This is a genomic window from Paenibacillus sp. 2TAB23, from assembly GCF_052115165.1.
Taxonomy (GTDB): Bacteria; Bacillota; Bacilli; order Paenibacillales; family Paenibacillaceae; genus Pristimantibacillus.
Window position 1 is genome coordinate 1 of the sequence record NZ_JBFRGD010000030.1, and the last position, 57,671, is coordinate 57,671.

Consider the following 57,671-nt stretch of genomic DNA (forward strand, 5'->3'; position numbering starts at 1 on the left):
TGTAGTTTCTGCAACAGAATGCCTCATTTACAGCGATTATTCGCTCATAAACGCGATTCTGCTGCACTTTGTACAACGTAGCCTCCCCAGTCGGCTGCCATGTCAGGTTTCTATTGCATGAATTGCAATGTACGCTACATACTACAATCGATTGGTGAGTGAATTGTGCCTTTTCGCCCTAYGTAGGAAAAAGCTACGTTGCAATAGGACTGTTCACCATACGCKAGACCAAGCTACCCTGCAACATGATTATCCACTTAGCGAGACCAAGCTACGCTGCACTTTGTACACTCTACTCGTCGTTTAAGTAACCTCTCTCTTGCTACGTTGTAGTTTCTGCAACAGAATGCCTCATTTCCTGCGATTATTCGCTCATAAACGCGATTCTGTTGCACTATGTACATCGTAGCCTCCCCCAGTCGGCTGCCATGTCAGGTTTCTATTGCATGAAAAATAGTGGATTTATTTGGAATTAAGCTGATGATATTAGCGCCTTAGCCATCTCGGTATCCACCAGTTCCATCGGCCAAGCATCACCATCAAGGAAGGCACAAGCAGCAACCGAACGATCGTCGCGTCAATAAAAATCGCTGTTGCGATGCCGATACCAAGCTGCTTCACCCCCGCAACCTCGCCAAGCGCAAAGGGGAGCGTCACCGCAATCATAATAGCAGCCGCTGAAGCAATGACACCGCTGACGGAAGCCAGCCCTACGCGCACTGCTTGCTCGTTATTGCCCGTACGCTCATATTCCTCCCTAATCCGCGATACGAGAAACACGCCGTAGTCCATGCTGATGCCGAATACGAGTCCGAAAATAAAAACCGGAATCATGATCGCGATGCTGCTGGGTTCTATGCCAAAGCTGCCTCTGCTAAAAATAATAGCAAGCACGCCAAATGCCGCTCCCATGCTCAGCAGATTGAGCAGAATCGTTTTGACCGCGACCAGAACGGATCGAAAGGCGATGAGCAGCACGATAAAATTCGATAACAGGATGAAGGTAAGCACGTATCCTAAGCTTCCCAGTACCCGATCGAACACCTCCTGCTGGTATTTAGCCTCACCACCAACCTTGAAAGCCAGCGTCGATATCCAATCTCTTCCCTCCCATTTCTTCACCCACCGTACGGCTTCTTCCATAGAAGAATCCTGAGCTAAAGCAACATGCAGCAGCATCCGATCCCCGTTCAAAAAAGGTTCCAGCAAAGCCCCATACTTACGGCTTTGCAGCGGATTCGCAACCTCCTCAAACAATTGCTTAGGAGAGAGCCCCGTCCGTGAGAAAATCGAATCTACCTTGATTACGGCATGATCCTTCTGCAATTGATTCACAAGCCCGTACGCAGCATTCCAATCCGAAAGCTGAAGAAACAGGCGTTTGCCTTCCACCAGAATGATGATGTTAGATGCAGCCGATTGATCGAAAACCGTCTTAAATGACTCCGCTGCTGCACGGGAATCCGACGTTCGCGGCAAGGAGCCTTCATCTGGAATAGCCACTTGCATCGTACCTAAAGGATATAAGCCAAGCAACAATATGCTACCTGCAAATAAACAAGTTATTGCCGGTCTTCGCATTACGAAACGGGAGAGCATATCCACAAAGCCCGCATAGCCGTTTGCTTTGCGATGTGACTGTCCTCCTGTCAGAATCGAGCTCTCCTTGCCACGTGACTGTCCTCCTCCCAGAAGCGAGCTCGCCTTGCCACGTGACTGTCCTCCTGCCAGAAGCGAGCTTGCCTTGCCACGTGACTGTCCTCCTGCCAGAATCGAGCTTGCCTTGCCACGTGACTGTCCTCCTGCCAGAAGCGAGCTTGCCTTGCCACGTGACTGTCCTCCTGCCAGAAGCGAGCTTGCCTTGCCACGTGACTGTCCTCCTACCAGAAGCGATGGCGCGCTTAGTGCGAGCAAAGCGGGCAGCAGCGTAAAAGCCGCCAGCAAGGATATAGCTACGACGGTCATCGCACTGACCGCGATAGAGGAAAACATCGGGAGCGGAATCCATATGAAGCTTAGCAGGCCCAGAAATACGCACGCCGCCGACACAAAGACTGCCCTTCCCGCCGTTCTCATCGTTTTCTCTAACGCCTCCGCAGGAACAATCCCTTCCAGCAGCTCCTTGCGGAAACGGCTGATCAGCATAAGTGCGAAATCGATACTTAATGCAAGTCCCACCATCGGAATGACATTGAGGACAAAGTTGGACAAATAAAGCCTTGTCCCTATGCCGTACATGATTCCCATCGCAACGATCACCGCTGACACCCCGATAACGATCGGAAGCAGCGCAGTCGCTTTTTTTCTGAATAGGAACCATAACACAGCGAATGCAAGCGGAATGCCAACTGCCTCAGCTCTGACCAAATCACGATGGCTGGCTTTGTTCACGTCCGCCTGCACGACCGCTTTGCCCGTCGCCTTCACCGAAATGCCTTCGTAACTCGGGAGCCGGTCTTCCAGCTGCTCCAGCACAGCCGCCATCCGGTTGGCCGGCTTCGAGAAATCCAGAATCGCATAGGCGTAATTCCCTTTGGCCATCTCGCGATGCTTAAGCGGAGAAACCATCTCCTGCAAGCCGTCGATTCCCGCTAGCCGGTACAGCGTTTGCTCAATAAACCAATTAAACCGAGATGCTGCAATCTTATCCTCCTTCTCAAACACTAGGATGATTGGCGCAGCTGCCTGGTTAAAATCCTTTGCCAGCGCTTGTTCAACCTGCGCAAAGACGCCACTATCCGGGTACAAGCCATGATCCTGCACCACTTCATCGAGCTTACATGCATAGAAGCCTCCGAAGATAAGGAGGACGGACCAGAACAGGAGCATCGTTTTGGGGAAATGGAAGGAAAAAAACGCGAAACGAACGATTCCCATTGGTCTGCTCCCTTCTGCATCACGCTTGTCCTATAACGGCTTCAATCGGGTGGCCTGCACGATATGCCGCGTTAATGCGGGAGCCAGTTTTGCGGCATGGGGCAGCCAGCTCTCCGCACTCGGCATGCTAAGCAGACCTTGCAGAAATCGTCCCCATTGCAGCGGTCCCTTGAATGCTTTGCGAATCGAACGCGAATAAGCTTGCTCCCACTCTGCCGCAGAAAGCTCGCCGCGCAAGCAGCGGTCCGCAAGCGGGGCGCAAATCGAGGCAGATCGGAGCGCCATCGACATACCGTCCCCGCAAAGCGGCGGGATCATCGCAGCAGAATCGCCAAGCAGCGGCAGACCCTCCCATGTCGCCAGCTTTCGGCTCAATTGAACGGGAGCTACCGCTGCCTGCGTTCCGGGCACTGCTTCAGCGAGCGCAAGCTTACGGTTCAGTCTCGGATTGCGCCTGGCTGCGGCTTTTATCATTGAAAGCACCGATTGGCCTGCAGGCGAGAATGCATCTCGCCGCAGCAGCGCCGAGACGTTTAAGATGCCACCTTCGACTGGACATATTCCCATGTATCCGCCCCTGAAAAAATACAGCTCAATGACAGGCTCCAGCGCAAGCGCACGGAAATGGGATTTGACGCCGATATAAGAAGGCTTCGAGGAATCCTGCTGGCGATAGCCGGGCAGACCCGCATGGCCGTTCGCCCCCCATGCCGCAATAACAGTCCTTGCTTCCACCGTGCCGCTTTGCCCATTTTGCTTAATGTCTACACTAAAGCCGTGCTTCGCTGAGCGAATGGCCGTAACGGTCGTTGCCGTCCAAAGGCTGGCGCCAGCCTGCTCAGCAGCATGATGAAGAGCCGAATCGAGCGAGTAGCGGCTTAGTCCTAAAGCGGGTCCGGGAAGAGGGATCTCCAGCTCGGCACCATTCTCGAATATAAGCCGTATGAGACTGATCCTGACCGGGTCCAAAGCAAAGATGGTATTACCTAGCCCTACCGCATCCAGCGTGCTTTGCGATTCTGGAGACAGAAATTCCCCGCACACCTTATGTCTCGGGAATGGCTTACGATCAAGCAGCAGCGTGTCCCATCCCTGCCCAGCAAGCGATTTGGCTAAGCTGCTGCCCGCAAGGCCTGCTCCAAGCACGGCTGCGTCATACATTCTCGTCATTTCGCTCAGCTCCATCACCTCTGCTTGCCTGATTCTTGCCTATGACAGCCGCAAATCGAAATAACGGTCTCCAGCTGTAATATTTGTCCGGTATGCCAAGCTCTTGCCCGAGCTTCTTCCAATCTTCAGCGCGAAAGCCCTTCGCCACCGATAAAGGCCCGTCATGGACAATATAACGGTTGGAAGAAAGAAGCCGCGCCGTCAGCCATACGGCGGCCCAAGCCAGCCAATGTCGATGGATATCATTAATAACGACGCCGAGCCTCGAGGCTCTCAGCATGCAGCGAGCTGCGCGGGGAAGCTCGCCCTCGTCAAAATGATGAAGAAATTGCGTCGCGGTCACGATGTCCGCCCTTCCCTCCGGCAAGCCAAACAAATCGCTTCGCACAACCTTGATTCGAGGCTCACCTTCGTAATAACGACGCGCCTCCGAGCAAGCCTCCTCGGTTAAATCAACAAGCTCGACGGCAAGAGCAATGCCTTGTTTATCCGCCCATTTCAACAGCTGCCTGTTCACGTCCCCCGAGCCGGCGCCAACATCCAGAATGGACAAGCTTCGCGGCTTGCCTGCTTGCGCCCATAGCTGCTTTACGCCATAAAGAGTAGGCGCGGCTGCCGAAAAGATTCGGTTCAGCCTTCGTAAATGGCGAAGCGCCTCGCTTAGCTCTGGCCCTCCTTGCGAGAAATCATCCATCAACTCCTCAGCAGTCGAACGGCTGCGCAGTTCTCTAGACATAAGCTCCATCCGTCTTCCGCTGCTCATCCCCCGCCAGAGAGGCAGGCACATAAGCGATCTTGATCATTTCGGCAGTGAGTCCCGGACCGAAAGCCAGCGCGATGCCAGTGACCGCCTCCGATCCGCTTTCATGAAGATGCTGCCTCATTGCGTTCAGCACGAACAGAATCGTCGCGGACGACACGTTGCCATAGTCACGCAGCACACCGAGACTATGCGAGATTTGTTCATCCGTAAGCTCGAATTTGTTTTGCAAAATATCGATAATGCCCTTGCCTCCCGGATGAATTGCCCACAGTTCAGGCTCCTCATCACCGCAAAGAAGCTCTACCTCGGGCGGGATATGCTCCCCAATCAGCTTCGGAATACTCGGAGACAAGTACAGGTCAAAGCCATGGTTGCCAACCTCCCATACCATTTCATCCGCGCAGTCCGGTAGCAGAATCGACCTCTCCTGACCAAGCGTAAATATAGGCTTAACATGCGGCTTCGTTGACCCAACCAGACAAGCCGATGCCCCGTCGCCAAAAAAAGAAGCGGCAAACAGCGACTCTTTATCGCCCGAGGGCTGAATATGCAGCGTACACAGCTCGACGCAAACGATCAATACTTGAGCGGCAGTATCACTTAGGACGATTTGACGGGACAATCCGATCGCTTTAAGCCCGGCAGCACACCCTAGAAAATTAAGCGGAATGCGGGTTATGGCAGGCGGCAAGCCTAATTGATGAACTAGAGCGGCATCGAGCCCAGGCAGAAATTGACCCGTGCAGCTAACCGTTATCAGATGCGTGACATCAGCCGGATCAACCTCCCCATCTGCCAAGGCCTGCCTGGCCGCTTGCAGGGCGAGCGGGACCGACTCCCGTTTGTAGATACCCATTCGCTCAGCAGTCGAGGGCGCTTTATCGGCGGACGAGCTTGGCAGGTAGCGGCACTCGGCAGCCTCCGCGAGCAAATTCGGCTCGCACGTATAGCGGCTCTGTACGCCGCATTGCTTGAAAATCCGCCTGCCCCAGCGGGCAGAGTCCGGCTTATCGATTAACGCATCGGTCAGCCTCCGGGCTGTATCGGCCTGATCGACCAAATAAGGAGGTACGGCCGTTCCTATTCCAATAATCGCAATATTCGATTGTGGCTGCTTCATATGTTCCTTTTTCATCCTCTCCGGCATAAATGATGGACAAGTCACACGCTTTAGACCAGTCTATTCGCCGGTTCTTCCATATATGTATCTGAATATGACAACCATTTCCAAACATTTGTAATAAACATGAAATCTAATTTTCATCTCGTTTTAATGAAGACCGCCTATAATAAAAACAACCCCCTTTTGTAATATATATAGTGAAGACCCACAGCACCGTATGCTGTGGGTCTCTTTTTGTCCTGCTGGACGATTAGTTTATTCGATAGTTACGTGCCATATTCGTAATATGACGAATCAGCTCCTCCACTAATTCCGAAGGCTCAAGCACCGTCACATGGCTGCTATAGCTCAAAATATTGCGAACCGCACGCTCCGCCGAGGAGTAGTGAGCGATAACAGACATCGTCCCATCCGGATGATCCGTTACCTCGTCAAAGCCGAATTCATCCCTCACCCTCGTCCGCACTGCCGGCTGGAAGCGCAGCACCGCTCTCACCTTTTGGAAATTCGCCTGCCCCATAAACTGCTGTTCAACATCCTGCAGCGTGTAGTTTCGTCTCACAAAGGTTTCGGACAAGCTCTGTAAATGAAGAATGCGGGAAAGTCTGAATACGCGGATGTCCGCTCTCGTCAGGCAATAGCCGTACAAATACCATACATAACCTTTGAGGAAAAGCCCCATCGGTTCAATCATCCGCTCCGTTTCCTGTCCTTTGCTGTCCAGGTAGCTGAAGTGAACCAGCCTAAGCGCTCTGATGGCTGTATGAAGAGGCTCAATCTTCTCTTTATCGTTCGGAACCGGCTGAAAATCCATATCGATTGGTACGGAAGCGTTTGAGCTTACCGATTTCGGCATTAGCGCGCCCACCCGCTCCAGCAAACCGTTTATATCGGAGCTGCCTGTCGCCGACTTCGCACCGCGCAGCGCGGAGCAAATTGCCGTAAAATCATCCAAGGATAACATTTGCTTTTCGATCCGGTAACCGGGCATCATTTCATACCCCCCGTCTGAGCCGGCGAAGGACACGATTGGAATGCCAGCCTGATTAATGGCTTCCATGTCCCGATATATGGTACGCAAGGAAACCTCGAAGCGCTCAGCCAGCTCGGTCGCACTTACGCGGGTTTGATTCAGCAATGCCATCGTGATGGCGAGCAAACGGTCCAGCTTCATTCGAGGCTCTCCTCCGGATTGATTTATTCTGCCTGTTCGATTTGATTTTCATTTAATGCTATTCCATTTCGATTTCAAATCTATATTTCTACACGAATACAAATCTATATTTCTACGCTAACCTGCCTATACCCTGCCTCGATTCATTTATCGATAGCGGCGAAAGAAGTCTTGAAGCTCGGGAACGAGCAAATCAGGTGCGTCCAGAGCCGCAAAATGAGTACCCCGCTTAAACTCCGACCATTGTACGATATTCGTATTGTCACGATTCGCGAAACGCTTCATTGATTTGAAATCATGGCCGAATACGGATACTCCAGTTGGCGTCGTGTTCACAGCTTGCGAGGACGGCTCCTGCTGATGGGCATTCTCGTAATATAGCCGTGCAGAGGATTCCGCCGTGTTCGTCAGCCAGTAGATCATCACATTCGTCAAAAGCGCGTCGCGATCGATGAAATCGATATGGTCGCCGAAGCCATTGAACAGCTCCGCGATCCAAGCTAGCTGGCCGGCTGGCGAATCCGCCAGCCCGTAAGCGAGCGTCTGCGGACGGGTCTGCTGTATCGCATTATACCCGGCGCGCTCATGGAAATTAGCCAGAAACCGCAGGCGACTCAGATCGTCCTCGGATAGATCCACCATTTCGGACGGATCACCCGATGGGAAGGAGAACAGCTGCAGCACTTGAATGGCGACCAGTCCCTCCGGCTTTTGGATGCCCAACTCGCGGGACACAAGCGCGCCGCAATCACTGCCGTGCGAGCCATATTTCTCGTAGCCCAGACGACTCATGAGCTCCGTCCATGCTTTTGCAATGCGGGGAATGTTCCAGCCTACATCCAGCTCTGGGCCTGAGAAACCAAAGCCCGGCACCGATGGAATAACAAGATGGAAGGCATTCGCTGGATCGCCGCCATGCGCGCGGGGATTGCTAAGCGGGCCGATCAGATCCCAGAACTCGACAATCGAGCTTGGCCAGCCGTGCGTGAGCAGAAGCGGCATTGCATTAGGCTCAGGCGAGCGTACATGCATGAAATGGATGTTGGCACCGTCAATCGCAGTCGTGAATTGCGGAATCTCATTTAACCGGGCCTCATGCTTGCGCCAGTCATATTCGTTCATCCAATACTCAGCCAGTTCCTTCACATAGTCCGACGAAACCCCATATTTCCACCCTGCCTCCTGCCTTGCCTTCGGCCAGCGCGAATTCGCTAAGCGATTACGCAGATCATCAAGATCCGCCTGTGGAATCGTAATTTGAAAAGGGTAAATCTCAGTAACTATAGCGTTAGCAATCAGGTTGTTTTTAGAAGTTGTCATTGGAATAGCCTCCTCGGATTTGGGGTTGCTTCGTTGCTTTCCTTTACATTTCTAATATTAAGCCTTCCACCCTGACAGCATTATGTCAGGGTTAAACGCCGCATTAAACCTTTTTGTTCACAGTGTTTCAGGACATAAAGAAGCAGTCTGCCGCCGCAGACTGCCTTAACTTATCGTTTTCCTTTTGTTTTTTATTCGCTTCCTCCCAACAACCTTAACGACGATATCCGATTTAATAAACGGCGCAGCCGCAGATTGACTGTCATGGAGCCCTTTCCGGCGCATGTCTGCCAAAATAAAATACGGGCCTTCCCTAAGGCTAACGGTTCAGCCATAGAATCATTAACAATCGAAGAATCATCTCTTATATTCGAAGTATCATCTCTTGCATTGAAAGCATTTAGCTTTTTCACATTAATGTAAACCCGGCCATATTTTCAGTTTCGTATTGATTTGACCATTCAAGTGATAAAGCGTACATTTAAACCGGCAAAAAAAAACGTAGACCGACTCCTATAAAAAAAGCATCCGATATGCCGAAAGAGTCCTTAGACTCCTTCCGTAACCGAATGCTTCAGTCATATTGTGCTTGCGTTATTTGTACAACACCTTTTCCACGTTATACTTTGCTTTGAGCTTGTTTAGAATATAGGTTTCATAAATTTCCCGTTCAACTGGATCTTCATTGATGCAAACCTCAATCTTGGTCACTTCATCGCGGTAGTTCTTCATCACCGAAACGGTATCCTCGAAATGCTTCTTGATTCTCGGTCTAAGCTTTCTTGCCTTTCCGACAAACAACAGCTCGTCCTTGGCATTGTAAAACATAAAAAATCCGCCCTTATCCCGCGGGATTTGGATGAAATCCGTAAAGCCATAAATATGGCTTAACTGGGGATTGCTTTGCTTCGTAATGGATACATCCGGCGTTGGAATGGTAATACTGATCACGGTCACTCACGTCCTCATTCAATATAGGACTAAAGCTTACCACATCATGCAAGCGAAAACCATTCCGCAGGCTCATATTATCGATTAATCTGCACGGGCTAGCTCAACCAGCACAACCTCCGGCCGGTTAAACAGACGCTGCGGAATAATGCTGTTCCCCAGCCCCCGGCTTACGATCATCGTAGAACCGCCTTCCGTATATTTGCCGCCGTCATACTTTGGCAGAAAGCCTTGTCCGGGCGCGACCAGACCGCCAAGAAACGGCAACCGAACCTGCCCGCCATGGGCATGGCCGGAGAAGGTCAAATCAAAGTCCTGCTTCGCGTATTCCGCGAAGAGCTCCGGACGGTGAGACAATAATATCGTATAGGATGCTTGCGATTGGTCAACGTCCTCAAGCGCAACCGCAATATGCTCTTTGATTCGGCTCACATCATCATACGCATCGTGATTAAAGGTCGGATCATCCACGCCGACTATACGAATTTCTCCGTCTCCCAGCTTTATGGTCTCGCTCTCGTTGCGCATAACATGAACGCCAAGCTCCCGCAGACCTTTGGCCAGCGCAGGGAATCTAGAGCCCCACTCATGGTTTCCCGTGACATAATACACAGGCGCGATTTCGGTCATTCTGCGCATGAGCATCAGGCTAACTACAGCATTGTACCGTTTGCTGTCGACCAAATCACCCGTCATTACAATAAGATCGGGCTTTAGCTTCTTTACCTTGCGCGTAATTGTGCTTTGATCCTTGCCGAATGACTTGCTGTGCAGGTCAGTCAGCTGCACGATGCGGTAAGATTCAAATCCACCCGGCAGCTTGTCAGAGCCAAGCCGATACTCCGTAATGCCAATCGCGTTGTTCTCATAATAAAGAAACACAATGACTGCCGCAATCAGAATAGGCATAAGCACCAACAAACGTTTTTTGGTCATTCGCATCCCTACCGAACTCCTTACTTCTCATCTATTCGCAACTTTAATGATTTATCCAGCAAATCATTCATGGCATCAATAACTTAGCTCTCCTATAGCATTGAATGCGATTAAACAAGCTTCTGTCATCGACTATAACCCGATTTGTATGACGGGTCAAACGCAGCAGTAGAGCGAACAACAGCTCTACTTCGCCCGCTGCTTCGATACGCTCCACGACTGCCATTTACTATGCCGCTGCGACTTCTCTTGCAGCTTGTCGATGACGGCGCCAAGCTGCTCGAGCTGCGGTTGTTCCGCTTGCAGCTTCCGAAGCGCCGGTACCGCGTCCGTCGACAACGTACTCAGATAAGCCATATCAATGCTGCCCGTACGTTCGTAACGATCACCGTTATTGGCGGCGATACGTGCATCCAGGTTTATACAATTCATCAGGACAAATGCAGTAATGGTTACGTAAATATAAGCCTTGCCCATTGAGAAATGCTCTTTCCATATCCGAAGCATTGCTATAGCAAGCAGCACGCCTAAAAACAGCATGAAGCCATGAACGAGCAGTCTCGTCTGAGTGAAGCCATAGGCTTCCTCATACATGGATAGCCTGCTGTAAGCCGACACAAGCATAATGATCGTACATCCAATCAGCACACTAAGCGACAGCTTGCGCATCCATTCCGCAGCGGCACTGCCGCGCCTAACCAAATGAAGCCCGCACATCAGCAGTATGATGTTGATTAGAGAAACCATGATGAGCTCCGAGAAGCCTCTGCGCGCATACTCGGCATACGCGGAGCCTTCCGGCAGCATGCCGTTCGCCGCTCCGAACAGATACGAAAACTGGATGAAAACGAACAAGATATAAACCAGATTAATGCTAATCAGAAGCGTTCCAGCGGTGATTGGATCCATTTCAATACGTCCGCTAGGTTTAAGCACCGCTGCCTGCGGATTCACAGCCGCTGTCTCAGTCGTATCGATGGCTTTACTGAAAAGCAATCCCCATATGTAGCAGAAAGCATAGAAACTGAAAAAGACCGCAACGATCAGCCGCCAAATCGCATTCCCCAGCGAAAACTTAGTTATGACTCCAGGAATCTCCAGCAGCCAAGACAAAAAGATTTCGTCTGCCGAAGCCAGCAAAGCGATCACAACGATTAGAATCGGTGCCGCCAGCAGCAGACCCATCATAACTCTGCCGAGCTTGCTCCTCGTCTTTTTCTCTTCCGTTCCTCTCCACCTGTCATTCAGAATACTGAAGGGCACCTTAACAAACGCAAACGGCTTAATGAGAGCTAGAAATAACAGCTCCGTATAAAATATCCCACTGTACCACGGCTTGACGCTGCTGCTGGTCAGAAGCACCGTTTGAGCAGTAATCAAACCGAATAATGCGAATAGATTAAGCTGCCGGAACAGCAAATTATTATATAGCACATATGTCAGTGTCAGCAAAATGATTGGAATAAACAGCAGCCAGCCTGAGCGGACCTGCCCCTGCCATTTCTCGAAACCGCCCATGCGGCCTTTTATGGAATAGAAAAACAAGCCGTAAAAGCCTCCAACAAATAAAACAGCCGAAACACCCGCAGCCGCTCCTACGAATAAATACTGACTCATTAGACCGAACAAAAGGGCAAGGACAAGCATATGATCATACTTTTTTTGCCATGGCGCCGGATCTCTCATGTCGCACTCTCCATCTTTAATCTCGATTTGTTAATTTCCTCCTTTTATTGTAACCTAGAAAACAAGAACAAAAAGTGTAAGTTATAACTGGATAATTTCATATTTTAACAAGGGAGTCTTTTGCATGAAAATACGCAGACATTATTTAACGATAAGGCGTGCCTTTCCTAACATACAAGAGCATTCACCCTTTGAAGTAACAACGCAAGAGCTTGCGAATTTGCTTGATTGCACACATCGAAATATGGTGCTTCTTCTGAAGCGCATGCAGCAGGAGGAGTGGCTGGTGTGGGAGCCCAAACGAGGACGGGGCAATCGCTCCTCGCTCTCCTTCCTTCTGAGCAAGGAACAGGTCGCCCTTCAGGAGGCTCAGGAGATGATGCAAAAGCAGGATCTTAACGCTGCGCTTGCGCTGCTCCAGCAGAATGAGGAATCTCCGCTCGTACGCGATAAGTTTCAGGAATGGCTTTCCGGGCAGTTCGGTTTCCATTCCGAGGTACAGGGCAAACGGCGTACCGATATTTTACGGTTTCCGCTGCCGCAGGCGATTTACTCGTTAGATCCGGCAGCGATCCATTATACAGGCGAGTCGCATCTCGTCAATCAGCTCTTTGATGGGCTCGTCCGCATCGATCCGCGAGGTGAGCAGATCTTGCCGCAGCTGGCGCATGCGTGGGAAGTGGACGCCACCCGTACGAGGTGGACCTTTTATTTGCGCAAGGGGGTGTTGTTCCACCATGGAAGAGAGCTCGATTCCTCCGACGTCAAATATTCGCTTGAGCGGCTCAAACAGCTTGCGCCACTTGGTCTATACAGCTGGGTATACTCCGCTATCGTTGCCATGGATACGCCGGATGACACGACGATCCGCATTCAGCTGGCTGAGCCGAACGAAGCTTTTCTTGCATTTCTCACCACTAACCGCGCATCCATCGTCCCGCAGGATGCCTGCACGGCTGCAGGCGAGCAATTCGGCAGCAAACCGATTGGAACCGGCCCGTTCCGGCTTGCCGGCAACGAACAAGGCGTTTGGATTTTAGAAGCTTTTGCCGCTTATTTTCAAGGAAGAGCCTTTCTGGATCGGGTGGAGGTATGGACAGTTGCGGAGGAGGCGACGCGGGAGAATCAGGCTGAGCTGCAATCTTTCCAGATCATGCATAATGCACGGCTCTCGGATATGGCAGCCGAACGCTGGCAGCAGGTCAGGCAATCAGGCATGACTTGCAAATTCATTACGGTGAATGAGCAGAAGAAAGGCTTGCTCGCAAATTCGGCGATTATGGCCGCGGTGGACCAAGCGATTGAACGGAGCGAGCTGCTAAAGCTGTTGTCGGGAGACGTTATTGAGGGCGTGAACAGCTTCTGGCCGGATTTGGAAGAAAACCCGCTGCAGCAGTATGCCGAAGCGGATCTTGCAACGATTAAGCGCGAACTGGCAAGCTCCGGGTATAAAGGCGAACGCCTAGTGCTCGCAACCATACCGCAATATGCAGCCGATGCCGATATCATCAGGCAGGTATGTGAACGGTCCGGCATTCCGCTGGAAATCAGCCTTATTCCTGCCGAGCAGTTCAAAGGCTCCGCACGGATGTCAGCCGATCTGCTGCTCTTCGCCATCATGCTGGACGAGCATCGAGAGCTTAGGCTGATCGACCTGTACAAAAGCATGCAGCAGCATGCGCTGCCGGATGTTCATGACATGCTGGAGCAGCGCATTCGCGCCATTCAAAGCGAGATGGACCGAAGCCTGCGGACAAACATGTTCATGGACATCGAGGAGCAGCTCAAAGAAAGGCACAGTCTACTGTTCCTCTACCGAAAGCATTTGAAAACCGCCTTTCATCCATCCGTGCGCGGCATTTCTCTGGAATCGCTCGGCTGGGTTCGCTTCCGTGATATTTGGTTCACCTGAAATCGAGAGAGAGCTGTCCTATACGCTCGGCTTCTTAAACATGGAGATGATCAACAGCAGCACCAGCGGAAGCACGAATGCCGTAAACGACCAGACCGGGTGCACGGCCATGACGACCCGTCCCCAATCCGTCGCGCTGTCCACGCTGACCAGCCCCATTAAAAAACCGATTAGTGCGAGCGGCATGACGAGCGCGCGGCTCTTAGTAATTCCAAATAGCTGACTAATGAACAGGTTGAGCACATAAAGCGTGATGGACGTTTTCATATAAGAGCCCAGGATGAGCGACATGCCGATAATCGACTCGATCCGCTGCACGATGTCCTCGAATTCAACGACACGCGCCAGAGAAAACAGCACATAGGACATTTCTCCCGCGAAGCTTCCAAATATCATAATGGCACAAACGGTAGAAACGCAAAGCACCATAATATTAACGCCAAGCGCAACTACCATTGTCTTAGGCAGCTTGCTTGCCGAGCCTTTGTTCACAAATGGAAGCAGCATCCCGAATAAAAACACTTCTACATATGGAAAACCGAAGGTGAAATAAGCCCCATGCAGCACTGGTTTAATGCCTTTCGGCATAATGGGGAGCAGCTGTGCGGGATCGTAATCGGGCAAAGCGATAACCAAAACCAAGATAATGCACGCCGCTGTCAGAATCATCGTCAAGGTAAACATCCGAGCCATGACCTCCAGACCTGCGCATACGGTAACTGCCGACACGGCAAAGATCAGAAAGTTAAACGCATATATCGGTGTTTCCCTTAGCATGGAGCTCACCATAAACAGCCCGACATCGTTGACAATGCCCGACTGCATTTGGAGTAAAAAAGATATCGTTAACACGGAAAAAACAGCCGTGAGCGCTGATCCCATAAGCTGGCGGCTATATTCCACGAACGTCATGCCCGGATATCGTTTGTTCAAATAAAGAATGCCGGCCAAGATCAGAAAGCCTAACGCCCCCGAAATAAGCAAGGAAAGCCAAGCCCCATTGTACGCCTTGCCAATGAGCGGACCGGGAATATTAATAATCGAAGAGCCTGTCATAAACACAAAAAACAGTACTCCCATCTGGTAGGCGCTTACCGTCTGTTTATCCATGCTCCACTCCTTTTCCGCTGCCTGCTTCTAGGCATTCACATTTAGGTAATCGTCTATCGCCTTTGCCATATCACCGAATATAGGCATCATTAAATCCATAAAGTCAAACCAATCCTTGTTCATTGCATAATCCACGCCCATGTAAAGGCAAATGAAGCAAAGCACGGCATACAGCGTCTTCTCACGCTTCGTCATTTTTTTCACGGTCAGCCAGTCGTACAGCAGTATGCCGCCAAATGCAGCCATCAACACCATAATCCGCTCTGCCATGAACACTTCTCATCTCCTTGGCTTAGCCCGCGGGCTTACTGGATATCGTCCCGCTCGTTACAAGCCGTAGCTTCAACTTTATGTTAAAGGTAATTTCGGAAAACCGTTCATCCCAGCCTTCTTTCAGCTGCTCCCATTTCCGAGGATTCGCACGATAGATTTTGTCCGCTATGCCAATGACGTCCATCTGGTTGGATTGCAGGAACTTAATCGTGCTGTTCAGCTGCTTTAATATTTCATCCTCTACCTTTTTAACGAATTGTTGTTCCATGCCATAGGTGTTAATATTCGTGCATTTGAGCTCTCCAATTGCAATGTCGGCTTGTATCTCGGTGTTCACGGAAATTTGCTCACCCTTGAATATCGGTTTCGTCTTTGCTTGGAGCGAGAGAATCTCAGCCGTTTCGTTCTCGCCATTTCCACCTGGGCACTTCACCTCGATTACGCCGGAACGATAATCATTGCGGAGCATAAGCAATCCTTCTACCTTAGAGGCAGGAATCACAACCTTCAATTTCCCTTTCTTCAGAAGTGCAAGGCCGGCTGCCGAGAAAATGTCTTTGGCATCCTTATCTTCATACACATAGGCAACCATGGCGTCGCCGCTTGCTCCCCTTAGCTGAAGCATCAAATCCAGCAGCGTATTGTCAATCGTTTTGGCCGAAGTAATATACGAGGATTCCTTCGTTCGCAAAAATTGCTGTGCTGTAGTCTGTTCGATTAACGGCTTTTTCATAAACAGCTTGCCGGCATTTCCCTTAGCAATCATTAGCGATATGCTGCCTCTCGGCTCATGGTCCCGATAAAACAAATCGAGCAAATGACCCAGATTATTCGATCTTGCCAACTTCTCTCCAATAATAATGACACGGAGATGGCTCCATTGCGCCTTCCTGCCGAGGTGGATGGGAATGTCGCGAATGGCTTCCATTACCGATTGATCGTTAGTCTTAATATTAATGCTCGAGGCGTTCGTTGTGGCAGAAGAGATCGTCTGCGCGGATGAAGGCCGATAAATTTGCGTCAAAATTTCAATATCCCCGTTCTCGCCTTGATCCAGCGCAACACCCATCACAAAGCCTCGCTCGGTCAGTTCAAATTTGCTCCAGCAGCCGGAGAGCGGCAGCAGACTGCAGAGTACAAAGAGACGTAGCATCCATTTCTTCATCCAGGCTCATTCCTCATTTTTTCCGTTAATTAGCAGTTTTTGCTTATGGAGATCACGCGGAGAGCGCAGCAGCGTCTTGAGCGACGCTCTCATAATGACATCCCTGAGCTCTGTCAGCCGGAACGGAGCAAACGGAGCAAGATACGGCTGACCGAGCGTACGCAGCTTGCACAGATGCAGCAGGATGAAGATCAAACAGATCATCATGCCAAAGCCGCCTAGAATAGCTGCGCTTACCATTAACGGAAACCGCAGAATCCGCAGCGAAATCGCAATATTATACTGCGGAATTGCGAAGGACGCGATTCCGGTCAGGGCGACGACAATAACCATAATCGGAGATGCAATACCTGCGCTGATCGCGGCATCCCCTATGACTAGCGCCCCGACTATGCTGACAGCCGACCCTACCGGCCGAGGCAGCCTAACGCCAGCTTCCCTCATCAGCTCGAAAAAAAACTCCATCAGCAGCGCTTCGAAAAAAGCGGGCAGCGGTATGCCCTCACGCGCATTGAGGATTGCCAGCAGCAGTACGGTCGGGATCAGCTCTGGATGAAAGGTTGAGAGCGCTATGTATATACTCGGCAGCGTTAGGGCGATGACGAAAGCAACGATGCGCAGCCATCGAATCAGCGTCGATATCAACGTTCGCTGATAGTAATCCTCGCTCGACTGAAAAAATTCAGTAAATAAGCCCGGGCACAATAGAATGCCGCCAGTACCTTGGGTAAGCACCGCAATTTTCCCGTCCAACAGTCCTGCTACTGCCATATCCGTCCGTTCCGTGTATCGGTGCTGCGGAAAAGGGGAATACGTGGAGTCCTCGATTAACTGCTCGATATAGGCAGATTCGAGCACCTCAACCTCCTTGACCTGCTCTATTCTTTTTTTAAACTCGGCCAGCAATTCACCATCGACTCTACCCTCAATATAACCGTAGACGATTGTCGTTTTGGTCTCGCCTCCGGCTGTAAGCATTTCCAGCTTGAACTTAGGCGACTTGAGGCGAAGTCGCAGCAAGCCCAAGTTTTTCTGTAGGTTTTCTACCGTACTTTCCCTAGGTCCTTGTACGACGGATTCATTGACGGATTCATTAACCTGCCGCGTCTCAACAGATTCCGCCTTGAAGCTAAGCGCCTTATCCCATTGATCGAATAAAATAACGAGGCGGCCATTGGATATTTCGTCTACGAGAATGTCCAAATCATTGCAAACCGCTGCTTTTTTGGCTGATACCCCGTCATGCTCAAAAAATGCTTTTATATCCTGCGGTGTAACGTCCATGCCCGGACCAATCTCATGTGTCACGAGATCCTGGAGCGAAATTTTCATATAATTAACCGTATCTTCTTGCACGAGAGAATCGTAATAAACCGAGCATGCCGTATATTTGAGCTCAGGACCATAATTCCAATTTCTAACTACAATATCTGAGCTGTTGGAAAATATCGTTTCTAAAAACGCCAAATTATGCTGCAGCTGTTCGGATATCGCTTTTTTCGGTTTGGTTGCCGGTTGATCCGCGCTGGTCTTAACCGTACCGCTTGATTCTGTCGAACCGGCTTGGGTTTGTCCCGAGGAACTGTTCGTCATGATGAAACCACCTTAATTCGATTAGTTCCATTATTCCCCTCCAACTGTGCGGTATACAAAATAAGCCTTCGATATGAAAAAGGAGCTGACGCAAGGGAGTAGACTAGAGTCTGCCAATCCGGTAAAAACGCAAAAAAACCGTCAACACCACTACAAAGGTGGAGCTAACGGTTCTTTTCAAGCCCATATATTCCTTAATAAGCGGGAACTGAAATTCTAATAAACCCGACTCAAGAGATAGCTCCCTCCGCTTCATACGCTATGCCACCGTCAGAATAATCGGCTTATCCTTCGTAATGATAATGGTATGCTCATGCTGAGCGGCAAAGCTTCTATCCGGCGTGCGGAGAGTCCAGCCATCCTGCTGCTCGACAACATAATCCGCTCCCGTCGATAGAAACGGCTCAATCGTAATAACTAAGCCTTCCTTCAGCATCCGTTTATCATGCTTGTTGTACGTCGGCGGTATTTGCGGCCATTCATGTACCGCTCTGCCTACGCCATGGCTGCATAAATCGTTAATGACCTTATATCCGCCCTGCTTTGCTTCCTGCTGAATCAGCTTGCCGATTTCATTGATTCTCACGCCATGCGTAAGCGAAGAAATAACCTTCATCATCGTGTAATGCGTATATCGACATAGCCTAGTAACCGGCTCGCTGAACGGTGCGATTTGGAAGGAGTGCCCCGTATCAGCTACAAAGCCGTCTTTCTCCGCGCAGACATCGATATTAATCAAATCGCCCGGCTTTAGCACCCGCGAACCGGGAATGCCATGTGCAACCTCATCATTGACGCTTATACATGTTTGGCCGGGGAACTGAAACGTTTTGTGAGGTGCGGAAACCGCGCCATGGCTTGACAGAATACGCCCGCCAAGCTCATCAAGCTCCTTCGTCGTCATGCCCGCCTTCGTGCAACTCTTCATTTCTTTCAATGTTAACGCAACGATTCTCCCAATCTCTTTGAGCCCATCTATATCCTTCTGAGAACCTACCGTCATTCGTCTGCCTCCATCCTTTTTTCCTTGCTTCGATGTACATTGCATTCAACTGCATAAGGTCATAGCTGCTTACACGGGCAGTCTATAAATCGCGAAAGGCTCGCCATGGCGGAAGGAACGGCTAGCTGCATCCAGCTCCCCCAGCATCTCGCCTGACAGCTCCAAGCTCACGCTCGTTAAGTTCGCTTTGAGCTGCTCAACCTTCGTCGCACCAACGATAACGGAGGACACGACGGGCTGATGCATAAGCCATGAAAGGGAGAGGCTGCTTGATGTTACATCCATTTGCGAAGCAAGCGTCGCTACGTCCACGCTTAATGCCATCGTTCTATCGCTTATGAACCTTTGAAAGCTTGGATCAGTCTCTGCCCGCGAACCTTGCGGCACCATATCCGCAGCGCTGTACTTGCCTGACAGAATGCCGCCTGCGAGCGGGAAATAAGGAATGATACTAACGCCTTGGTCCAAACACATGGGGATGAGCTCCTGCTCCGGCGTGCGATCAGCCAAGGAGTAGCTTGCCTGAGTAGCCGCGAACCGATTCAGACCAAGCCGGTCGCTAATGCCTAGCGCCTTCATCAGCTCCCACGCCATATAATTCGAAGCGCCAATGTAGCGTACCTTACCCGAGCGAACCATATCCTCCAGCGTCCGCATTGTCTCCTCAAGCGGAGTTTCCGGATCGAAGGTATGGATTTGATAAAGATCCACATAATCGGTTTTCAGACGCTTCAAGCTGCCTTCCAGCTCGGCCATCAAATGATAGCGAGACGATCCTCTCTCATTCACTCCAGCTCCCCGAACCAACCCGGCCTTGGTCGCAAGCACCACATCATGTCTTCGTCCCTGCAGCGCGTTCCCGATTATTTTCTCTGATTCCGAGCCTGCATAAATATTGGCCGTATCCACGAAATTAATGCCGTTATCGATCGCGTAATGGATGATTTGCTCGGAAGCTTCACGGTCGGCGCGCTTACCGAAAGCGTTCGTGCCTAATCCAAGCGCGGATACTTTAAGCCCGCTATGGCCAAGACGGCGGTATTTCATGACATTCAGCTCCTTTAATGATTAATGATTAATGATTAATGATTAATCATTCATATATGACCTAATTTCTTTATTATAGCTTTGTTTGCCTTTTATTTCAGTACCGCCTTCGGAAGCAGCTTCGGCTTCTACCTTTTGGATTGTGACCCCGCACATAAATTCTGCTATGATAAGAGCAATAAATGAATCGGAACACACGTTTCCGTTTCCCGAAAGGAATGGCATTATGCACGCACAATTGTCCCTGCGGATCATTAAATTACTATGCGGCGAAGCCTTTTACGAACGAGGAGAAGCCTATTTCCAAGACGGCAAGGTTACGATTAAGGACTCTGATCCGATAACTGGCAGTTATTCGGCCATCGTGCAGGGGAAAAAGCGTTACGACGTTACGATCGAGATTGATCGCGCCCTGGATGTCGACGCCGTATGCACCTGCCTCGCCTTCAGCACCTATGACAAATATTGCAAGCATATAGCCGCAGCGCTCCTTCAAATCCATGAGCTTCAGGAGCTAAACGACCGGCCAACAAAGGTTTATCCTTCTCTCCTGCATCCGGAGGACAGGCCTTACGACGATGACGCTGCAGAGGATAGCCCGTTATCGCATATCGAGCCGCGCTATGCGAAACATGCTGGACTGCAGACCGCGGATACCCGATTAGCGAGCAGCCTATTGGGCTTATTCGACAGTCGCGTGCAGCGCTCAAGCACCAATCGTTCGATACTGGACGCGCGGGCAGCGCTTGAGGTCGAGCTCACGATCAAGCTCCATCCCTACGGCTACCGAAAGTTCATGTTCGGCATCGAGCTGAAGATAGGACCGAAACGATTGTATATCGTACAGCGGTTACGCGAATTTCTAGAGAAGGTTGATCGGCGGGAGCCGTTCGTTTTCTCCAAGCATTTCACGTACGATCCGGCCATACACCGCTTTGAGAGGGAAAATGACGCTGTTTTAAGGCAGCTTTACCAAATCTATCGCCATGAGATGATTTTCCGTCAGTCTTCCAATCGGTTCTACCAAGCGGAGGCTCCTTCCGGCGGCGAGAGGATGCTGCTCATTCCGCCATTAAGCTGGAGCAGCCTGCTTCCTTTGCTGCAAGAGGCACCTGCTGTTCTCTTACAAGCTGGAAGCCAAACGTATAGCGGCATCTCGCTCAGCGATGAAGCTGTCCCGCTTCATTTTTCATTCGATCAAGCGCCTAGTGACGGTTATCAGCTGCAGATTCTTGGGCTCGATAAGATCATTATGATGGAGGAATATGAGCTTATTATTTCCGATGGCAAGCTGCTTCAGCTGTCAGCAGACTCAGCCAAGCGGCTTGCCGAGCTAAAGCAGCTGGTCGATAACACGCGGAGGCCCAGCATTGCTATTGCGCCTGAGCAAATGGAGCCCTTCATGGAGAAGGTCATTCCTGGTCTGATGAAGCTCGGCAGTGTCCAGATCGCGGAAGCCATCTCGGACCGTGTCCTGCAAACGCAGCTGAGAGCGAATCTGTATTTGGACCGAATTAGAGATCGACTTGTTGCAGGTCTGGAATTCCAATACGGCGACATTGTCATCAATCCGCTGGAGGGCAGCGACAAAAAACGCGGATCCGATCGCATACTCATGCGAAATGGAGATCAGGAACGGCAAATACTGGAGCTGATGGAGCTCGTGCCGTTTGCCAAGACTGAAGCCGGCTATTTCATGGAGGAAGAGGACTCTGAATATGAGTTTCTTTACCATGTCGTGCCGCAGCTTGAGAGACTTCTCACCGTGTATGCCACCTCCGCCGTCAAGGTTCGAATTGTGACCAAGCATGCGCCGCCTAAGATAACGGTAAATGTGGGTGAGCGTACCGACTGGCTCGAATTCAAATTCAATATGGACGGCATTCCCGAATCTGAAATCCGGAATCTGCTGAAGTCCCTTGAGGTCAAACGAAAATACCACCGGCTGCCGGATGGGGCATTGCTGCCGCTTGAAGGCGCTGAGTTCCAAGAGATTATCCGTTTCTTGAATGACGTCGGATTAAGCAAAGGCGATATTGTAGGCGCTGAATTTCGCGTTCCTGCCGTTCGCGGCCTGCATCTTATCGATTCGCATGAAAATGGCAAAGCCATCAAGCTCGGCAAAGCGTTCCGCCAGCTCCTGGAAAATATGCGAAACCCGGATAATCTTGATTTTCCGGTTCCAAGCAGCCTTGTGCCTGTGCTTCGCGACTATCAGGCATTCGGCTTCCAGTGGATGAAGACCCTTGCCCATTATCGGTTCGGCGGTATTCTCGCTGACGATATGGGCCTTGGCAAAACGGTACAGGCCATCGCCTTCATCGTATCCGTGCTGCCTGAGATCCGTAATCGGGAGCAGCCTGCTTTAATCGTTTCACCCGCGTCACTCGTCTACAATTGGCTGAATGAACTCAAAAAATTTGCGCCCGAGATTCGCGCCGTCATCGCGGACGGAACCAAAACGCAGCGCAGCGGCGTACTAAGCGGCAGCATGGAGGCGGATGTCATCATCACCTCTTATCCTTTGCTAAGGCGGGATCTCACCCAATACATGAAACAGAGCTTTCATACGCTTATCATGGACGAGGCGCAGTATTTCAAAAACCATACGACTCAAACCGCCGGGGCGGTAAAGTCCATCGACGCCGGATACCGATTCGCTTTAACGGGGACGCCTATCGAAAATTCGCTTGAGGAGCTGTGGTCTATTTTTGGCGCCGTATTTCCTGAGCTGTTTCCGAGCAGGCAGGCGTTCAACGAGCTTACTCGGGAGAGCGTGGCTAGGCGGGTCCGCCCCTTCCTGCTTCGCCGGCTGAAGAGCGACGTGCTGCAGGAGCTGCCGGACAAAATCGAGTCCATACAGGCCTCCGAGCTGCTGCCGGAGCAGAAGCAGCTGTATGTCGGCTTCCTAGCCAAGCTGCAGCAGGAAACCGTAAAGCATCTGAACGAGGAAGGCTTTCAGAAAAACCGGATTCGGATACTGGCGGGCATTACGAGGCTGCGCCAGCTCTGCTGCCACCCTGCTTTGTTCGTGGACGGCTATGAAGGAAGCTCAGCTAAATTCGAGCAGCTGCTCGATATTATCGAGGAATGCCAAAGCGCAGGCAAACGCCTGCTCATCTTCTCCCAGTTTACCGAAATGCTCGGCTTGATCAGTCGCGAGCTTGGCTACAGAGGGGTGAGTTACTTCTACTTGGACGGGCAGACGAAGGCTTCGGAGCGTGTCGAGCTCTGCAATCGGTTCAACAACGGCGAACGCGATCTCTTCCTGCTTTCCTTGAAGGCCGGGGGGACGGGACTCAACCTCACTGGAGCAGACACGGTCATCCTCTATGATCTTTGGTGGAATCCGGCTGTTGAACAGCAAGCCGCAGACCGCGCACACCGAATAGGCCAAAAAAACGTCGTGCAGGTTATCCGGCTCGTGGCGCAGGGTACGGTCGAGGACAAGATGTACGAGCTGCAGCAAAAAAAGAAGCATTTGATCGACGAGGTCATTCAGCCTGGCCAGGAGGCCATCTCTTCGTTAAGCGAGCAAGAAATTCGCGAAATTCTGATGATTCAATAAGCGTGCCTGGCCACATAGCACGCATCTATATGAAACAATATAAAGCCTCCGAACGTTTGCCGTTCGGAGGCTTTTATGCAGGCAAATATCCATTGTCGTTACTTATCACTAGAGGGCATATGTCTTCAATTGATACTAGCAGATTTTAATAGAGATAGGGATATTGACCAGTACGTATGCTCTATCTCGTACGTATACTTTCAATACATAGATCTATTAAATAATGAAAGAAAGGAGATGCTAGATTTTTTAAGGCTTGCGTATCATCCAGAAGCCTTAAGCTAATTTAAGAAAAGGAGTGCTGCTGTTTGAATATAAAAAAGCTCTATCCTTGAAAAGAGGTTAAAACATGCATGATTTATCAATCGTAATGACCATCTGCGCGTTTTTATTCACGGTTAGCTTCCTCTTTTGGCGCCCCCAGGTCAATGAAGCCATTCCAGCCACGATCGGCGCGTTCATTGTTCTCCTAAGCGGCAGTGTATCGCTCCAAGATCTCGGGGAAATTACGGGAACGATTGGCGGTGCCGCCGTCACTATTATCGCCACCATCGTCATGGCTATCGTTCTGGAGAGCTTCGGATTCTTCAATTGGGCAGCAGAGCTGCTCACTAAGAAAGCTCGCGGCTCCGGCATTCGGTTATTTTGGCTGACCAACTTGTTCTGTTTTCTAATGACACTCTTCGTCAACAATGACGGAAGCATCCTCATTACCACACCGATCCTGCTCCTTCTGCTGCAAAACATGGGACTTAAGAACAAGCAAAAAATCCCTTACCTGCTATCCGGCGCATTAATTGCCACAGCTTCCAGCGCACCGATCGGCGTTAGCAATATCGTGAATTTAATCGCCTTAAAGATCGTCCACATGGATCTCTACATGCACACGGCCATGATGTTTGTACCCGCCTCGCTCGGACTTGTCCTGCTAACGCTCCTTTTATTTGCCGCCTTCTACCGCGTGCTCCCAAGAAAGCTGCCGCCTGTCGCCAGATGGAGCCTCTTGCCGGGCAGCCATCCGCTCCAGCATACGCCTGCCCCCGATAACCGCAATCGCTTTATGCGCAATATTCTCATCTTCGTATTCTGCGTTCGGATAAGCCTATTCATCGCATCCTATTTCCATTTCTCGGTTGCAGCGACTGCTGTAATCGGATCATCCCTACTGCTCGGCTGGCGATGGATCTATTTGAAAATCTCACCGGCAGACATGATTAGAAAAACACCTTGGTATATACTTGTATTTGCTTTCGGGATGTATGTCATCATTTACGGCCTGCGCAATATCGGCTTAACGGATTGGCTCATCCATGTCATGCAGCCACTCGTTTCCGGCGATCCGATGCATGCAAGCGTCCTGATGGGAGGGCTGCTCAGCGTACTCTCCAACCTATTTAACAATCACCCTGCTTTAATGGTTGGAACAATCACCTTGATGAACATGGGGCTAGACCCATTGACGTTGAAAATATCCTATTTGGCTAGCGTAATCGGCAGTGATATGGGCTCGCTTCTTCTGCCGATCGGCACACTGGCAACCTTGATGTGGATGCATATCGTACGCAGAGGCGGCGTTCCTATTAGTTGGGGCCAATATATAAAAATAACAGCATTCGTCATCCCCATTACCGTCGTATTCACGCTGATCGTCTTGTCTTATTGGGTATATTGGATCTTCTAGCTGAACAAGCGTAAACGGCACTCGCCGTCCTCTGTGGCAAAAGCAGTCGTTTCGCGGATATATATAAGCACATTTATATGTGAAAACATATAAATGTGCTTATATAACAAGAAGAAACGGCTTCGCCGTCCTCTGCAAGAGAGGGTATCCGTTTCTCGTAGAAACAGAAGAATACTTTATCGCGTGAAACATATAAAGTCTTATCGTTAAACAAAGAGGCCTTTCGTCTGAAAGGCCTCCCCTTATAGCCGTTACGATTCTAAACTCGGAACAATCCATAGCCTGCTAAGTGCACGACAGGAGAATGATCCACCCTAAGCCCTTCCGAGCGACCATGAAAGGCAACGTCAACGAGCCACTGCGTAAAACTGGCTACATCCATAGACTCCAGCTCCTGCAGCGTGAAAAACCCTGCCGCATCAACCTCTACTTGGTCAGGAACGGGCTCTCCGCTCACATATTCCATTTCAAATGCTACGTATAGATTATGGATGCTCCGCGGCTGATCACGCAGTGCCACGACGTTTTTGACAATAGCGTGCACGCCGCATTCTTCGAGCACCTCTCTTTGTATCGTGTCCTGTATGGCTTCCATCTGCTCAATATAGCCGCCGGGGTTGGTCCATTTTCCTTTACCAGGCTCCTGTGCCCTGCGAACGAGCAAAATTTTGTCATCCTTGACCACAAGCGCGCCAACGCCAATGCTGTAATTGCCCCAATGGACAAAGCTGCAGCTCGTACACGCTCTTCTCATCGTTCCGTCCACATCTCTAGTTTCCAGCTCATGGCCGCATGCCATGCAAAACTTAGCATCCATCTGCATCACCTCTAGCTCCAGCTTCAGTCTCATCAGATTATACGAATTATTTGGGCTGCTGCATAGTACGACATCGCATTGCTAATCGAAGAGCACCGGTTTATCCTCCACGTTTGAATATAAGCTCCGCAAGCAGGTATAATGCCTTTAAGAGCTTTCACATTGGAGGAATATACCTATGCGTTTTGTTAGCAACAACGGCATAACCGATCCTGCCATGAACTTGGCACTGGAAGAATACATTTTGCGTTCCCTGCCAGACCATGACGATTACCTTCTTTTCTACATCAATGAGCCGTCCATTATTATTGGCAAAAACCAAAACACAGTCGAAGAAATCAACGCGGAATACGTAGAGGCAAACAAGCTTCACGTCGTCCGCAGACTCTCCGGAGGCGGTGCCGTTTATCATGATTTAGGCAACTTGAATTTCAGCTTCATTATGAAGGATGACGGCAAGTCCTTCCATAACTTTAAGAAGTTCACCGAGCCAGTCGTCCGGGCGCTTCAGGAGCTTGGCGTCGATGCCGCTATGACAGGCCGCAATGATCTGCAGGTCGGCGAACGGAAAATTTCCGGAAATGCGCAGTTTTCTACCAAAGGAAAAATGTTCAGCCATGGTACGCTGCTCTTTGATTCCGAGATCGAGAATGTCGTATCCGCGCTTAAGGTCAACGCAGAGAAGTATGTTTCCAAATCAACCAAATCCATTCGCAGCCGCGTTGCCAATATTGTAGAATTTCTGCATGAGCCGCTGACTATTGAACAATTCCGGCAAAAGCTCCTGCAATCCATCTTCGAGCAATCGCAAGACATCCCCTTCTATGAGCTCTCGGACGACGATTGGGAAAAGGTAAGGAAGCTTGCAGATGAGCGCTATCGCAGCTGGGAATGGAATTACGGCCGCTCTCCCGCATTCAACGTCCAGCAGAAGAAACGAATCGAAGGCGCCGGTACTTTCGATGTCAGGCTCCAGGTTGAAGAGGGGTTGATCGTTGGCGCCGCCATCTACGGTGATTTCTTCGGACGCGGCGAAAGCGCTGAGGCTGCCGAGAAGCTGATCGGTACGCGGTACGAGGCTGCCGCTTTGAAGCAGCTCACCGCAGCCTTGGATCTCCCATTCTACTTCGGGCCTATAACCGAAGAAGACTGGCTCGGCTTGCTTATTTAACCATGACGTCAAACAACCCCCGAGCCGCTTGGCTCGGGGGTTGCTGCGTTTCGATCTGACAGAATCCATGATTTCCTGCTATTCCATTCTGAACTTAGAGACATGACCCTGCAAATCGCTTGCAACGGCATGCAAGGCAATCGCCGACGCAGTCATTTCTTCCATGTAAGCAAGCTGCTCTTCCGTTGCGGCCGATACGCTTTGCGTCAATGCCGATGCTTCATGCGCCTGCTTCGCACTCGATGTCGTAGAGCTCGCTATCTGCTTCGAGCCCGCCGATATTTGCTCGGATGAAATGGAAATCCCTTGCATTTGATTCGCTACTTCCTCTACCGAGCTGCGTATCAGCTGGAACTGCCTGCTCGTCTCCGCTACTGAACGCATACCTTTTTTCACTTCGCCTTTGCCCTTGTCCATCATCGTCACGGCACGAAGCGTATGATCGCGTACAGCTCCAAGCGCGTTCGTAACCCGTTTCGATGCATCCGCCGACTGAACCGCCAACTGCCTCACCTCTTGGGCAACAACCGCAAAGCCTTGACCGTGTTCTCCTGCTCTAGCAGCTTCAATGGTTGCGTTCAACGCAAGCAGATTCGTCTGCCCGGCTATCGTGGATATAAGCGTTACGATCTTCTCGATCTGCTGCACGCTCTCTCCCAGCTCATTCATGAACAACGACGTATCATCGACAATCTGGTCAATGCTCCCCATATCACGGCTAGTATGCTCCATAAATGAGCAGCCTCCGTCTACAATTTGAATGGCTTGCTCAGACGTTTCCGATATGATGCCAACCGAAGCTGTGATCATACCGATCGCATTCACGATATCATCCATCGACCGAGAAATAGCCGTTGTTCCTTGCTGCTGCTGTTCTGCCGAGGAGGCAACCTGCTGAATCGATTCTACGATATATTGGGTCGCCGATGAAGTTTGCCTTGCGCCTTCCCGAAGCTCTTCGGAGCTTGTCGCTAACTGATAGGCGGCTGCGTTCACTTTCTCGATCATCGCTTGCAATCCCGCTCTCATTCCCGTGAATGAGCTCGCTAATGAACCAATTTCATCCTTATTCCGAATATGAAGGGGGGTGCTGCGCAAATCACCGCCAGCAACGGCTGCTGCCATGCTCGACAAACGTTTGATCGGATTTGAAATATTTCTCGACAGCAAGGTGCCGAGCAGCATCGTTGCGGCAATCAGAATCATGCTGCCAACAAGCATCGAGGTATTCGTTCGCTTAACCTCCTTGTCGTTAGCCGCAACCTCCGAGGCCATAAGGGTTTCTTGCTTGGATGCCAGCATTGCTGCATTCGTGCGAATTAGCTTAGCGAGCGGGAATATGCGGGTATTGGCATAAGAACTCGATTTCGCCGTTTCAACGCCGCTAAATTCTTTGATTCGCTCCATATACTGCGCATTCCAGCCCAGAAGAGCGTTCAGCTTTTCGATATCCTCCTCGTTCTGAAGCAATCCGAGCGCAGCTCCCGCCCGGCTGACAATATCCGCGCTGGAGACGTCTACTTCCGCCAGCGCGTCCTTGTTTCGATTCAGCACATAGCTGCTAAAGCTGCTGTTAAGCTGGACCGCGTTAAGCTGAATCGCTTCCATATGAACGAGCACGGCCACATTACGGTCAATGAGCTCCGTATAAGAAGCGTTCAAGCTTTTCAGATTATAAAAGATAAAGCTTAACAAGAGCAGGATGAACACAATCGCAACTAAAAAACCGCCATAAATCTTTTTGGCTATCGTAAACCTCCATTTGCTCCACACGTTTAATTTAATCATCGCTGTTCTCCTTCGATTCCCTGCCGGGACATTATGGATGCGGAGAAATAGGTTTAAATAAAGGAACTGCCGCCGGCAGTCCCTTTATTTAAAATGGCTATGGATTAATTTTGTTTCAATAACTTGCTAATAATAACGGCTGCCTGCGCACGGTTAGCAATGCCTTTAGGAGCATAAGTGCCATCTGTCATGCCGTTGATTACGCCTTGCTGCGTCAGAAGCGCGATTGCTTCTTTGGCGTACAAGGCCATAAGGTCTTTATCAGCGAATTTGTCCAACGCGCCGTCGATATCGCTAACCGTCGCTTCCTTATTTACTATTTTCAAAGCATTCGCAGCCATAATGGCCATTTCCTCGCGAGTAATCGGCCTGTTAGGGTCAAATTTACCGTCCCCTACTCCTTGCGCAAGTCCTGCTTTGACAGCAGCTGCTACTGAGGCATAATACCAGTCCGAGGCATTCACATCGCTAAAGGTTACAGAAGCCGTCTCATCCGCCAATTGAAAAGCACGAACGAGCATCGTTAAAAATTCTGCCCGCGTTACTTCTTTCAGCGGTGCGAACGTTGTACTGCTTAGGCCGGAAATAATGCCTTTGCCTGCCAACTCTTCAATCGCCTCTCCTGCCCATGCCTCAACCTTGCCTAGATCCTTAAATATAGGAACTACGACCGGAGTCGGCGTTGGTGTAGGGGTTGGTGTTACGACTGGTCCAGGCCCGCCTGTGCCAGGGTCTGCAGTTGGAGACGGTGTTACGACTGGTCCGTCAGTCGGCGTCGGAGTTACGACTGGTCCGTCATCCACTTGGTCCGGCGAAGCAGCAGGAGCCGCCGCGAATATTGCGTTTGCTACGATTCTGAACTGCTTTTTCGGATGTGCTCTATTAAGCAAATCGTTAGCGAATAACGTTACATTAATGCTGCCTTCATTGTAGGTGAAACCAATTGTTTTTCCTTTGGCTTGATCATGGTTAGGCCACCAGCCTGCTTTAAAGAAGTCAGCATCCGTACTTGCCGTTGCAAGCACTTTGGCATTGCCCGGAATTGCCGTCATGTATGAGCCTGTAGCTGTATACATGAATTCTTTTTTATCATAGGCTGCCGTAATGACATTGCCTTGATCCAGTACCGTCTTAAATAGACCTTCATGCGAGCTGCCCGTCGTTGCGAAGTTAAAGCCCGGCAGTAGCGCAGAACCCTTCATTGTGTTCATGGCAGCTCTACCGAATCCAACATACGGTTTACCCGTACCGATTAGATTTGTGCTGGCAGCACCGGTTGTATTTATTAGAACGTCGCTCGCCGCCATATCTGCGGCAATCGGGAAACCTAGATCCTTAAGAACAAATGCCGGAACGCCGCTCGCAGAAACACTGGTGAGCTTTAACAGCTTGCCTTCTCTGCTTTCTTCTTTATCAAAAGGAACGACATCAAGCAAATATTTTTGAGATACAAGCAGCAGATTCGATTTTGAGACGAGGAAATCCCCAAGCTCATAGCCCTCGGCGCTATGACTCAGCATCGTGACTGACTTGTTCGCGGATAGCAATTCGTTTACCGCTTTAATTGCGTCGTTGTTCGTATTGCGAATGACATAATGAGCGGAGTCACCTGGTACAGTCGTCGCCGGAATGACTACGCCTGTGACCGAAGATGTTTTGCCGCTGAATGCGCCCGCTTGACGAATTACATACTTATCAAAACCTCTCATGTCGGCAAAGCTTTGAACGATTTCTGCATACATTTCCGAGAAATCCGATACATCAAATCCGTCATATAGGACCAGATTGGCGTAACCTCTCTTCGCCTGCTTCATATTCACAACATAGCTGCCAACGGGATACGTATTGGAGCCGATTGTTACCTCTCTCGTTGTCTGCTCAACCTTTACTCCGTTGCTGAGCAAATATTGTACCATTTCATAAGTTGCAAGACGATTCTTTTGCAAACCGCTAGCTACTGGAAGCACATAGTAGTCAGGGAAGAAATTGATTTCCTCGCCGCGTGGTCTGCCAATAACTTGGTCAGCAGCATTAGTCAAATACTGATCGACTGCACGGCTGTCAATGTTATCTACACCGCGTTTGTATACTTCCAGCTGATTCAAGAACAGTTTTTCTTTGTTGTCCGTTACATACTTGGTTGCTGCTACGCTCGCATAGAAAAGTGCCGTTGTTGAATCCTCATTCAGCTCTGGAATTTCCAGTGTATGCCCAAGCGCACCGTGGTGCATCGCATAGACGGCCGTGTAAGCAGGAGAAGCATCATCCCAGCCTGATTTATTCGGACCGCTGTCGTTTTGGTGAGATTCATAAGGAATTTCATAGCTAGAATATTTGGTATTCGCAATGCCCGCTTTCCCCATTGCGTTCGCTTGCTCGAGCATGCTGCCGATTAAGAGATCGTACTCGAAATTCGGATCATGCGGAGGCGTACAAGGCTCAATTAGGAAGCTGCCTACGAAACCATGCATATCCAAGAAGGATAGCGGTGACCATTTTGCAATTTCTTTCGTTACGATTTGAGTCTCTGGCTGCGTTTGATACGAATTGTCACGGTTCAAGTCAAAAGAATTGGCATTGGCACGTGTATTCAAATAGCGGCCATCCGGATTCTCCGTGAAATTCAACAAGAAAATCGCATTTTCAAGCGCATCATTTACGTTTAGCGTAACTGGGGTAGGGTTAGCGCTGTCCTCATTCGTATTGTATTCAATCGTATCTTTCAAGCCCATTTCTCTAAAGAAGTTGAGAATAACATCAACGCCCGGCGCTTCATCCGGATGAATGTTGTTGAGCCATACAGGCACTTTATAATCCTTAAAGGATCCATTCTTGATCCTGTCCTGCAGACCCTTCGGATCGTTCATCATGGCAGGCATTGTTTCATTCAAATATTTGTCTACCGACGCTTTGTCTTTTGCCAGAATAGTAAAATAGATATCGCGTCCTTGAACCGATTTGCCAAGAACTTGCGTCTCTACATACCGGCCAGTCTCTTCCTTGATTTCTTCTGTGATTTCATCAATGGCAGGTTTGATTTCATCATAAGTATGGTAGCTGTCATACGCATTAAGCTTAATTGGTGCGGTTGCGATCGTTCGGCCATTCTGGTCAAGTACCGCAAAGTCACGCGTACCCATCATAGCCGGATATCTAGAGCGTGCAGAACCTGACAAGTTCACTGTGTTGTAAATCAAATCAAATGTTATTTTGGCTTTAACCGTTGTGCCGTCGAGAACGGCCGGCTCCTCCAAGTAGATGAACGGATCGCCTGTATACGCGTTTGTTCCCCACTTCTTCCACTCAGTCAAAGCTTTCCCGCCGTATGACCATTGCAGATTCGCAAGAGTTACGCCTGCCGGAAGCTCGAATTGAACGTCGATTGTTCTTTTTTCAGTAATCGATGCTTTATCCGTGCTTAGTTGAAGCTTCTCCGGAGCAAGCTCCTCGACTTCAAGGATGATGCCTGTCAGCACTTTCGTAAAGGTTGTTAAATGCTGCTCAAGCCGTCCTGGGTAATTGGTTTGAATGAAAGCAAGTGTATCTTTTGTCGTATGCCATATTTCCCCATCTTGTTCAGTCTGGGTATAACCATCCATGTTTTTTAGATTCCAGTTGGTCGCTTCCAAGTATGCAATCGGAATACCTGCTTTTGAGAATGCAGCGTGATCGCTCCAGTCGCCTGTCGTACCTGCCGGATACTTAGGATTCAAACCTGGATTCGTAATCAGATCCAGTTCAAGGCGCTCTGCGATGTCCAACCCTAGCTCGCGGACAAAACCTTTCGAGCCTTTGCTACCATAGATGTACATGAAGTCACCGACAGCTAAGCTATCTAGGTTAATCATGGCCACCGTATTTTTCTTATCTTCGCTACTCATCTGAGAAACATAATATTGAGAACCTCTCGTGCCTGCCTCTTCAGCGCCAAATGCAATGAATTTAACGGTGTAAGGCGTATTCAACTGCGCTACCGCTTTAGCGGACTCAAGCATAACAGCTACGCCAGAGGCATTATCGTCTGCCCCTTTGCCTGCGCTAACGGAATCGTAATGTGCTCCGACGATTAGCACTTTAGGAGATGTACCTATTTTCGTTGCCACAATATTGTTAGACGTTTTGCCTGAACTCCCATAGCCGAACGGCTGTACCGTTACGCCATAGCCAAGCTTTTCGAATTCCGCTTTCACGTAGTTTCCGGCTTCAACCTCTTTGGCTGAGCCAGCAACACGCGTACCTATTGTATTAGCCAAATAATCCAGATACCCATATGCGCTAATGCCAACCGTACTATCCGGTTCGGCTAGAGCAGCTATCGCTGGGGCTTCGGTTTCATGAGGCTCTTCTACCGCCGCAGGTGGCGCAGTATCCTCTACGATCAGAGTCGTGCCGACATCCTCCAACGCGAAGGCCGCACCAGGCGCTACGATGGAGAACACTAGCAATAAGGATAGCAAGAGTGCGAGAAGCTTTTGCGAGACAAATTTCTTAGACATGGTCTTCCTCCTTTTTTATCTAGCAATTCAGACGATCTGGCAGAGAGAAGTCAAACAGCAACTAGACAACTCTATACTCATCACTCCATTTCCGCTTAGCCATGATCAATTTTGACTGCATCTGCGCTGTTATCTATAGGTTTAAAGCGTCAAAATTTGTATACAATATACTTAACACAATATACTTCTTTACGTGAGATAGTATAACACCGATATTTCATATGGACAATAAATTTTTGAGTATTCTATTATTTTCTCTCGTATTCGCAATTTGAATGTCATATAAACTAACATATATCTATAAAATACGTAAATAGACTCCCTATCACACTCTTCTGGATGTCAATTTAGCTTGCGTGAATAACAGCATATAGTCATGCCCACCTGCTTTAGAATCCGTACCTGACATATTGAACCCTCCGAAAGGATGTACACCAACGAGCGCTCCCGTACATTTGCGATTAATATAAAGATTTCCGCAATGCATGTCTCGCAGAGCCATTTGTATACGCTCCTCGTCTGAGGAGAAGTAGGCACCCGTTAATCCAAACTCCGTGTGGTTATACATAGAGATAGCCTCCTGCCAGCTTTCCGCTTTCGCAATCGCCAGCACCGGGCCGAAAATTTCTTCCTGCATCAGGTAATCATCTGGACCAGCATCGGCAAATACGGTAGGTTCAATAAAATAACCGCCTTCCAGTCCCTTATTGCCGCCTATCAATAGCCGCGCCTCGCTCTTTCCGATTTCAATGGCCTTCATAATTTTATCAAAAGAGCTTTGATCAATAACCGGACCAACCGCTGCATTATCCTCCGGCGATCCCATCATCAGCCTGCTTGTTCTCTCTTTTACCTTTTCAAGCAATTCGTCATAGACATCGGCGACCACAATCGCCCTTGAGCCTGCCGAGCATTTCTGGCCCTGGAAACCGAACGCCGAGGCTACAATAGCATCTGCGGCTGCATCGATATTCGCTGTTTCGTCCACGACGATGCCGTCTTTGCCGCCCATCTCCGCGACAACGCGCTTCATCCAGATCTGTCCGGGAGCCTGCTCGGCAGCAAGTCTATTAATGCGAAGACCTATTTCCTTCGAACCCGTGAAGCTTACGAATCTCGTTTTGGGATGGCTGGTCAAATAATCCCCGATCTCCGCGCCGCTGCCAGGCAAGTATTGCATAACGTCAGCAGGCATTCCCGACTCTACCATTAGCTCATAGAATTTGTAAGCGATAATAGGCGTCGTTGATGCCGGCTTAAGAATAATCGTATTGCCCGCAACGATAGAAGCCGACGCCATGCCTGCGCAGATGGCAAGCGGGAAGTTCCACGGCGGAATCACAATGCCTACGCCTAATGGGATGTAGCTCAAACGGTTGTCCTCGCCAGGCAGCTTGACGAGCGGCTTATGCTCATTGGTTTCGGCAAGCTTCACCATCTCGCGAGCATAATAATCCATGAAATCAATGGCTTCGGCCGTGTCGGCATCCGCTTCCGTCCAGTTTTTACCCGACTCAATCACGAGCCACGCGGAGAAATAATGCTTGCGTTCGCGCATGAGTGCCGCAGCCTTCATCAAGCAGGAAGCCCGCTCCCAAACCGATGTGTTTTTCCAGCTTTCAAACGCCGTAAGCGCAGCATTCATCGCCTGTTCCGCCAGTTTACGGCTTGCTTTCGATACTTTTCCCACGATTTCATCCGTTTTGGCTGGATTGATCGAAATAAGCTGATCCGAGGTATGTACGGCAAGCCCCGCTATGTGAAGCGGATATTCCTTGCCTAGCTCTGACCTGACTAAAGCGAGAGCGTCTACAAATGCGGCATGATTGTCCTCCGAAGCAAAGCTGGTCATCGGCTCGTTGGCAAAAGGTGTTTCCATTCGATCTTTCATCGTAAAATCCCCTCTATTTCCACATATTTTTTAGAACAAACCATACATTGTCCGGCCGCTCAGCGAGCCTTCGCATGAAATAGCCAAACCAATCCTCCCCATAAGGAACGTATATCCTTACGCGGTAGCCATCCCGCACGAGCTCATCCTGAAGCTCCTCGCAAATGCCGTAAAGCATTTGAAATTCAAACTGGCTCATCGGTATTCCTTGGTCGCGAATGAACGATTTCGCCTGTTGAATAACGTCCCTGTCATGCGTCGCGATCGCCGTGTAGCTTCCGCTAAGCAAATGCTGCTCGATTAGGCGCATATAGGATTGGTCGACTTCCGTTTTTAGCGGAAAAGCAACCTCCTTCGGCTCCTTATATGCGCCTTTTACTAGCCTTAAGTTCGCATTCGTTAAGCCCAGCTCTTGCACGTCCTGTTCCGATCGATACAAATAGGCTTGAATCACGATCCCCACGCGGTCACTCGATGCTCGCAGCTTTCGATAGAGATCCAAGGCAGGCTGGCAATGTGAATAGTCCTCCATATCGATGCGCACGAAATTGTCAGTCTGTTCCGCAAGCTCCAAAATGCGCCGCATTTGACTCTCGCACAGCTCGCTGCCAAGATCCAACCCCAAGCTGGTAAGCTTTAACGACAGGTTGGCATTCACCCCCGAAGCCGCAATGGATTCAAGCGTACGCATGCACATATCTGCCGAAAGCTCGGCCTCCTCCTTGCCGCTTACAAATTCTCCCAAGTGATCCAGCGTTGCCATCTTGCCCTGCTTGTTAAGCTTTTTCACCGCATCAATCGAACTGTTGATTTCAACACCTGCCACAAATCGGCTTGCGCCCAGCTTAAGTCCGTACTTGCGAGCAAGGCTCCCGACCCTCCTGCTTTTCCCCAACGTCAGAAAGAAACTTCTCATTACTTTTTCCATCGTATGCCTTTAACCTCCGTCACTTGCCTATATGATTCGTTTCCCAAGCAGAGAGGTCGCCATTTCCACAGCAAGCCGCGAGGTGCGCATCCCCACGTCGAGCAGCGGATTTACCTCTACGATATCCATCGAGGTAACTCTTCCTGTTTCAGCTAACAGCTCCAGCGCAAGATGCGCTTCACGGTAGCTTATTCCTCCTGGAACAGGCGTCCCGACGCCCGCTGCTTCCGTCGGATCGAGACAGTCCATATCGAAGCTTACATGTACGCCATCCGTGCCTTTGCTTACGATTTCAATCGCTTTCTCCATCACTGCCTTCATTCCCAAACGATCAATATCATGCATGGAGAAGCAAGCTATCCCTTCGTTCCGAATAAACTCTTTCTCGTAAGGATCGAGGTCGCGGGCACCGATAATCACCACATTTTCTTTCTTGATAAGCGGGCCCGCCCCAGGAATGTCGCTTAATTTGAACTTGGAGAGCCCCATCGCAATGGCAAGAGGCATGCCGTGCATGTTGCCTGAAGGCGTTGTATCCTCCGTGTTCAAATCTCCATGCGCGTCAAACCAAATCACTCCTAAATTATTGTAATGGCCGGTCAATCCTGCCAACGAGCCTATCGCAACGCTGTGATCGCCTCCAAGTATAAGCGGGAAAGAATCGGCCAATACGGCTCGGTACACTTGTTCACCCACCAAACCGCTCATTTCCTTAACTTCGGGGAAATATTTCATTTTCGGCTGCTTAGGCTCAAGCGCGCCATGTCTAGGGCAGTTGACCTCGCTATTGCCAACCAAATCGAAGCCCATGCTTCTTATTTGGCGGGCCAGCCCTGATTGAATAATACTTTCGGGCCCAAGCTCTGTTCCCGCACGGCTTCCACCCATCCAGAAAGGCACGCTGATGAGTCTTACTTTTTTGTTTATCATAGAACCCTCTCCCTCTGCCATGTTAACCGTCCTCTTTAATGGAGCTGCCATGATGAACATCCTTTCTCTGCGCTGTTTCAACCAAAATTATCCTATTGCTCATCCACTTGGAACACTTTTTCAATTCGTTCCAGCGCCCAATTGATTTCTTCCTTTGTAACCGTTAGCGGCGGCGCGAAACGAATCGTCGTTTCATGCGTCTCCTTGCAAAGCAGCCCTTCCGCCATAAGCTTCTCGCAATACGGCCTTGCCTCTGTATGCAGCTCCAGCCCGATAAACAACCCTTTGCCCCGAACCTCTTTGATGGCAGGGTGGCGACTTGCGGCAAGCTTAGTTGCAAAATATTGCCCTAGCTCATTGGAGCGGTCCGCTAATGCCTCTTCCTCCATCACCTCAAGTGCTGCGACCGAAACCGCGCATGCCAGCGGATTTCCTCCAAACGTCGAACCGTGTGAACCTGGTTCGAATACGCCCAATATATCCTCATGGGCAGCGATGGCCGAGATCGGCATAACCCCTCCGCCTAAAGCCTTGCCCATGATATAAACATCTGGCTCCACCGATTCCCAGTCGCATGCGAATCGTTTGCCGGTGCGTCCAAAGCCCGTCTGAATTTCATCCGCAACAAACAGCACATTGTTTCGCTTGCACAGCTCATAGGCACCTGCAAGATAACCCTCGGGAGGAATGATGATGCCTGCCTCGCCTTGAATAGGTTCAATCAGAAAGGCTGCCGTATTCGGCGTAATCGCTCGTTCAAGCGACGCGAGATCGCCATAGGGCACAAGCTTGAAGCCAGGCGTAAACGGACCAAAATCCTTCTTGTATTCTTCAGAAGATGAAAACGAAGTGACCGTTATCGTCCTTCCATGGAAATTGCCTGTGCATACAATGATTTCCGCTTGATCCTGCGGTACGCCCTTTTGCCGGTAAGCCCAGCGACGAACGGCTTTCAGAGCTGTCTCAACCGCCTCGGCTCCGGTGTTCATTGCCAAAATTTTTGTTTTACCCGTGTACGCGACGAGCTTTTCATAAAATTGCGCCAAGGCATCATTATGGAAGGCGCGCGAGGTTAAGGTCACTTTATCCGCTTGCTGCTTAAGCGCGGCTATAATTTTCGGATGCCTATGCCCGTGGTTCAGTGCGCTGTAGGCACTGAGCATATCCATATACCGATTCCCTTCCGGATCCTTCACCCAAACGCCCTCTGCCTCTGAAATGACAATAGGGAGCGGATGATAATTATGAGCGCCGTATCGGTCCGACTGCTCCATCACTGACGAAGTCGTTTTTAAAATTGTCATTTGAAGGTTCACTCCCATTAAATCTGTATACAATATTCAAATACTGGTGTAAAAAAACCTGGATTGGTTCTTATCCACCAGGAATGTTATTTCCATATCTACGCCTACAATACTTTGGACAAAAAGTCCTTCGTACGCGAATGCTGCGGATTCTGAAAGACATGCAGAGGTATTCCTTCTTCGACTATACAGCCCCCGTCCATAAACAGCAGCCGATCGCCAACCTCACGCGCAAAGCCCATCTCATGCGTAACAATGACCATGGTCATTCCGTTTTGTGCAAGCTTTTTCATGACTTCAAGCACTTCTCCAACCATCTCTGGGTCCAACGCCGATGTCGGTTCATCAAAAAGCATCACGCTTGGTTCCATCGCAAGCGCCCTTGCAATGGCTACTCTCTGCTTCTGCCCGCCGGACAGCCGATCCGGGTACGAATCATGTTTATCCTCCAGCCCGACAACACGCAGAAGCTCCATCGCTCTTGCATTTGCCTTTTCTTTGGACAGCTTCTTCAGCTTACGCGGAGCAAGCGTCAAATTCTCTAGAACGCTCATATGCGGAAATAGATTGAAATGCTGGAACACCATGCCCATTTCCTGACGGATTTGATTAAGCTCGGATTGCTTATTAGTGATCAAGCTATTATTAAGCCGAATTTCACCGGAAGTCGGCTGCTCCAAGCGATTCAAGCAGCGAAGAAACGTACTCTTGCCCGAGCCGCTGGGACCAATGATGACGACGACCTCGCCTTTGCGGATCTCCGTATCTATTCCCTTTAATATTTCAAGTTTACCGTAGGATTTACGCAACCCGTTAACGACAATCATTAGCTTCTCAACTTCCTCTCCAATACGGCAAGCAGCCTGGATAACGTAAACGTCATTACAAAGTATAATGCGCAAGCGACCAGCAGCGGTTCCATCGGCGAGAAGGTAATGCTTTGAACCGTGCGGGCGTTATACATCAACTCTGCTATTCCGATAACCGAAATAAGCGAGGAATCCTTAATAATAATAATGAATTCATTCCCGATTGCGGGGAGCATGTTGCGAAAGGCCTGCGGCAAAACAATATATCGCAGCGTCATTCCCCGGCTGAGACCCAAGGACCGGGCGGCCTCTGTCTGCCCCTTGTCAATTGCTTCAATCCCTGCACGAAATACTTCGGCCATGTAAGCCGAGCTGTTGATGGTCAAAGCGACAACGCCCGAAATAAAAGGCGGCAGATTAATTCCAAACCCCGTTAAACCATAATGGATAATAAAAATTTGCACGAGCATCGGAGTCCCGCGTATGATCTCAATATAAGCTGAAGCGAGGAACTTGACCGGCCACCACCGAGAGATTCGCATCAAGGCAAACAATACGCCAAGCAACGTGCCTAATGCCACGCCGAAGAATGACAACTCCAGCGTGACCCAAGCCCCTCTCAAAAATGTTGGCCAATATTCAGCCACAAAGCTAAAGTCTAAATCCATATCCAACTACTCCGTCCGTTCTTTATTCTCCAACCAGCTCATTAGCTTCAACGACAAACTGGTCAATGGCGCCGCTTGATTTCAAACGAGCGATAGTTTCATCGATTTTGTTAAGCAGCTCTTGCTCACCTTTCTTAACAGCGATCGATACGCCAGCTTCTTCTTCAGGCTGCTCGATTTTCACTTCAGAAACCGCAATGTCTGTTTGGGCAACCGCGTATTGGTCCGCAACCGGCTTCTCCAGAATGATTGCATCTACCCGGCCGCTCTTAAGCTCCATGACCAGCTCCGGAATTTTGCCGAGAGCCGTTAGCTTGGCATCCGCGATTTCTTGAGCGATCCCCTCTTGAATGGAACCTTTTTGGATACCGATTTTCTTGCCCTTCAAATCTTCCAATGTTTTAAATTGCTCTGCAGCATCTTTGTTCACCAGTACGCCTTGATCCGTCAAATAATAGATCTCAGAAAAATCAACGTTTTTCTTGCGTTCTTCGGTTGGCGTCAAACCGGAAATAACCATATCAACCTTGCCTGTATCCAGCGCTAGCAGCAAACCGTCAAAATCCATATCCTGGATTTCAAGCTCTGCATTCATATCCTTCGCGATTTCTTTTGCAATTTCAATATCAAAGCCAACAATCGTATCCTTGCCGTCAATCGTTTTGTGGAATTCAAATGGGGCATAATCTGCGCTTGTGCCTAGAATAAGAGTCGTTTTCTCCGCGGCCGGCGGTTCACTTGCAGCATTATTAGCCGTAGCCGAAGGTGAGTTTGCGTCTTTGTTTTGACCACATGCCGTCAGGACAACCATAACCGTAATAAGTAGCAGCGATAACTTTTTCTTCATTTCCATCTCTCCCATTTCTATATCTCGTTTAGTTTGAAATCCCCCGAACAAGCTCGGAGTTAAATCTGTATACAATATACATAACTGATGTCAGTAATTATAACATCGGTATTTGCTATGTACAATGTTTTTTTATAAACATGCTGTTCGTTTCATTTTAAGGTCATATTTCCTAACATGTATAGTAGCGTACATTTGCTTGTATAACGTTATGATCAGGTGTTAAAATAGTAAAAACAACGGATGCCGGACTTTACATGACTATTTAATTGCGACATCACCATATAAATCACAAATGTAATTACCTTTACCCGTTAAAGGTAGAAAAGAGGTCTCCGCATGCAAGCGCCTAAATATCAATCCTTAAAGGACCATGTTTACGAATATATTGCACAAAAAATACAAGATGGCACACTGCTCCCCAATCAAAAAGTAAATGAAGCGGAGATTTGCAAAAAGCTGGATATTAGCCGTACGCCAACGCGCGAGGCTTTGTTCCAGCTATCCTCCGACAATCTTCTGGACTATTTGCCAAGACGGGGCTTTACCGTCAAAGCCTTTGATCCCAAGAAAAAGCTAGATTTCTCTCGTATTATCGGCGTATTGGATGCGCTTGCAGCTACGTTGTGCATCGAGCAGCTGAGTGATTCGGATATGAGAGCGATGGAGAGTATCGTCGATAAGATCGACCTGGATATTAGCCGGCAGCATTTCTTAGATTATTATATGGACCAATACAACTTCCATGACATTTACATAAAGAAATGCGATAATCCCGTGCTAATCGAAACGCTAAACTCTTTGAAAAACAGCTTCATTCGCCAATCTTACGCAAGTGAAGACAAACAGAAGCTTGCTGACGTTCTCCAGGAAGTAAATGCGGAGCATCGCAAAATTTTAGAGCTGTTCCGATCAAATGACAAAGAGGCCTTGGAATCCACATTGAAGCATCACTGGCGTATTATTGATACGGAAATGTTATAACATATGACTGTCCCAAAGGCCGTTCTCGAAACTTGCAGCTCCCGCTTTGCACGCAATAGAAGAATGCAAAAAAACCTTCAACTTCGCTTATTCTGAACTGTGACCCATAAGAAGGACACTTTGAAAAAAGTGACCCTCTTATGGGTCATTTGTGTTTTAATCGAGATAATGGGAATGAGGAGTGAGGAGTGAGGTCATGGGAAAGCTGAAACGAATCGTATTTACGGAGGAGCAGATAAAAAATTTGGAGGCGAACCCTAACGTACTAAGAGCGTCGGAGTCAGCCATCACGTACACGTCTGCGTTTAAATTGGAGGCTCTTAAAGCCTACAGGGCGGGGCAATTGCCTTCCGAGATCTTTATTCGTGCAGGCTTTGACCTCGATGTCATCGGACATCAAAAGCCGAAAAAAAGCTTAAAGCGTTGGCGCGAAATAAACGATCTGTACGGCGAAGAAGGATTGGCTACTGAACGACGCGGTAAGAACAGTACAGGACGAAAGCCGGCTGGTGAGTTGTCGGTGGAAGAAGAATTAAAGCGAGCTCAGGCCAAGATCAAACTGCTTGAGGCGCAGGTGGACTTGCTAAAAAAGGTCGAGGCGCTCGAGCGGCAGAAGATAAAGCGCTAACGGCCGCTGAGCGCTTTGAGATCATCAACCGTACCATTCGGGCCTATGACCTAAAACGCATGACGCGTTATCTGTGTGAGCTTGTGGATGTGAGCCCGAGCGGTTACTACAAATGGCTTGCGACCGAGGATCAACGCCAAGTTCGGGCAGCAACTGACGAAGAGGACATTGTTCTGATCAGACACCACTTTGAGGCGCTAAACGGCAAAGCCGGAGCGCTGGTCATAAAAATGCGCCTTGAGCAAATAAGCTATGTCATTATGAATCACAAGAAAATTCGACGTCTCATGCGCAAAGCAGGCCTTGTCGCAGTCATACGGCAGGCTAACCCATACCGGAAGATGGCCAAGGCAACTCACGAGCACCAGACTTGCCCTAACCTGCTAGAGCGCCAGTTTAATCAAGGTGAGCCCGAGAAAGTATTTCTCACAGACATCACTTATTTACGCTATGGAGGCGGTCAATGGGCATACCTTTCCTGTGTGAAGGACGGAGCCACCAGACAGATCCTTGCCGACTGCGTGGCAGCCACACTTGAACTACCTATTGTTGAGCGAACACTACAACGCCTTTTAGAACGCTTAGATGGAAATATCCATCCGGAGGCCATTATACACTCCGATCAAGGGATGCATTATACACATCCTAAAACTCGTCACTTTATAGCTGAGGCAGGTTTTAAACAATCGATGTCGCGCAGAGGCAACTGCTGGGACAATGCCCCTATGGAGTCATTCTTCGGTCATATGAAAGACGAGGTTGATTTTATCGATTGCCAAACGATTGAGGAAGTACGGGTTCGAGTCAGGGAGTACATCAGCTTTTACAACTCAGAAAGATACCAGTGGACATTAAAAAAGATGACCCCCGATGAATTCAGAGGTCACCTACTTGCTAGCTGAGCCTAGGGCTCTTTGTTTTAATCGTCTACAATCCGGGTCACAGTTCAATTCGCGTGTTGAAGGTTCTTTTTTAATTATAATGGAATACTTTTCCTCGGCAGCATCTCTCCCTATGAAACGCTACTTCGCCGCAATCAATTTGTTGAATTCGGCTAATGGAAGCGGCTTGTGATAGAAGAAACCTTGCGCCTTATCGCAGCCCAGCTGTCTAAGGCGATCCCGCTGTTCCTTTGTTTCGACCCCCTCGGCAACGACCTGCTTCTGAAGATCATGTCCCATGGACACGATCGTCTTCACGATTGACAATCCTCCCTGATAGGCATCCATATCGGTAATAAAAGACCGATCGATCTTAATAATAGCTATGGGCAGCTGCCTAATTACGCTCAGTGAAGAATAACCTGTACCGAAATCGTCTATGGCAATATGAATTCCTAGCGCAACGAGCTCATCCAGCATTTTTCTCGCTACGTTCAGGTTGTTGACGACCATGCTCTCCGTTATTTCCAAGCATAAGCGATCGGGCACCAGCCTGCTTGAGCGCAAGATATCCTGTACCTTGTTGACGAAATCGGGCTGCATGAATTGCCGGGAGGAGACATTGACCGACAGCATGAAATCATCCCAGCCCTGCTCTTGCCATAGTCTTCCTTGCTGGCATGCCTCCGCGATGACCCATTGGCCGATCTCGTTAATTAATCCGGTCTGTTCCGCAAGCGTAATGAATTCTCCAGGATGCACGATGCCAAGCTCAGCAGAATGCCAGCGAATAAGCGCCTCCGCCCCGATCAGCTTCCCCGTCTCCAGTTCAACCTGAGGCTGGTAGTACAATACGAACTCCTTGCGCTTAAGCGCCTTGCGCAGATGCTTCTCCAGCCTGACATCCCGCTGTACGAGCGCGATCATTTCGTTTGTGTACAAGCGATACTGATTGCCTCCGCTATGCTTCGCGTTATACATCGCAATATCCGCTCGTTTAATGAGGCCGTCAGAGCTGTCATCGTCAAATGGATGGACGCTGATTCCGATGCTCCCGCCCAAATAAAAGTCTTGGCCTTGAAGCGAAATGGGCAGCTGGAACACTTGATGGATATTCTCGGCCAGCGACACGATTTCGTCGTATTCGTCCGCTCCCCGGATTAATATAATAAACTCGTCGCCGCCGAGTCGGGCGAGCAGATGCCGTTTATCTACGCTGTTGTGCAGCCGCTTCGCAACTTCATTTAATGCTTCATCCCCGTATTGGTGGCCCAGTGTATCGTTAATGAGCTTAAAGCGGTCCAAATCAACGAGCATGACGCCCAGCAAAGCCCTGGAGGTTTTCACTGCTTCCAAAGAAGCCTCGAGCTCTCTATTGAAGTGATAGCGGTTCGGGAGCTTGGTCAGCATGTCGTGATGCGCCATGAAATGAGCGAGGGATGCCTCTTCTTTCTGCTGCGTAATATCCCGAATAACGGCAAGCACGAATAGCTGTTCGCCTTCAGCCATCAATTCGGTATCCATCAGAATGACCCGTTGCATCCCTGTCCGGTCTACGATGGTAATCTCACGGTTGCGCCACGCCCCTTTGGGCAGTAATGCCTGATATTCCTCTACAAGGCTTGCCCTCTCGCTCCCATCAATAAACGTAGCTAAAGAGAGATTCTGCACTTCATTTTCTCTCTTATAGCCTAGCACCGACAGTGCACCGGGGTTCGCTTCCTTAATGATCATATGTTTGTCGAGCATCATAATCGCGGTAGGTGAAAATTGATAGAGCAGCTCATACTTCTTTTTGGCAGACGGCAATATATCATATTTCATATAAATTCGCAGCGATATGCACCAGATGATCGTAGATAAAAACACAACTGAATCGGGAATATAGAAATAAGGAGCAAGCGAGACGACCGTTACCGAAACCAGAATGGTCGCCAGTTGATAATACAAATTCGCCTTAAAAAGCACAATCCATCTCTGGCGCTCGACGATGCTTGCCGCTCGAGTCCTTGCAGTTAGGCAAATGACAATATTCAAAATAGAGATTAAAACCATCAATCCGAATATGATATACATGGCTGGAGCAAACAAAGCCTGCTTCCACAGCTCCTCGGATTTCACGCCTAGAAAGAAAAATCCCTTTCCTTTTACCACGATCATAACCATATATAATACAAGAGGCACAGCAGAAATGAGGATACGATTTGCATGCGATATTCGGTGGTAGGCTTTCGCGGCAGCTAGATGAAACAGCAGACCACAGCCAGCAGCAGCAATGGAAACCGGATAGATGATATATGCCGCAAGATTCAGCGTATACGCCTCAGGAAGCAGCTGCAGCACATATTGAAAAAAAATCATAACCGCAAGCGAAGCCGTAGTTAGCGAAGCAAGCCGATTCTCCATATGTTTAGCATTGCGTCTAATGATTACAAGTGAAGTGTCAATTAAATAGATGACAGGCACGATAAATAACAGCAAAAGCAGTATAGGTTGATAGTCGCTCATATCATGTTGCCACCTCGCTTTGTATGAATAGCACTTATCAGATGCTGCATCACCACATAATCCTATTCTTACCGCTGCGTTTAGCCGAATATAGCGCTTTGTCTGCCTGTTGGAACAGCACATCGCGCGTCTCCCCCGCTTGCAGCTGATGGAAGCCGATACTAATCGTTACATGGTGATCATCCATTTCTTCGAATCGCAGACGCTCTGTTTCTATCCGAATTCGCTCCAGCCATTCAGCAACCGCTTTTCCATTCATTCTTGTAAAAATAATGGTAAATTCCTCGCCGCCATAGCGTGACGGGATGATGCCATCCTGTGAGCAATCGCGGAGCAGCTTCCCTACTTTACGCAACACGGTATCTCCTACCGCATGACCGTATGTATCATTGACTAGCTTGAAGTTATCAATATCGACAACAGCAAGATGAATCGGCCGGTTCTCTCCCTCTTCGACCGCTGCGCGCATTCGTTCTTGAAACGTTTTATGATTCTCCAGACCAGTCAACGCATCCAAGCTTGACGCTTCGTGGGCAGCCTGCTGCTGCAGCCGATGCTTTTTCTCGCTGCGCAGAGCGGCCTTCTCTTCCCTCATCATTTGCAGTCCTCGATTGACAATGCCAAGCGCGGCAAGGGTAACGATAATAAGAAAAGAGAAGCCCACAGCCTTCTGCGAAAGAGGGAAATCATAGCGGTAAACAGGAACGACTGTCATAACGAATAAATAGGTAATCATCGTAATCCAGCAAGCGAATAAAACTTTTCCATAATTAAAGTGCAGAATCGAAACCAATATGGGCAGAATCATTACGATTTGTACGCCCGTCACTTGCGGTGAGGATAAAGCAAGCGTAATGGCGGCAAAGCAGGAGCCCAAAAAAATAATAATATAATCCTGCAGACTGCTTTTTAGACGGTAAATCACTTCTGCTACAATCAACGTTCCAAACACTAAGCTGTTTCTGATCAATACCTGCTTCTCCAAGAAAGCAGGCAATCTCTCCGGATTATCGTTAGCCACAAACACCCAAGTCATCATTACGGCTGCTATGGAGAGGAGGCTCATTGCCCAATAGGAGAGCCGCATCATATTATTCCAATTCGATAAATGCTTAGGAGCAGTAAATAATTTTCTCATCCGCTCGATCCCCCTTTTGAAGCGGCGAGACGACACGATTTTTCCCAGCGCGTTTCGCATCGTATAAATAACCGTCCGCCAGCTTAAACAAGGCGCTTTTCCCAAGTTCCTTGCTATACTCAGCTAACCCGATGCTGATTGTCACGCGCTGGCCCGCAAGCTGGGGAAAGTCGGTTGAAGCGAGGCGCTCCCGAATTCGCTCAAGCAAATCGCTGCTTTCCTCCATCGTCTTGCCAGTCAGGAGCAGAACAAATTCCTCCCCTCCGTACCTTGCAGCTATGTCCTCGCTTGAAATCGACGACTTTAGCAGTAAGGCGGTTTCTTGAAGAATCGTGTCTCCGACATGATGGCCAAATCTATCGTTAATGCTTTTGAAATTGTCGATATCCAGCGCAGCAAGCTGGAGCGGCATGTCATACGTCGCATGCTGCTCGGTGAGCGCGGTTAAATATTCTTGATAGGTAATATGGTTATACAAGCCCGTTAGATGATCATACTTGGACGCGCTTTGTGTGGAGACCGAGTCAATGAAGGCTTCTATCTCCGAGCTTACCGCCCTCTCTAGCGATTGCCGAAGCTCTGTCCCTCTTTTCAAGATGCCATAGCCAATCATGCCTGTCCCGATAATCATCCCAAGCAGTGCAATCAAATCATAATGATTAATCTGTGCCCGTATGGAATCGCTGACCATCAAAAATATAAAGAGACTGCCCAGCGTGAGCAGTACAGAGAACCACAGCCGCCGCCTGCTAAGATAAAACAATGAAACGATAATAGGGATATCCAGGCTCACATAAAGACCGTCAACATTTTTGCCAAACCCGAGCATGATGACCATGGCGAACACGTAGCCGATTATAATAAGAACATAATCAAAATAAGATTTCAAATAACGAATGAAAACTTCTGCTATGAACAAAGCGCTAATTAAAAACGCTGCCGTCATGAAATATTTGGGAGGAAAGATATAGCTCCTGGACCATTCTTCTAATCCCCCTGAAATGAGATGAATGCTTTCGGCTAATATCAGAACGAGAGCAGAAAGAACCCAGTAGAAGGATAGCACCCATCGATTCCATGACCGATTATTTTTGTAACGGGTAAGCGCCAGCGTTAGTCACCACTTTGCGAGTTAATTTGGCAGGTAATGTTTTTTCACAAAATTATCCATGCAATATGACTATTATAGTGCTTTACTATCGACAGGACAATCAAATATGAGAGATTTCATAGTGTTTCAGACCCAATAACGAGTTAGATTCGGTTCGAAATCAGAGACCTTTTGCCTACAACATTTCGCCAAAAAACTCAAACTCCCTTTAGAATGAAATGAAAAAAAGGCGATCATGCAGCCTATTGCTCTGCACGATCGCCCTTCTATAAACTGCTCTGCTTATCGAGTCTTCATATTATGTCTAATCTTGCAGGAAAAATTGCATCGTCATATCCGAGAAACCAGGCAGGTCTTCATGCCCGAAGTCTGGATATATTTCCAGATTTTTTTGCGCCGTTATTTTGTTATATACGGCAAACTGCGTTGACGGAGGGCAGATCGTATCCATTAAGCCTACGCCGAACAATACTTCGCCGCGGATGCGCGAGGCTAGAAACTGGATGTCGATGTAGCCAAGCTTCGTGAAAATTTCTTCCTCCCGTTTATGCTGCGGGTCAAAGTGGCGGAAGAAGGTGCGCAGCTCCGCATAAGCATCCTTAGCCAAATCCATTTGCCATACCCGTTTATAATCGCTTAAGAATGGGAAAACAGGTGCAAGCTTCTTGATTCTCGGCTCAAGCGCCGCGCAGGCGATCGTTAATGCGCCGCCTTGAGAACCTCCCATTGCATATACCCGCTCCGGATCAACCTCAGCGCTATTTATCGCAATCCCTGCAAGCTGCGCAGTATCCAGGAAGATATGGCGGAACAGCAGCTCGTCAGGATGATCGTTCAAGCCTCGAATAATATGCCCGTTGAGCGTAGTTCCCTTAACGCCTCCTGTGTCCTCCGAGTACCCGCCTTGCCCGCGGCAATCGAGGGAGAAGAAGGAGTAGCCGAGCGCCGCATAACCGAGCTTATCATGCCAAGAGCCGGAATGGCCGCTATAGCCGTGGAACTGCACAATCGCGGGATGCGGCTCCGACACGTTTTTGGGCTTTATGTATTTGGCATGGATACGCGCGCCGCGTACGCCTGTGAAATACAAATCAAAGCAGTCCGCGTATGGAACCTGGAAGCTGCTTGGGACAAGCTCGATTTGCGGATCCACCGCCTTCATCTCCGCAATGGCCCTATCCCAGTACGCATCAAAATCATCAGGACGCGGACTCACGCCCTCATAGCTTATTAATTGATCCAACGACATGTCGATACACGGCATTACAAATACCTCCTATAATGTTGAGCTGTTTATAATAGCTGCTTTCCGATTGAAAGCGTTACCCTCATTCTAATTGAAATCAAAAAAAATGGAAGTGTCTGCCTTGCGTTTCTATAAAAAAACAATAAAAAGACCGCAGGCTTCACCTTCCGGCAAACCGCGGCCTATCCTTTTGCAGGCGATTCTAAACGCGAACTATTTCGATGTATTCTTGCTTTTAACCGAAGTTCCGCCTTTAAAAGCTGTACTGCCTTTGGTCATGTTAGCGCTCTTGGCATTCGGCGTCCCGGCAGCGTCTGGCTTGCCATTCTCGCCTTCAGCGCTCTTCCCGTTTTTGTTTCTGCCAAACACCTTTTTCGCTAATTTCTTCTTTTCCCCTGCTTGCCAGCGGTTCCAGCCCTTTTTATCCGTTCCTCTGCCTGTCCCGCCTTTACCCTTTGCACCGCTCATATCATCACTCCATCATGTCTACTATGCCGAGTTAAACTTCTTAAAATGCAGCTAAAGCATCTTTCCGAATCTTGCTCCTCGTTATCATTACTAATCAGTATACCATTAATTGAGCGCTTAGATTCTTATGCGAGCCCATAAACATGAATTTCATACAATAAAAAAATCCTAAAGCCTACGTATGCTAGTCTTCATTAGCATGCATAAGCTTTAGGATTTTCGTGGTTGGTTTGCTCCATTGCGTCATTCTCAATAAGCATGAACCGTATTGCTCATTATTTTACATACGATGTCTTGATGACGCTCCGCGCGAACGATAATGGCTTTTAAGCTCGCCAATGTCTCCCGCGCATGCTCTAGGTAGCACTCATCGCCAAAAAACATGTACAGTCTCATATAATCATTGTATTCATCTAGCCATTCGTTGAAGTAAGAAGAGGTCATTCCCATCACTCCCTTAATTCGATTATAGAACACGAACATTAAACTTTCCTGAGTAAATTATGAAGAAAAGTTAAGATAATCTAGCAAATCGTATGCTTATATTATATTTCTTAATTTTCAGAATATTCCACTAATAGATTGCATGTCCTTAAAATCCTTTGTTTCCCCTCCTTCTATTAAATAGGAAATTACGACAAATATAAATAGAAACTTCCGTAACAATTGTTTCCTATTTTACGAGAATGGATACTCGCGAATGGTATTGACCTTCGGTGTCAACCGTATGTATGATAAAACAGCAGATACAATGATGGCGCTTGCAGAAATAATACTCCATGGATATATATGACAACCTATCATAACCATCATTACAAACTATTGGAGGGTTTAGAATGACAGTAATTGAACAGAACGCAGTCGTATTATTTCAAGGAGACAGCATCACCGATGCCGGACGAAACCGCAGCGACAGCGCTAACCTCGGATCTGGCTATGCTAATCTTGTCACCGCATTGTTCCAAAGCAAATATCCTGAGAAACAGGCTGCATTTCTGAACAGGGGCGTATCTGGAGACCGCGTCGTAGATTTGGAGCGCAGATGGGAAGAGGACTGTCTTTCACTAAATCCGACCTGGTTGTCCGTATACGTAGGGATCAATGACACTTGGCGCCGCTATGACAGCAACAATCCGCTTAGCACGGAAGAATATTACGTGACTTACCGCCGTCTGCTTCATTCAGCGAAGGAGCAGTTACATGCTAATCTCATCCTCATTGAACCTTTCGTGCTGCCTGTCAATGACAGCCAGAAGCAATGGCGCGAGGATTTGGATCCGAAGATTCAAGCGGTTCGCGAGCTAGCTGTAGAATTCAAGGCGCTGTACGTTCCTCTCGATGGATTATTCGCTCAAGCCGCAACCCAGACAGGCCCAGCTTATTGGACGCCGGACGGCGTTCATCCGTCACCGGCTGGTGCCGCGCTCATCGCGCATGCATGGCTGAAAGCTGTCAAAGCGTAACGCAAGCCAGCTATTCTCTATACAATACAAAAGGAGCGCCCCCAAGATGATCACTAGGGAGCCGCTCCTTTTATTTTTGCCCTAAGAATATCGCTTAAGAGTCTCGCACTTGGCCATTAAGGCTGCGTAGCAGCGCTTATGCATCAGCCGGGTAACGAAGTCCCCATTGCTTTCTAATCTCATCGAGTGTACTCATGATAGTCAAAGTCTCGTCTAACGGGATAATCGAGCTCTCGAGCCTGCCTTCGCGGAGCGCATTCATTGCCTCTTCCGCTTCGAATGCGTAACCCTCTGCTTGACGGTTGTCGACAAACGATTCAGCTTCTGCGCCCTTCGCATGAAGGCTTGCCGACTTCCCGAATAGGAAATTCGGTACATGGATGTGTCCCTTCGTTCCGTAAATGTAAGCGTCACTGACCATGCCTAGCTGAACAGCCCCATTCAGCGCAGCGGTGCGACCGCCCTCATATTCGAACAACAGCGAGAACTGCTCGTCCACTCCCGTTGCGCCTATGCGGGCACTGCTCATGATTTTGGCTGGCGCTTCGCCATAAATTAACGATGCGAAGGATACCGGGTAAATACCGGCATCCAGAAGCGCGCCGCCGCCTAGCGCAGGATCAAGCAAACGACTCTCCGGAGCCCAGCCGATATCAAAGCCGAAATCCGCTTTCACCAGACGAACCTCGCCGATTTTGTCCGCAGCGATCCATTCCATCACTTTAYGGATCGGCGGAAGAAACCGCGTCCACATCGCTTCCATGAGGAACACTTTTTTATCTCTGGCTAGTTCGATGATTTCCTTTGCTTCAGCGGCGTTCATCGTAAACGGCTTCTCGCAAACAACGGCTTTACCTGCGCGAAGCAGCTCAAGCACGTTTTCTTTATGTATCGGATGAAGCGTTCCTACATATACAATATCAACCTCAGCGTCTTGGGCCAGCTCGTCTACGCTCCCATATGCACGCGGAATATTGAATTGCTTGGCGAATTTCTCCGACTTCTCCAAGTTTCTTCCGCCAACGGCAACTAGCTCTGCACCAGCTGCGAATGCCAAATCGGCTGCAAACTTAGATGAAATCCAGCCTGGACCGAGAATTCCCCATTTAATCGTTTGTAGAGACATTAATCCATTCACTCCTCTGAATAAAATAATGAAATGTATTGCTATTCCTAATTATACAGGTCATCACTACGAGAAAGCGAATTCATTTGTGAGCTTGGCCCGCTATTCGATTCATTCGTTCCAGTACATTTCTCCTGCCTAGCTGCGAGCAGCGCTTACCCAATTAATCGCATTTTTAATGGTTGCTTGATAGTCAGGATGCTGCAAGACAGGAAGGAAATGCCCAGGCGTCAGCACGCATACCCGGCCTTTTCCTTGCTCCCTAACCCAACCGGCCGGCTGCGTGCCATGCACCGACACCGATTGCATGAATACTTGAATACGCTCGTCGATCACTTCCATAAAATAATGCTCATCATGTATCGTATAGGCTCCTTGCGCGATTGCAATTCCTAACTCTTTATTCGTACTGGCAATCGTCACCGGGCATGCCTTCGGGTGATGCTCGAACACACCGCCAACAAGCTCGTAGAATAGCGGCTCGGCACGGTAGCCAACCGCTCCCGCGTGAAGCACGAGCAGCCCTTTGCCTTCCTCCACGTAGCTTTGGAACTGCTGCTGAATATCCGGAGTCAGCCATGGCGTTTCATCGACATCCGATACTTGGTTTGACTTGGCAAGCACAACGGCATCATGCTCATTCATCCACTCCCTTGACCACTCCGACGCATGCTGAATGTAATGAAAGGTATACCCCTGCTCGCTAAGGAGCTCCAAGCCTTCCGTGACAAGCTTGCCCGGATGCCAATAATCGTCGCAAATCACACCTATTTTCATTCATGTATCCCCCGCTTCATATTGTGGTAAGTCTATCAAAAGTATAAACGTTTTTACATCGTATCGCTTCCGATAATAGTATTCATTCAGCCTCTTACCGATGGGTCACTTTGGCAAATACGAGGAAGAATACCATGATTTCTGCCAAAATAACGGGAGGAGCAACGGTTATGCTCATATTTAAAGCATACAAGACGCCTAGCAGCACAGTGAGCCCGATAATGATGCTTAGCTTTGGTTTTAAATGCTTGTAGCGGTAGGCGTAAAGAACAAACATGACCGACCACAGGTACAACAGCACCGATGCGAATATAAACCCGACCATGAACCGGTAATCAAGCTGGTTCAGATATAAGAGCTGGATGGAAGCAGCAATCATGCTCAGCGACAAATAAATGAACAAATGTCCATACATAATCGTCTGGCCTGCAGTCCGCTTCGCTTTATCCACATTTTTCTCCACGTTCTCGAAATACTGCCACCATATGCCTATGACCAAAACGAAAGCCATTGCAGCATATAGAATAGAAGAGCCTGTAAGCTTATCGGACTGCAATACGGCAAGCATGCTTATGACCGATTCCCCAAGCAGGATTAAAGTAAAGAGCGCGAATCTCTCTAATAAGTGCGCGGTGTGTACCGGCGTTTTCACCAAATGCTTGCGGCCAATAAGAGGAACGAGAATATCAATGGCGATGCCGGCATATAGAATGGCGTATCTTATCCATGAATCAAAAAAGAGTGAAAAAGCAGAGATGATGATGCCGAGCCAGAAATATTTGCCGAAAAACCGAGCCGTTTCCTGCCTGTTGGACACTTCAACCTTTTGAGTAATCATATATTGGATCGCGGTCAATGCCCTGGAGCCTATATATCCTATAAAAAACGGAATATAGTTGGAATCAAAATCCACATTCAGGCTGGCCGTCATAATTAAAACAAAAAACAGCTGTAGAATCATAAAGATGCGGTGTGAAGCAAGGTCCCGCCCAAATCGATTGTTATAAACCGTCTGCCCTACCCAAGCCCACCAGATCGGTATGAATATAAGAATGAATTTGGAGAGATGCTCCAGTGAGATGGTGCCATGTTCCACATGGAGCAGCACATGCGTAGCTTTAGATATGGCAGCGACAAACAATAAGTCATAAAACAGCTCCAGCCACGTAACCTTTTTTTCTTCCATTCCTTGTCGGCCTCCCTCATCGATTGCGCCAGCTTAAGGAATCTCTTACAAGCTTTTTCGGTGCGCACGAATACCTTTAATTGAGTTATCTTAAATTAAAGATATATGATTTCAGCTTCTTTGTCAATCTCCTTTTTCCAATAATATCATCCTCATGCCTAGACAAGAATAAATCAGATCTGCGCTCCTGTCAGCAGAAATAAAGAATAAGGCTGACGTGATAATTAGACTAACGAGCAGCATACTAGGAATACCATTTCCTTTAGGGAATTATCACCTAAAAACGACGAGGTGTACTTATGAAAATAAAATTATTCGTGCTGTTAGTTATCTGCCAATTATTTTGCACATCAACTGCTGTCGCTGATTCATCTAACGTATTTCCTACTAATTCTGAAATGCGGGTATTTAGATTGACTGCAAACGAAGTCGAAACAGCGTATGTAAAATGGGGTCCTAGATTTCGCTGGATGCTTACAACTCATGAGATTGATACACTTATCACAATCTTAAGAAAAGCAAGAAAAGAAGATGTAAAACCTTATCTTGGCCCTTTTCCAAAAGGAGGCCCATTTCAAGTAACCTTAACGACGAAATCAGATGAACATTTTACGTTTACGGTGGGAGTTGGTGGAGATGGGTATGTCCTTTGCGAAGGAGGCAAGGCATATCTGCCCGCGTTTTATGACTTTATGAAGCCATTTATCGTTCGAAGAGCGGATGAAACTCAACAACACATGTAGGGTGATTAAGCAAACTGGAAAAGATAGCAACAAAAACACGAAAGCAGCTGACCACAATGATCGGCTGCTTCATTACGCTAATTGGCAGGATACTTCCAATGTTGATATGTTATTATTGGAAAAAAGCGGCTGGTTCGGAGGTTCTAATGTGGGAATATCGATTCATTATGAGGGTACTGCATCTTCATCTGAAAGCGTTTTCAAAAAACCAGACCAAGTGAAGATATATTCTAATGAAAATAACTGGAGCATTGATGAGATTGGCAATAATAAAATAGTTGTAACTCCACATGCTAAATGTGAATCGTTATCGTTTACTTTTAACGAAAAGTCGAAGTTTTCGGGTAGTACAAAGACTGGTTTTGCACCAACGGAAATTCATGAACAAATTGTTAAACTGTTTTATGAAATCAAACTATATAAGTTGAACTAGAAATTTGCGCTTTGGGCGCTGCGCGAGTAGATCATTCTGAAGGGTCGCAGTGCAGTCAAATTCTTTGATTTCCTTCCGCAACTCGCTTTATCATGTACTGAAAGTTCCGGCTCGTTTAAGGAAAAGCAGCCTAGACTGCACTTCATACAACAGAAACCTTACATGAGCGCTGTTTCGGATGGCTACATTGTAATACTGCAGTAGATTGAGCTCCAAACCGGTGAATATCACTCTATAATTGGAAATCCATTGCACAAACTGCAGTGTACGAGTCGAGTTGGGCAAGTATTGTCGATTATGTTGTACAAAGTGCAGCGTAGCCTAGTCCGATAGAGCGAGCGCAGGTGGAGAGAAAAAAGTCGTTCTGGAGAAATGGAATGCTCGCTTTTGCAGACCAAATGGCAACCCTATATGAAGTTAACTAACCCAAACCATTTGGCTGCAACCGCGATTGGAAGAATGGCTTTGGTCACGCAGCTATAAAGGCATACTCATGCTTCGTTCATATTATATAGCTGCTTCTGATTTTTGCGTGCTGAGCCCATTTTCTCATTGCCTTCGTTTCGTTTACAAAAACTTCTGCAAATTGCGGAAGCTGATCGCCAAGCTTTCGAATGGATCGCGTCTGCAAACATCCTGCTCCACGACGTACCATTCCACGCCGATTTCTCTGCATGCCTCAATAATCGCTTTGAAATTCAGGTTGCCCTCTCCGATCTCCGCGAATACTTGCTGGTAATCTACGATTTCCAGATCCTTGAGATGAACGACGCCCATGCGTCCCTTTACCTGATGAATAGCATCAACTGGATTCACCCCGCCGACATGTACCCAATACGTATCCAGCTCAAAGCCTACGGCTGTTGAATCCGTCTCCTGCTGCAAAATGTCCATGCCCGTTCTGCCTTCGAATTTCTGATATTCAAATTGATGGTTATGATAAATAAATTGCAGGTCATGCTCTTGCAGCTTACGACCGATTTCTGTAGCCGTCTTGGCGAAGCTGGAATAGCCTTCCGCACTCGTCCGGTTCTCATCAGGCAAGCTGCCAAGCCCTACGTACTTGCAGTTCCACAGCTTGTGCTTCTGAACGGTATTGTCAAAATCATGAAGCAGGGAATCAAGTCCGACATGCGTCGCGCAGATGCGAAGGCCCGCAGCGTCAGCAAGCTCTTTCACCTTCTCTGGCGCAATGGGGCCAATCCCCGATACTTGAACCGCTTGATAACCGATATCTGCTATTTTTTTGAGAGACTGCTCCAAATCTGCTTCCGTCTTGCAATAATCACGCAACGTATACAGCTGCACTGCGATATTCGATAGGTTCATGCCTTCGCCGCCTTCTTCATCTATTAGCAAAACAATTAAGTAACATATACTCATTGTAACATTAGAGATGAAAGCGCTACTTTACTTAAATTAGCCAACAAGGGGGTGCCACTTGATTATAATTGACCAATATAAAGCCGCCAGCAAGCAGCGCAAAAAAATAGCGCAAGAGGTGTCATGCACAGCTGTGCATGACGCATCCTCTTACGCTTTGTGCACGGCTGTGCTTGAAGCAACCTCTTACACTTTTTACGCAGCTCTGCATGAAGCATCCTCTTACACTTTTTACGCAGCTCTGCATGAAGCATCCTCTTACACTTTTTACACTGCTCTGCATGAAGCAAGCTCTTACACTTTTTACACTGCTCTGCATGAAGCATCCTCTTACATCTTAATGCTCTGCTGAATTATCCTTCAATCAGCTTCTTGTAAGCATCCATTTGGCGCTGCAGCTCGGCAAGCACCTTGTCATAGCCGGCTGTTTTCAGCTTGCTGCGGAATTGTTCAACCGCTTGCGCCGGATCGCCTGCTTTTCCGTACGTGATCGCTGGGCCCATTTCGCCCGATACCTGCGTGATTGCCGTCAGCTCAGCCTCAACCGGTGTTTTGTCAAATACAAACTGGCCATAAGGGTAAGGCTTTTTGATTT

The 57,671-nt window shown here is 48.7% G+C and carries 43 protein-coding genes and 2 pseudogenes (1 of these 45 running past the window's edge); 9 read left to right on the top strand and 36 right to left on the bottom strand.

Annotation, left to right across the window (positions count from 1 at the left end; translation table 11 throughout):
• Positions 1 to 486: 486 nt before the first annotated feature.
• The 9 genes from AB4Z29_RS28655 to AB4Z29_RS28695 form a co-directional block, all read right to left on the bottom strand.
• Positions 487 to 2,877, bottom strand: a complete 2,391-nt coding sequence (locus tag AB4Z29_RS28655; RefSeq protein ID WP_441946368.1) for an MMPL family transporter — start codon at positions 2,875 to 2,877, stop codon at positions 487 to 489.
• Positions 2,878 to 2,907: 30 nt separating this feature from the next.
• A complete protein-coding gene (locus tag AB4Z29_RS28660; protein WP_441946369.1) occupies positions 2,908 to 4,047 on the bottom strand; it encodes an NAD(P)/FAD-dependent oxidoreductase in 1,140 nt (379 codons plus the stop codon).
• Entirely contained in the window at positions 4,031 to 4,783 is a 753-nt protein-coding gene (locus AB4Z29_RS28665) for a methyltransferase domain-containing protein (RefSeq protein ID WP_441946370.1), read from the bottom strand. Before AB4Z29_RS28665 ends, AB4Z29_RS28660 begins: the two co-directional genes overlap by 17 nt.
• The gene (locus AB4Z29_RS28670) at positions 4,776 to 5,930 is read right to left on the bottom strand and encodes a type III polyketide synthase (RefSeq protein WP_441946371.1); all 1,155 of its coding nucleotides are present in this window, start codon (positions 5,928 to 5,930) and stop codon (positions 4,776 to 4,778) included. Before AB4Z29_RS28670 ends, AB4Z29_RS28665 begins: the two co-directional genes overlap by 8 nt.
• A 253-nt stretch (positions 5,931 to 6,183) precedes the next feature.
• On the bottom strand, positions 6,184 to 7,107 hold the full coding sequence (locus tag AB4Z29_RS28675; protein WP_441946372.1) for a helix-turn-helix transcriptional regulator: 924 nt from the start codon (positions 7,105 to 7,107) through the stop codon (positions 6,184 to 6,186).
• 147 nt (positions 7,108 to 7,254) lie between these two features.
• Complete coding sequence (locus AB4Z29_RS28680; RefSeq protein WP_441946373.1) at positions 7,255 to 8,427, bottom strand: epoxide hydrolase family protein; 1,173 nt, start codon at positions 8,425 to 8,427, stop codon at positions 7,255 to 7,257.
• Positions 8,428 to 9,021: 594 nt separating this feature from the next.
• Positions 9,022 to 9,378, bottom strand: a complete 357-nt coding sequence (locus tag AB4Z29_RS28685; protein WP_183564968.1) for a nucleotide excision repair endonuclease — start codon at positions 9,376 to 9,378, stop codon at positions 9,022 to 9,024.
• 84 nt (positions 9,379 to 9,462) lie between these two features.
• Positions 9,463 to 10,314 (bottom strand): metallophosphoesterase, encoded by an 852-nt coding sequence (locus AB4Z29_RS28690; protein ID WP_441946421.1) that lies wholly within the window; start codon positions 10,312 to 10,314, stop codon positions 9,463 to 9,465.
• Positions 10,315 to 10,500: 186 nt separating this feature from the next.
• Positions 10,501 to 12,000, bottom strand: a complete 1,500-nt coding sequence (locus AB4Z29_RS28695) for a DUF4153 domain-containing protein (protein WP_441946374.1) — start codon at positions 11,998 to 12,000, stop codon at positions 10,501 to 10,503.
• A gap of 124 nt (positions 12,001 to 12,124) precedes the next feature.
• Here AB4Z29_RS28695 and AB4Z29_RS28700 point away from each other — a divergent pair, with 124 nt between their 5' ends.
• A complete protein-coding gene (locus AB4Z29_RS28700) occupies positions 12,125 to 13,912 on the top strand; it encodes an ABC transporter substrate-binding protein (protein WP_441946376.1) in 1,788 nt (595 codons plus the stop codon).
• 18 nt (positions 13,913 to 13,930) lie between these two features.
• Here the strand turns inward: AB4Z29_RS28700 and AB4Z29_RS28705 are convergent, their stop codons facing one another.
• From AB4Z29_RS28705 to AB4Z29_RS28730, 6 genes are all read right to left on the bottom strand, one after another.
• Positions 13,931 to 15,022: a GerAB/ArcD/ProY family transporter gene (locus AB4Z29_RS28705; protein WP_441946377.1), complete on the bottom strand. Its 1,092-nt coding sequence runs from the start codon at positions 15,020 to 15,022 to the stop codon at positions 13,931 to 13,933.
• 27 nt (positions 15,023 to 15,049) lie between these two features.
• Positions 15,050 to 15,292: a hypothetical protein gene (locus AB4Z29_RS28710; RefSeq protein WP_441946378.1), complete on the bottom strand. Its 243-nt coding sequence runs from the start codon at positions 15,290 to 15,292 to the stop codon at positions 15,050 to 15,052.
• A gap of 22 nt (positions 15,293 to 15,314) precedes the next feature.
• On the bottom strand, positions 15,315 to 16,460 hold the full coding sequence (locus AB4Z29_RS28715; protein ID WP_441946379.1) for a Ger(x)C family spore germination protein: 1,146 nt from the start codon (positions 16,458 to 16,460) through the stop codon (positions 15,315 to 15,317).
• Positions 16,461 to 16,466: 6 nt separating this feature from the next.
• Positions 16,467 to 18,053: a spore germination protein gene (locus AB4Z29_RS28720; RefSeq protein WP_441946380.1), complete on the bottom strand. Its 1,587-nt coding sequence runs from the start codon at positions 18,051 to 18,053 to the stop codon at positions 16,467 to 16,469.
• Positions 18,054 to 18,312: 259 nt separating this feature from the next.
• A complete protein-coding gene (map, locus tag AB4Z29_RS28725) occupies positions 18,313 to 19,056 on the bottom strand; it encodes a type I methionyl aminopeptidase (RefSeq protein WP_441946381.1) in 744 nt (247 codons plus the stop codon).
• Between the two features lie 69 nt (positions 19,057 to 19,125).
• Complete coding sequence (locus tag AB4Z29_RS28730) at positions 19,126 to 20,103, bottom strand: aldo/keto reductase (RefSeq protein WP_441946383.1); 978 nt, start codon at positions 20,101 to 20,103, stop codon at positions 19,126 to 19,128.
• A gap of 226 nt (positions 20,104 to 20,329) precedes the next feature.
• Here AB4Z29_RS28730 and AB4Z29_RS28735 point away from each other — a divergent pair, with 226 nt between their 5' ends.
• The gene (locus AB4Z29_RS28735) at positions 20,330 to 23,671 is read left to right on the top strand and encodes a DEAD/DEAH box helicase (RefSeq protein ID WP_441946384.1); all 3,342 of its coding nucleotides are present in this window, start codon (positions 20,330 to 20,332) and stop codon (positions 23,669 to 23,671) included.
• A gap of 370 nt (positions 23,672 to 24,041) precedes the next feature.
• The gene (locus AB4Z29_RS28740) at positions 24,042 to 25,352 is read left to right on the top strand and encodes an ArsB/NhaD family transporter (protein WP_441946422.1); all 1,311 of its coding nucleotides are present in this window, start codon (positions 24,042 to 24,044) and stop codon (positions 25,350 to 25,352) included.
• Positions 25,353 to 25,611: 259 nt separating this feature from the next.
• Here the strand turns inward: AB4Z29_RS28740 and AB4Z29_RS28745 are convergent, their stop codons facing one another.
• Complete coding sequence (locus AB4Z29_RS28745) at positions 25,612 to 26,175, bottom strand: NUDIX domain-containing protein (RefSeq protein WP_441946385.1); 564 nt, start codon at positions 26,173 to 26,175, stop codon at positions 25,612 to 25,614.
• Between the two features lie 172 nt (positions 26,176 to 26,347).
• Between AB4Z29_RS28745 and AB4Z29_RS28750 the strand changes: the two genes are divergently transcribed.
• The gene (locus AB4Z29_RS28750; RefSeq protein WP_441946386.1) at positions 26,348 to 27,340 is read left to right on the top strand and encodes a lipoate--protein ligase; all 993 of its coding nucleotides are present in this window, start codon (positions 26,348 to 26,350) and stop codon (positions 27,338 to 27,340) included.
• Positions 27,341 to 27,418: 78 nt separating this feature from the next.
• On the opposite strand, the gene AB4Z29_RS28755 is transcribed toward AB4Z29_RS28750, so the two are convergent.
• The 9 genes from AB4Z29_RS28755 to AB4Z29_RS28795 form a co-directional block, all read right to left on the bottom strand.
• Entirely contained in the window at positions 27,419 to 29,128 is a 1,710-nt protein-coding gene (locus AB4Z29_RS28755; protein WP_441946387.1) for a methyl-accepting chemotaxis protein, read from the bottom strand.
• A gap of 104 nt (positions 29,129 to 29,232) precedes the next feature.
• Positions 29,233 to 33,624, bottom strand: a complete 4,392-nt coding sequence (locus AB4Z29_RS28760) for a M20/M25/M40 family metallo-hydrolase (protein WP_441946388.1) — start codon at positions 33,622 to 33,624, stop codon at positions 29,233 to 29,235.
• A gap of 325 nt (positions 33,625 to 33,949) precedes the next feature.
• Positions 33,950 to 35,515 (bottom strand): L-glutamate gamma-semialdehyde dehydrogenase, encoded by a 1,566-nt coding sequence (gene pruA, locus AB4Z29_RS28765; RefSeq protein WP_441946389.1) that lies wholly within the window; start codon positions 35,513 to 35,515, stop codon positions 33,950 to 33,952.
• Between the two features lie 13 nt (positions 35,516 to 35,528).
• Entirely contained in the window at positions 35,529 to 36,443 is a 915-nt protein-coding gene (locus AB4Z29_RS28770; RefSeq protein ID WP_441946390.1) for a proline dehydrogenase family protein, read from the bottom strand.
• Positions 36,444 to 36,470: 27 nt separating this feature from the next.
• Positions 36,471 to 37,373, bottom strand: coding sequence for an arginase (rocF, locus tag AB4Z29_RS28775; RefSeq protein ID WP_441946391.1), 903 nt, complete (start codon positions 37,371 to 37,373; stop codon positions 36,471 to 36,473).
• 92 nt (positions 37,374 to 37,465) lie between these two features.
• The gene (locus AB4Z29_RS28780; protein WP_441946392.1) at positions 37,466 to 38,677 is read right to left on the bottom strand and encodes an ornithine--oxo-acid transaminase; all 1,212 of its coding nucleotides are present in this window, start codon (positions 38,675 to 38,677) and stop codon (positions 37,466 to 37,468) included.
• A gap of 104 nt (positions 38,678 to 38,781) precedes the next feature.
• On the bottom strand, positions 38,782 to 39,504 hold the full coding sequence (locus AB4Z29_RS28785; protein WP_441946393.1) for an amino acid ABC transporter ATP-binding protein: 723 nt from the start codon (positions 39,502 to 39,504) through the stop codon (positions 38,782 to 38,784).
• Positions 39,504 to 40,154 (bottom strand): amino acid ABC transporter permease, encoded by a 651-nt coding sequence (locus tag AB4Z29_RS28790; protein WP_441946394.1) that lies wholly within the window; start codon positions 40,152 to 40,154, stop codon positions 39,504 to 39,506. The genes AB4Z29_RS28785 and AB4Z29_RS28790 overlap by 1 nt, the downstream gene beginning before the upstream one ends.
• 22 nt (positions 40,155 to 40,176) lie before the next feature.
• The gene (locus tag AB4Z29_RS28795; RefSeq protein ID WP_441946395.1) at positions 40,177 to 41,001 is read right to left on the bottom strand and encodes a transporter substrate-binding domain-containing protein; all 825 of its coding nucleotides are present in this window, start codon (positions 40,999 to 41,001) and stop codon (positions 40,177 to 40,179) included.
• A 339-nt stretch (positions 41,002 to 41,340) separates the two neighbouring features.
• Here AB4Z29_RS28795 and AB4Z29_RS28800 point away from each other — a divergent pair, with 339 nt between their 5' ends.
• Together AB4Z29_RS28800 and AB4Z29_RS28805 are read left to right on the top strand one after the other, a co-directional pair.
• On the top strand, positions 41,341 to 41,985 hold the full coding sequence (locus AB4Z29_RS28800; protein ID WP_441946396.1) for a GntR family transcriptional regulator: 645 nt from the start codon (positions 41,341 to 41,343) through the stop codon (positions 41,983 to 41,985).
• A 205-nt stretch (positions 41,986 to 42,190) separates the two neighbouring features.
• Positions 42,191 to 43,515 (top strand): annotated as a pseudogene (locus AB4Z29_RS28805) (IS3 family transposase).
• A 120-nt stretch (positions 43,516 to 43,635) separates the two neighbouring features.
• Here the strand turns inward: AB4Z29_RS28805 and AB4Z29_RS28810 are convergent.
• The 6 genes and pseudogenes from AB4Z29_RS28810 to AB4Z29_RS28835 all read right to left on the bottom strand — a co-directional run bounded on the left by AB4Z29_RS28810 (position 43,636) and on the right by AB4Z29_RS28835 (position 50,409).
• Positions 43,636 to 46,002: an EAL domain-containing protein gene (locus AB4Z29_RS28810; protein WP_441946397.1), complete on the bottom strand. Its 2,367-nt coding sequence runs from the start codon at positions 46,000 to 46,002 to the stop codon at positions 43,636 to 43,638.
• Between the two features lie 49 nt (positions 46,003 to 46,051).
• Positions 46,052 to 47,140: a GGDEF domain-containing protein gene (locus tag AB4Z29_RS28815; RefSeq protein ID WP_441946398.1), complete on the bottom strand. Its 1,089-nt coding sequence runs from the start codon at positions 47,138 to 47,140 to the stop codon at positions 46,052 to 46,054.
• Entirely contained in the window at positions 47,115 to 48,029 is a 915-nt protein-coding gene (locus AB4Z29_RS28820) for a GGDEF domain-containing protein (RefSeq protein ID WP_441946399.1), read from the bottom strand. The genes AB4Z29_RS28815 and AB4Z29_RS28820 overlap by 26 nt, the downstream gene beginning before the upstream one ends.
• 526 nt (positions 48,030 to 48,555) lie before the next feature.
• Complete coding sequence (locus tag AB4Z29_RS28825; RefSeq protein WP_441946400.1) at positions 48,556 to 49,515, bottom strand: acetylxylan esterase; 960 nt, start codon at positions 49,513 to 49,515, stop codon at positions 48,556 to 48,558.
• Positions 49,516 to 49,875: 360 nt separating this feature from the next.
• Positions 49,876 to 49,965, bottom strand: a pseudogene (locus AB4Z29_RS28830) (DUF3934 family protein); the annotation flags it as partial.
• A 249-nt stretch (positions 49,966 to 50,214) separates the two neighbouring features.
• Entirely contained in the window at positions 50,215 to 50,409 is a 195-nt protein-coding gene (locus AB4Z29_RS28835) for a hypothetical protein (RefSeq protein ID WP_441946401.1), read from the bottom strand.
• Between the two features lie 392 nt (positions 50,410 to 50,801).
• Between AB4Z29_RS28835 and AB4Z29_RS28840 the strand changes: the two genes are divergently transcribed.
• On the top strand, positions 50,802 to 51,428 hold the full coding sequence (locus AB4Z29_RS28840; protein WP_441946402.1) for an SGNH/GDSL hydrolase family protein: 627 nt from the start codon (positions 50,802 to 50,804) through the stop codon (positions 51,426 to 51,428).
• 136 nt (positions 51,429 to 51,564) lie between these two features.
• Here AB4Z29_RS28840 and AB4Z29_RS28845 read toward each other — a convergent pair whose 3' ends face one another.
• The 3 genes from AB4Z29_RS28845 to AB4Z29_RS28855 all read right to left on the bottom strand — a co-directional run bounded on the left by AB4Z29_RS28845 (position 51,565) and on the right by AB4Z29_RS28855 (position 54,517).
• Positions 51,565 to 52,554 carry a Gfo/Idh/MocA family protein gene (locus tag AB4Z29_RS28845; RefSeq protein WP_441946404.1) on the bottom strand — a complete coding sequence of 330 codons (990 nt, stop codon included), beginning with the start codon at positions 52,552 to 52,554 and terminating at the stop codon, positions 51,565 to 51,567.
• Between the two features lie 138 nt (positions 52,555 to 52,692).
• On the bottom strand, positions 52,693 to 53,331 hold the full coding sequence (locus AB4Z29_RS28850) for a ThuA domain-containing protein (protein ID WP_441946405.1): 639 nt from the start codon (positions 53,329 to 53,331) through the stop codon (positions 52,693 to 52,695).
• Between the two features lie 94 nt (positions 53,332 to 53,425).
• Complete coding sequence (locus tag AB4Z29_RS28855; RefSeq protein WP_441946406.1) at positions 53,426 to 54,517, bottom strand: low temperature requirement protein A; 1,092 nt, start codon at positions 54,515 to 54,517, stop codon at positions 53,426 to 53,428.
• A gap of 299 nt (positions 54,518 to 54,816) precedes the next feature.
• Here AB4Z29_RS28855 and AB4Z29_RS28860 point away from each other — a divergent pair, with 299 nt between their 5' ends.
• Both AB4Z29_RS28860 and AB4Z29_RS28865 read left to right on the top strand, forming a co-directional pair.
• The gene (locus tag AB4Z29_RS28860; RefSeq protein WP_441946407.1) at positions 54,817 to 55,260 is read left to right on the top strand and encodes a hypothetical protein; all 444 of its coding nucleotides are present in this window, start codon (positions 54,817 to 54,819) and stop codon (positions 55,258 to 55,260) included.
• Entirely contained in the window at positions 55,238 to 55,693 is a 456-nt protein-coding gene (locus tag AB4Z29_RS28865) for a hypothetical protein (protein ID WP_441946408.1), read from the top strand. The genes AB4Z29_RS28860 and AB4Z29_RS28865 overlap by 23 nt, the downstream gene beginning before the upstream one ends.
• A 567-nt stretch (positions 55,694 to 56,260) precedes the next feature.
• Here the strand turns inward: AB4Z29_RS28865 and AB4Z29_RS28870 are convergent.
• Together AB4Z29_RS28870 and AB4Z29_RS28875 are read right to left on the bottom strand one after the other, a co-directional pair.
• A complete protein-coding gene (locus AB4Z29_RS28870) occupies positions 56,261 to 57,022 on the bottom strand; it encodes a sugar phosphate isomerase/epimerase family protein (protein ID WP_441946409.1) in 762 nt (253 codons plus the stop codon).
• A 407-nt stretch (positions 57,023 to 57,429) separates the two neighbouring features.
• Positions 57,430 to 57,671, bottom strand: partial view of a DUF3502 domain-containing protein gene (locus AB4Z29_RS28875; protein ID WP_441946410.1) — the 3' end only. It continues 1,363 nt past the right edge of the window; 242 of the gene's 1,605 nt are visible here — the last part of the coding sequence; its start codon lies beyond the right edge, outside the window; its stop codon occupies positions 57,430 to 57,432.

What these genes read in the sequence shown, in the direction of transcription:
- AB4Z29_RS28655 (WP_441946368.1), bottom strand. Translation starts at nt 2,877, where the DNA reads ATGGGAATCGTTCGTTTCGCGTTTTTTTCCTTCCATTTCCCCAAAACG.
- AB4Z29_RS28660 (WP_441946369.1), bottom strand. Translation starts at nt 4,047, where the DNA reads ATGACGAGAATGTATGACGCAGCCGTGCTTGGAGCAGGCCTTGCGGGC.
- AB4Z29_RS28665 (WP_441946370.1), bottom strand. Translation starts at nt 4,783, where the DNA reads ATGTCTAGAGAACTGCGCAGCCGTTCGACTGCTGAGGAGTTGATGGAT.
- AB4Z29_RS28670 (WP_441946371.1), bottom strand. Translation starts at nt 5,930, where the DNA reads ATGAAGCAGCCACAATCGAATATTGCGATTATTGGAATAGGAACGGCC.
- AB4Z29_RS28675 (WP_441946372.1), bottom strand. Translation starts at nt 7,107, where the DNA reads ATGAAGCTGGACCGTTTGCTCGCCATCACGATGGCATTGCTGAATCAA.
- AB4Z29_RS28680 (WP_441946373.1), bottom strand. Translation starts at nt 8,427, where the DNA reads ATGACAACTTCTAAAAACAACCTGATTGCTAACGCTATAGTTACTGAG.
- AB4Z29_RS28690 (WP_441946421.1), bottom strand. Translation starts at nt 10,314, where the DNA reads ATGACCAAAAAACGTTTGTTGGTGCTTATGCCTATTCTGATTGCGGCA.
- AB4Z29_RS28695 (WP_441946374.1), bottom strand. Translation starts at nt 12,000, where the DNA reads ATGAGAGATCCGGCGCCATGGCAAAAAAAGTATGATCATATGCTTGTC.
- AB4Z29_RS28700 (WP_441946376.1), top strand. Translation starts at nt 12,125, where the DNA reads ATGAAAATACGCAGACATTATTTAACGATAAGGCGTGCCTTTCCTAAC.
- AB4Z29_RS28705 (WP_441946377.1), bottom strand. Translation starts at nt 15,022, where the DNA reads ATGGATAAACAGACGGTAAGCGCCTACCAGATGGGAGTACTGTTTTTT.
- AB4Z29_RS28710 (WP_441946378.1), bottom strand. Translation starts at nt 15,292, where the DNA reads ATGGCAGAGCGGATTATGGTGTTGATGGCTGCATTTGGCGGCATACTG.
- AB4Z29_RS28715 (WP_441946379.1), bottom strand. Translation starts at nt 16,460, where the DNA reads ATGAAGAAATGGATGCTACGTCTCTTTGTACTCTGCAGTCTGCTGCCG.
- AB4Z29_RS28720 (WP_441946380.1), bottom strand. Translation starts at nt 18,053, where the DNA reads ATGACGAACAGTTCCTCGGGACAAACCCAAGCCGGTTCGACAGAATCA.
- map (WP_441946381.1), bottom strand. Translation starts at nt 19,056, where the DNA reads ATGACGGTAGGTTCTCAGAAGGATATAGATGGGCTCAAAGAGATTGGG.
- AB4Z29_RS28730 (WP_441946383.1), bottom strand. Translation starts at nt 20,103, where the DNA reads ATGAAATACCGCCGTCTTGGCCATAGCGGGCTTAAAGTATCCGCGCTT.
- AB4Z29_RS28735 (WP_441946384.1), top strand. Translation starts at nt 20,330, where the DNA reads ATGCACGCACAATTGTCCCTGCGGATCATTAAATTACTATGCGGCGAA.
- AB4Z29_RS28740 (WP_441946422.1), top strand. Translation starts at nt 24,042, where the DNA reads ATGACCATCTGCGCGTTTTTATTCACGGTTAGCTTCCTCTTTTGGCGC.
- AB4Z29_RS28745 (WP_441946385.1), bottom strand. Translation starts at nt 26,175, where the DNA reads ATGCAGATGGATGCTAAGTTTTGCATGGCATGCGGCCATGAGCTGGAA.
- AB4Z29_RS28750 (WP_441946386.1), top strand. Translation starts at nt 26,348, where the DNA reads ATGCGTTTTGTTAGCAACAACGGCATAACCGATCCTGCCATGAACTTG.
- AB4Z29_RS28755 (WP_441946387.1), bottom strand. Translation starts at nt 29,128, where the DNA reads ATGATTAAATTAAACGTGTGGAGCAAATGGAGGTTTACGATAGCCAAA.
- AB4Z29_RS28760 (WP_441946388.1), bottom strand. Translation starts at nt 33,624, where the DNA reads ATGTCTAAGAAATTTGTCTCGCAAAAGCTTCTCGCACTCTTGCTATCC.
- pruA (WP_441946389.1), bottom strand. Translation starts at nt 35,515, where the DNA reads ATGAAAGATCGAATGGAAACACCTTTTGCCAACGAGCCGATGACCAGC.
- AB4Z29_RS28770 (WP_441946390.1), bottom strand. Translation starts at nt 36,443, where the DNA reads ATGGAAAAAGTAATGAGAAGTTTCTTTCTGACGTTGGGGAAAAGCAGG.
- rocF (WP_441946391.1), bottom strand. Translation starts at nt 37,373, where the DNA reads ATGATAAACAAAAAAGTAAGACTCATCAGCGTGCCTTTCTGGATGGGT.
- AB4Z29_RS28780 (WP_441946392.1), bottom strand. Translation starts at nt 38,677, where the DNA reads ATGACAATTTTAAAAACGACTTCGTCAGTGATGGAGCAGTCGGACCGA.
- AB4Z29_RS28785 (WP_441946393.1), bottom strand. Translation starts at nt 39,504, where the DNA reads ATGATTGTCGTTAACGGGTTGCGTAAATCCTACGGTAAACTTGAAATA.
- AB4Z29_RS28790 (WP_441946394.1), bottom strand. Translation starts at nt 40,154, where the DNA reads ATGGATTTAGACTTTAGCTTTGTGGCTGAATATTGGCCAACATTTTTG.
- AB4Z29_RS28795 (WP_441946395.1), bottom strand. Translation starts at nt 41,001, where the DNA reads ATGAAGAAAAAGTTATCGCTGCTACTTATTACGGTTATGGTTGTCCTG.
- AB4Z29_RS28800 (WP_441946396.1), top strand. Translation starts at nt 41,341, where the DNA reads ATGCAAGCGCCTAAATATCAATCCTTAAAGGACCATGTTTACGAATAT.
- AB4Z29_RS28810 (WP_441946397.1), bottom strand. Translation starts at nt 46,002, where the DNA reads ATGAGCGACTATCAACCTATACTGCTTTTGCTGTTATTTATCGTGCCT.
- AB4Z29_RS28815 (WP_441946398.1), bottom strand. Translation starts at nt 47,140, where the DNA reads ATGAGAAAATTATTTACTGCTCCTAAGCATTTATCGAATTGGAATAAT.
- AB4Z29_RS28825 (WP_441946400.1), bottom strand. Translation starts at nt 49,515, where the DNA reads ATGCCGTGTATCGACATGTCGTTGGATCAATTAATAAGCTATGAGGGC.
- AB4Z29_RS28835 (WP_441946401.1), bottom strand. Translation starts at nt 50,409, where the DNA reads ATGACCTCTTCTTACTTCAACGAATGGCTAGATGAATACAATGATTAT.
- AB4Z29_RS28840 (WP_441946402.1), top strand. Translation starts at nt 50,802, where the DNA reads ATGACAGTAATTGAACAGAACGCAGTCGTATTATTTCAAGGAGACAGC.
- AB4Z29_RS28850 (WP_441946405.1), bottom strand. Translation starts at nt 53,331, where the DNA reads ATGAAAATAGGTGTGATTTGCGACGATTATTGGCATCCGGGCAAGCTT.
- AB4Z29_RS28855 (WP_441946406.1), bottom strand. Translation starts at nt 54,517, where the DNA reads ATGGAAGAAAAAAAGGTTACGTGGCTGGAGCTGTTTTATGACTTATTG.
- AB4Z29_RS28860 (WP_441946407.1), top strand. Translation starts at nt 54,817, where the DNA reads ATGAAAATAAAATTATTCGTGCTGTTAGTTATCTGCCAATTATTTTGC.
- AB4Z29_RS28865 (WP_441946408.1), top strand. Translation starts at nt 55,238, where the DNA reads ATGAAACTCAACAACACATGTAGGGTGATTAAGCAAACTGGAAAAGAT.
- AB4Z29_RS28870 (WP_441946409.1), bottom strand. Translation starts at nt 57,022, where the DNA reads ATGAACCTATCGAATATCGCAGTGCAGCTGTATACGTTGCGTGATTAT.